Source organism: Thiocystis violacea, assembly GCF_016583575.1.
GTDB classification, from domain to species: domain Bacteria; phylum Pseudomonadota; class Gammaproteobacteria; order Chromatiales; family Chromatiaceae; genus Thiocystis; species Thiocystis violacea.
In genome coordinates this window covers 1-57,671 of the sequence record NZ_NRRG01000020.1, presented here as the reverse complement: position 1 = coordinate 57,671, position 57,671 = coordinate 1, and the positions used below count along the sequence as shown (strand labels likewise).

The 57,671-nt window shown below is 65.0% G+C and carries 45 protein-coding genes and 2 pseudogenes (1 of these 47 running past the window's edge); 29 read left to right on the top strand and 18 right to left on the bottom strand.

What is annotated here, in order from left to right; all coding sequences use genetic code 11:
* Nucleotides 1–612, bottom strand: the start of a protein-coding gene (locus tag CKO27_RS11525; RefSeq protein ID WP_200375038.1) for a bifunctional O-acetylhomoserine aminocarboxypropyltransferase/cysteine synthase. It extends 666 nt beyond the left edge of the window; only the first 612 of its 1,278 coding nucleotides appear in the window; its start codon is at nucleotides 610–612; its stop codon lies beyond the left edge, outside the window.
* 141 nt (nucleotides 613–753) lie between these two features.
* Between CKO27_RS11525 and CKO27_RS11520 the strand changes: the two genes are divergently transcribed.
* A complete protein-coding gene (locus CKO27_RS11520) occupies nucleotides 754–1,608 on the top strand; it encodes a pentapeptide repeat-containing protein (RefSeq protein WP_200375037.1) in 855 nt (284 codons plus the stop codon).
* Nucleotides 1,609–1,675: 67 nt separating this feature from the next.
* Here the strand turns inward: CKO27_RS11520 and sat are convergent, their stop codons facing one another.
* Nucleotides 1,676–2,863 carry a sulfate adenylyltransferase gene (gene sat / locus CKO27_RS11515; RefSeq protein ID WP_200375036.1) on the bottom strand — a complete coding sequence of 396 codons (1,188 nt, stop codon included), beginning with the start codon at nucleotides 2,861–2,863 and terminating at the stop codon, nucleotides 1,676–1,678.
* Nucleotides 2,864–3,292: 429 nt separating this feature from the next.
* On the opposite strand from sat, the gene CKO27_RS11510 reads away from it, so the two are divergent.
* Complete coding sequence (locus tag CKO27_RS11510) at nucleotides 3,293–3,511, top strand: hypothetical protein (protein WP_200375035.1); 219 nt, start codon at nucleotides 3,293–3,295, stop codon at nucleotides 3,509–3,511.
* A 25-nt stretch (nucleotides 3,512–3,536) separates the two neighbouring features.
* On the opposite strand, the gene CKO27_RS11505 is transcribed toward CKO27_RS11510, so the two are convergent.
* The gene (locus tag CKO27_RS11505; protein WP_200375034.1) at nucleotides 3,537–4,217 is read right to left on the bottom strand and encodes a lytic transglycosylase domain-containing protein; all 681 of its coding nucleotides are present in this window, start codon (nucleotides 4,215–4,217) and stop codon (nucleotides 3,537–3,539) included.
* A 347-nt stretch (nucleotides 4,218–4,564) separates the two neighbouring features.
* Between CKO27_RS11505 and mepK the strand changes: the two genes are divergently transcribed.
* Nucleotides 4,565–5,107 carry a peptidoglycan L,D-endopeptidase MepK gene (gene mepK / locus CKO27_RS11500; RefSeq protein WP_200375033.1) on the top strand — a complete coding sequence of 181 codons (543 nt, stop codon included), beginning with the start codon at nucleotides 4,565–4,567 and terminating at the stop codon, nucleotides 5,105–5,107.
* A 224-nt stretch (nucleotides 5,108–5,331) separates the two neighbouring features.
* Here the strand turns inward: mepK and CKO27_RS11495 are convergent, their stop codons facing one another.
* Nucleotides 5,332–7,158 (bottom strand): ribonuclease catalytic domain-containing protein, encoded by a 1,827-nt coding sequence (locus tag CKO27_RS11495; protein ID WP_200375032.1) that lies wholly within the window; start codon nucleotides 7,156–7,158, stop codon nucleotides 5,332–5,334.
* Nucleotides 7,159–7,387: 229 nt separating this feature from the next.
* Between CKO27_RS11495 and ygfZ the strand changes: the two genes are divergently transcribed.
* Nucleotides 7,388–8,431, top strand: coding sequence for a CAF17-like 4Fe-4S cluster assembly/insertion protein YgfZ (gene ygfZ, locus CKO27_RS11490; protein ID WP_200375031.1), 1,044 nt, complete (start codon nucleotides 7,388–7,390; stop codon nucleotides 8,429–8,431).
* A gap of 168 nt (nucleotides 8,432–8,599) precedes the next feature.
* Here ygfZ and lysS read toward each other — a convergent pair whose 3' ends face one another.
* From lysS to CKO27_RS11475, 3 genes are all read right to left on the bottom strand, one after another.
* Nucleotides 8,600–10,123, bottom strand: coding sequence for a lysine--tRNA ligase (lysS, locus tag CKO27_RS11485; RefSeq protein WP_200375030.1), 1,524 nt, complete (start codon nucleotides 10,121–10,123; stop codon nucleotides 8,600–8,602).
* A 95-nt stretch (nucleotides 10,124–10,218) separates the two neighbouring features.
* A protein-coding gene (prfB, locus tag CKO27_RS11480; protein ID WP_200375029.1) for a peptide chain release factor 2 occupies nucleotides 10,219–11,317 on the bottom strand; the annotation gives its coding sequence in 2 pieces (ribosomal slippage) (nucleotides 10,219–11,241 and nucleotides 11,243–11,317; 1,098 coding nt in all).
* Between the two features lie 152 nt (nucleotides 11,318–11,469).
* Nucleotides 11,470–12,438: a PDC sensor domain-containing protein gene (locus CKO27_RS11475; RefSeq protein WP_200375028.1), complete on the bottom strand. Its 969-nt coding sequence runs from the start codon at nucleotides 12,436–12,438 to the stop codon at nucleotides 11,470–11,472.
* A 173-nt stretch (nucleotides 12,439–12,611) separates the two neighbouring features.
* Here CKO27_RS11475 and CKO27_RS11470 point away from each other — a divergent pair, with 173 nt between their 5' ends.
* Complete coding sequence (locus CKO27_RS11470; RefSeq protein ID WP_200375027.1) at nucleotides 12,612–12,902, top strand: nucleotidyltransferase family protein; 291 nt, start codon at nucleotides 12,612–12,614, stop codon at nucleotides 12,900–12,902.
* A pseudogene (locus CKO27_RS11465) lies at nucleotides 12,899–13,162 on the top strand (HepT-like ribonuclease domain-containing protein); the annotation flags it as partial. The gene CKO27_RS11470 and the pseudogene CKO27_RS11465, both read left to right, overlap by 4 nt.
* 155 nt (nucleotides 13,163–13,317) lie before the next feature.
* Here the strand turns inward: CKO27_RS11465 and clpB are convergent.
* On the bottom strand, nucleotides 13,318–15,915 hold the full coding sequence (clpB, locus tag CKO27_RS11460) for an ATP-dependent chaperone ClpB (RefSeq protein ID WP_200375025.1): 2,598 nt from the start codon (nucleotides 15,913–15,915) through the stop codon (nucleotides 13,318–13,320).
* A 133-nt stretch (nucleotides 15,916–16,048) separates the two neighbouring features.
* On the opposite strand from clpB, the gene CKO27_RS24545 reads away from it, so the two are divergent.
* The gene (locus CKO27_RS24545) at nucleotides 16,049–16,969 is read left to right on the top strand and encodes a LysR substrate-binding domain-containing protein (RefSeq protein ID WP_338116000.1); all 921 of its coding nucleotides are present in this window, start codon (nucleotides 16,049–16,051) and stop codon (nucleotides 16,967–16,969) included.
* Nucleotides 16,970–17,008: 39 nt separating this feature from the next.
* On the opposite strand, the pseudogene CKO27_RS24540 reads toward CKO27_RS24545, so the two are convergent.
* A pseudogene (locus CKO27_RS24540) lies at nucleotides 17,009–18,256 on the bottom strand (putative bifunctional diguanylate cyclase/phosphodiesterase); the annotation flags it as partial.
* A 1,009-nt stretch (nucleotides 18,257–19,265) separates the two neighbouring features.
* The gene (locus CKO27_RS11450) at nucleotides 19,266–20,459 is read right to left on the bottom strand and encodes an ABC transporter substrate-binding protein (protein ID WP_200375023.1); all 1,194 of its coding nucleotides are present in this window, start codon (nucleotides 20,457–20,459) and stop codon (nucleotides 19,266–19,268) included.
* A gap of 245 nt (nucleotides 20,460–20,704) precedes the next feature.
* Here CKO27_RS11450 and CKO27_RS11445 point away from each other — a divergent pair, with 245 nt between their 5' ends.
* Entirely contained in the window at nucleotides 20,705–21,934 is a 1,230-nt protein-coding gene (locus tag CKO27_RS11445) for a carbohydrate porin (protein WP_200375022.1), read from the top strand.
* A 394-nt stretch (nucleotides 21,935–22,328) separates the two neighbouring features.
* Here CKO27_RS11445 and CKO27_RS11440 read toward each other — a convergent pair whose 3' ends face one another.
* On the bottom strand, nucleotides 22,329–23,141 hold the full coding sequence (locus CKO27_RS11440) for a DUF2189 domain-containing protein (protein ID WP_200375021.1): 813 nt from the start codon (nucleotides 23,139–23,141) through the stop codon (nucleotides 22,329–22,331).
* 277 nt (nucleotides 23,142–23,418) lie between these two features.
* On the opposite strand from CKO27_RS11440, the gene CKO27_RS11435 reads away from it, so the two are divergent.
* From CKO27_RS11435 to acnA, 5 genes are all read left to right on the top strand, one after another.
* Nucleotides 23,419–24,069, top strand: a complete 651-nt coding sequence (locus tag CKO27_RS11435; protein ID WP_200375020.1) for a CDGSH iron-sulfur domain-containing protein — start codon at nucleotides 23,419–23,421, stop codon at nucleotides 24,067–24,069.
* 67 nt (nucleotides 24,070–24,136) lie between these two features.
* On the top strand, nucleotides 24,137–25,198 hold the full coding sequence (locus CKO27_RS11430; RefSeq protein ID WP_207280746.1) for a permease: 1,062 nt from the start codon (nucleotides 24,137–24,139) through the stop codon (nucleotides 25,196–25,198).
* A 14-nt stretch (nucleotides 25,199–25,212) separates the two neighbouring features.
* Nucleotides 25,213–25,455 carry a thioredoxin family protein gene (locus tag CKO27_RS11425; protein ID WP_200375019.1) on the top strand — a complete coding sequence of 81 codons (243 nt, stop codon included), beginning with the start codon at nucleotides 25,213–25,215 and terminating at the stop codon, nucleotides 25,453–25,455.
* A 118-nt stretch (nucleotides 25,456–25,573) separates the two neighbouring features.
* The gene (locus CKO27_RS11420; protein ID WP_200375018.1) at nucleotides 25,574–26,407 is read left to right on the top strand and encodes an arsenite methyltransferase; all 834 of its coding nucleotides are present in this window, start codon (nucleotides 25,574–25,576) and stop codon (nucleotides 26,405–26,407) included.
* 186 nt (nucleotides 26,408–26,593) lie between these two features.
* The gene (acnA, locus tag CKO27_RS11415; RefSeq protein ID WP_200375017.1) at nucleotides 26,594–29,257 is read left to right on the top strand and encodes an aconitate hydratase AcnA; all 2,664 of its coding nucleotides are present in this window, start codon (nucleotides 26,594–26,596) and stop codon (nucleotides 29,255–29,257) included.
* A gap of 61 nt (nucleotides 29,258–29,318) precedes the next feature.
* Here the strand turns inward: acnA and tsaC are convergent, their stop codons facing one another.
* The gene (gene tsaC, locus CKO27_RS11410) at nucleotides 29,319–29,957 is read right to left on the bottom strand and encodes an L-threonylcarbamoyladenylate synthase type 1 TsaC (protein ID WP_242470861.1); all 639 of its coding nucleotides are present in this window, start codon (nucleotides 29,955–29,957) and stop codon (nucleotides 29,319–29,321) included.
* A 49-nt stretch (nucleotides 29,958–30,006) separates the two neighbouring features.
* On the opposite strand from tsaC, the gene CKO27_RS11405 reads away from it, so the two are divergent.
* Together CKO27_RS11405 and CKO27_RS11400 are read left to right on the top strand one after the other, a co-directional pair.
* Nucleotides 30,007–31,563, top strand: a complete 1,557-nt coding sequence (locus CKO27_RS11405; RefSeq protein ID WP_200375016.1) for an HDOD domain-containing protein — start codon at nucleotides 30,007–30,009, stop codon at nucleotides 31,561–31,563.
* Nucleotides 31,564–31,596: 33 nt separating this feature from the next.
* On the top strand, nucleotides 31,597–32,169 hold the full coding sequence (locus CKO27_RS11400; RefSeq protein ID WP_276570154.1) for an N-acetylmuramoyl-L-alanine amidase: 573 nt from the start codon (nucleotides 31,597–31,599) through the stop codon (nucleotides 32,167–32,169).
* A gap of 22 nt (nucleotides 32,170–32,191) precedes the next feature.
* Here CKO27_RS11400 and topA read toward each other — a convergent pair whose 3' ends face one another.
* The 4 genes from topA to CKO27_RS11380 all read right to left on the bottom strand — a co-directional run bounded on the left by topA (nucleotide 32,192) and on the right by CKO27_RS11380 (nucleotide 37,559).
* Entirely contained in the window at nucleotides 32,192–34,495 is a 2,304-nt protein-coding gene (gene topA / locus CKO27_RS11395) for a type I DNA topoisomerase (protein ID WP_200375015.1), read from the bottom strand.
* Nucleotides 34,496–34,647: 152 nt separating this feature from the next.
* Nucleotides 34,648–35,124 (bottom strand): Smg family protein, encoded by a 477-nt coding sequence (locus CKO27_RS11390; protein WP_200375014.1) that lies wholly within the window; start codon nucleotides 35,122–35,124, stop codon nucleotides 34,648–34,650.
* Between the two features lie 70 nt (nucleotides 35,125–35,194).
* Nucleotides 35,195–36,367: a DNA-processing protein DprA gene (gene dprA, locus CKO27_RS11385; RefSeq protein ID WP_242470860.1), complete on the bottom strand. Its 1,173-nt coding sequence runs from the start codon at nucleotides 36,365–36,367 to the stop codon at nucleotides 35,195–35,197.
* Entirely contained in the window at nucleotides 36,348–37,559 is a 1,212-nt protein-coding gene (locus CKO27_RS11380; protein ID WP_338115997.1) for a LysM peptidoglycan-binding domain-containing protein, read from the bottom strand. The genes dprA and CKO27_RS11380 overlap by 20 nt, the downstream gene beginning before the upstream one ends.
* A 122-nt stretch (nucleotides 37,560–37,681) precedes the next feature.
* Here CKO27_RS11380 and def point away from each other — a divergent pair, with 122 nt between their 5' ends.
* The 7 genes from def to trkA all read left to right on the top strand — a co-directional run bounded on the left by def (nucleotide 37,682) and on the right by trkA (nucleotide 46,114).
* Complete coding sequence (gene def / locus CKO27_RS11375; protein WP_200375013.1) at nucleotides 37,682–38,218, top strand: peptide deformylase; 537 nt, start codon at nucleotides 37,682–37,684, stop codon at nucleotides 38,216–38,218.
* A gap of 51 nt (nucleotides 38,219–38,269) precedes the next feature.
* A complete protein-coding gene (gene fmt, locus CKO27_RS11370) occupies nucleotides 38,270–39,211 on the top strand; it encodes a methionyl-tRNA formyltransferase (RefSeq protein WP_200375012.1) in 942 nt (313 codons plus the stop codon).
* A complete protein-coding gene (rsmB, locus tag CKO27_RS11365) occupies nucleotides 39,204–40,553 on the top strand; it encodes a 16S rRNA (cytosine(967)-C(5))-methyltransferase RsmB (RefSeq protein ID WP_200375011.1) in 1,350 nt (449 codons plus the stop codon). The genes fmt and rsmB overlap by 8 nt, the downstream gene beginning before the upstream one ends.
* Nucleotides 40,550–41,122 carry a DUF4390 domain-containing protein gene (locus tag CKO27_RS11360; protein WP_200375010.1) on the top strand — a complete coding sequence of 191 codons (573 nt, stop codon included), beginning with the start codon at nucleotides 40,550–40,552 and terminating at the stop codon, nucleotides 41,120–41,122. Before rsmB ends, CKO27_RS11360 begins: the two co-directional genes overlap by 4 nt.
* Nucleotides 41,104–43,305: a sensor histidine kinase gene (locus CKO27_RS11355; RefSeq protein ID WP_200375009.1), complete on the top strand. Its 2,202-nt coding sequence runs from the start codon at nucleotides 41,104–41,106 to the stop codon at nucleotides 43,303–43,305. Before CKO27_RS11360 ends, CKO27_RS11355 begins: the two co-directional genes overlap by 19 nt.
* Nucleotides 43,302–44,669 carry a sigma-54-dependent transcriptional regulator gene (locus CKO27_RS11350; protein ID WP_200375008.1) on the top strand — a complete coding sequence of 456 codons (1,368 nt, stop codon included), beginning with the start codon at nucleotides 43,302–43,304 and terminating at the stop codon, nucleotides 44,667–44,669. Before CKO27_RS11355 ends, CKO27_RS11350 begins: the two co-directional genes overlap by 4 nt.
* 71 nt (nucleotides 44,670–44,740) lie before the next feature.
* A complete protein-coding gene (gene trkA / locus CKO27_RS11345; RefSeq protein ID WP_200375007.1) occupies nucleotides 44,741–46,114 on the top strand; it encodes a Trk system potassium transporter TrkA in 1,374 nt (457 codons plus the stop codon).
* Nucleotides 46,115–46,226: 112 nt separating this feature from the next.
* On the opposite strand, the gene CKO27_RS11340 is transcribed toward trkA, so the two are convergent.
* Nucleotides 46,227–48,452 carry a PAS domain-containing sensor histidine kinase gene (locus tag CKO27_RS11340; protein ID WP_242470865.1) on the bottom strand — a complete coding sequence of 742 codons (2,226 nt, stop codon included), beginning with the start codon at nucleotides 48,450–48,452 and terminating at the stop codon, nucleotides 46,227–46,229.
* 338 nt (nucleotides 48,453–48,790) lie between these two features.
* On the opposite strand from CKO27_RS11340, the gene CKO27_RS11335 reads away from it, so the two are divergent.
* Both CKO27_RS11335 and CKO27_RS11330 read left to right on the top strand, forming a co-directional pair.
* Nucleotides 48,791–49,231, top strand: coding sequence for a response regulator (locus CKO27_RS11335; protein ID WP_200375005.1), 441 nt, complete (start codon nucleotides 48,791–48,793; stop codon nucleotides 49,229–49,231).
* Nucleotides 49,232–49,238: 7 nt separating this feature from the next.
* Nucleotides 49,239–52,136 (top strand): EAL domain-containing protein, encoded by a 2,898-nt coding sequence (locus CKO27_RS11330; protein ID WP_200375004.1) that lies wholly within the window; start codon nucleotides 49,239–49,241, stop codon nucleotides 52,134–52,136.
* 173 nt (nucleotides 52,137–52,309) lie between these two features.
* Here the strand turns inward: CKO27_RS11330 and CKO27_RS11325 are convergent, their stop codons facing one another.
* Nucleotides 52,310–53,278: a lytic transglycosylase domain-containing protein gene (locus tag CKO27_RS11325; protein ID WP_200375003.1), complete on the bottom strand. Its 969-nt coding sequence runs from the start codon at nucleotides 53,276–53,278 to the stop codon at nucleotides 52,310–52,312.
* 471 nt (nucleotides 53,279–53,749) lie between these two features.
* Here CKO27_RS11325 and CKO27_RS11320 point away from each other — a divergent pair, with 471 nt between their 5' ends.
* From CKO27_RS11320 to cpaB, 5 genes are all read left to right on the top strand, one after another.
* Nucleotides 53,750–53,944: a Flp family type IVb pilin gene (locus CKO27_RS11320; protein ID WP_200375002.1), complete on the top strand. Its 195-nt coding sequence runs from the start codon at nucleotides 53,750–53,752 to the stop codon at nucleotides 53,942–53,944.
* Between the two features lie 169 nt (nucleotides 53,945–54,113).
* A complete protein-coding gene (locus CKO27_RS11315; protein ID WP_200375001.1) occupies nucleotides 54,114–54,284 on the top strand; it encodes a hypothetical protein in 171 nt (56 codons plus the stop codon).
* Nucleotides 54,285–54,366: 82 nt separating this feature from the next.
* Nucleotides 54,367–54,918 (top strand): prepilin peptidase, encoded by a 552-nt coding sequence (locus CKO27_RS11310; protein ID WP_200375000.1) that lies wholly within the window; start codon nucleotides 54,367–54,369, stop codon nucleotides 54,916–54,918.
* 80 nt (nucleotides 54,919–54,998) lie between these two features.
* A complete protein-coding gene (locus CKO27_RS11305; RefSeq protein ID WP_200374999.1) occupies nucleotides 54,999–56,339 on the top strand; it encodes a P-loop NTPase family protein in 1,341 nt (446 codons plus the stop codon).
* 64 nt (nucleotides 56,340–56,403) lie between these two features.
* The gene (gene cpaB / locus CKO27_RS11300; protein WP_200374998.1) at nucleotides 56,404–57,246 is read left to right on the top strand and encodes a Flp pilus assembly protein CpaB; all 843 of its coding nucleotides are present in this window, start codon (nucleotides 56,404–56,406) and stop codon (nucleotides 57,244–57,246) included.
* The last annotated feature ends 425 nt before the right edge of the window (nucleotides 57,247–57,671 follow it).

The window sequence follows — 57,671 nt, the reverse complement described above, 5'->3', positions numbered from 1 at the left end:
CTTGGTCAGGGCATGGACGATGATGTCGGCGCCATGCTCGAAGGGGCGGCACAGATAGGGCGTCGGCACCGTGTTGTCGACGATCAGCGGCACGCCATGGGCGTGGGCCATGTCGGCGATCGCCTGGATGTCCGCGACATTGCCGGCCGGGTTGCCGATGGATTCACAAAAAACCGCCTTGGTCTTGGCGTCGATCTGGGCGGCCATGCCCGCGATGTCGTTGGGCGCGGCGAAGCGCACCTGGATCCCGAGTCGCGGCAGTGTGTGGGCGAAGAGATTGTAGCTGCCGCCATAGAGGGTCGAGACCGCGACGATGTTGTCGCCGGCCTGGGCGATGGTGAAGATCGAGTTAGTGACGGCCGCCATCCCCGAGGCCAGCGCCAGGGCGCCGATGCCGCCCTCCAGCGCCGCCGAACGCTTCTCCAGCACGTCGCTGGTCGGATTCATCATGCGGGTGTAAATGTTGCCCGCCACCTTGAGGTCGAAGAGATCGGCGCCGTGCTGGGTGTCGTCGAAGGCGTAGCTGGTGGTCTGATAGATGGGCGTGGCCACCGACTTGGTGGTGGGATCGGGCTCGAAGCCAGCATGGATGGCCAGGGTTTCGATCTTCATCAAGGCACTCCTCCGAATGGTCGTTTGTTGTCCGGGGTTCCGGTGGCGCGGCACCGAGAATGGACCCCGGCTAGATGATACATTTGCCGGACGTACGCCGATCAAGATAAAGCAGCGAACCAGATTCGGAGGACAGGCTCAATGGTCGAGATCAAGCATCGCGAGACGGGAGAGGTTCTGGAAACCATCGAGGCCGACTCGCTCGTCGGCGCGGATTTGCGGGACATGCGGTTGGACGGCGCGGACCTGCGCGGAGCGGATCTGAGCGGGGCCGACCTGAGCTCCAGCGACCTCACTGGCGCCTGCCTCCAGGGCGCGCGTCTGGTCGACGCCATCCTGATCGGAGCGCATCTGAAGGATGCCGACCTCGGTTCGGCGGATCTATCGCGCGCCCGGCTCGGCTCGGAACTCCCCTCGCGCGCGGCCATGCTCAACGGAGCGAATCTCTCCGAGGCGCGCCTGATCCATGCGGATCTACGCGGAGCGGAGATCCGTTTCGCCCGCCTGCGGGGCGCCAACCTGAGTCACGCGGACATGCGCGGCACGGATTTCCATGGGAGCGATCTGTGCCGGGTGACGGCCGTTAAGGCGCTCCTCATCAAGGCCAATCTGCGCGAGGCCAACCTCGACGGCGCGGACCTGCGCGACGGCCATCTCAACGACGCCAATCTGGTCCGCGCCAGCCTGCGCCGGGCCGACCTAACCAGCACCACGCCCGACGGCTTCACCGTCATCAATCTGGCCAATCTGGAAGGAGCGGACCTCGGCGGCGCCAGGCTGCGCGGCATCTCGGCCCAGGATACCAACCTGCGTCACGCCAATCTGACCGACGCCGATCTCACCAACGCCATCCTCGGCGGCGCCATCCTGCATCGAGCGGATGTCACCAATGCGGACTTCTCGGGCGTCGAACTCGCCAGCGTCACCATGGAGTTCGCGAATTTCTCCAAGGCGCGTCACGCCGCCGTGCCTTCATACAAGAAAAACCTCAGATAGCCCAAAAGTGTGAGCCGCCTTGGTTTCGCAACCTTGGCGGCTCATCGATCGCTTACGAATCGGCCATTTAGTCCAACGACTGATAGTAATCCATGAGGATCCGGGCAACCTCCGGGCGCGAGAACTCGGGAGGCGGCGCGATCCCGCTTCCGAGCAGTTCGCGTACCTTGGTGCCGGAGAGCAGCACGAAATCCTCCTTGGTGTGATCCGGCGCCTCGCACATCATCACGACCCGGTTGAGCTTTTTCGAGTAGGCGGTGTGATCCGCCTTGAAAATCTCGATCTCCATCGCACCTTCCGGAACCTCGTCCTCGAAGATGGTCTGGGCGTCGAAGGCGCCATAGTAATCGCCGACACCCGCATGATCGCGGCCGATGATGAAATGGGTGGCGCCCATGTTCTGACGGAAATAGGCATGGAGCACCGCCTCGCGCGGTCCGGCGTAGAGCATGTCGAACCCGTAGCCCGTCACCATGGCGCTGTTGGGCGCGAAATAGAGCTCCACCATCTTACGGATGGAGGCATCGCGCACCGGCGCCGGGATGTCGCCCGCCTTGAGCTTGCCGAGCAGCATGTGAATGACCAGACCGTCGCAATCGAGCCGGTCCATGGCCATGTGGCACAACTCCTCATGGGCCAGATGCATGGGGTTGCGGGTCTGGAAGGCGACGATCCGCTTCCAGCCACGTTCCGCGATCTCGTTGCGAATCTCCACGGCGGTACGGAAGGTATCCGGAAAATCGTCCTGGAAGTAGGAAAAATGCAGCACCTGGATCGGGCCGGAGACGGCGTGCCGCCCCTGACCATTGAAGGCGGCGACGCCTGGATGCTCGGGATCCAGGGTGCGATAGACCTTCTCGGTCATCAGCGCCATCTGGGCGTCCGAGACCGGTTCGATGGCCTCGACGTCCATCACCGCCAGCACCGGGTGACCTTCCATGTTCGGATCGCGCAAGGCGATGCGCGCGGCCCCCCGGATGGCCTCGACATCTTCCAGCAGACAGAGGATCGGCACCGGGAAGAACAGCCCATCGGTCGTGCGCATGGTCTCGGCCACGCTCAGGGCATCAGCCAGATTCATGAAGCCTGTGAGCGGACTGAAATAGCCGCCGCCCATCATGACCGCGTTCCCGGCCGCCTGGGAACTGATGAGGATCTGGGGCAAGGTCTCCGCCTCACGCATCAGCGCATGGTGCTGTTCCGGATCGTAGACGAACAACGGCTTGAGGACATCGGAACCCACGGGTTTGATCATCGTCTGTCTCTCCTCTCGGCTTCATCGCAAGCCCGCCGGCACCGAGCGAGCAAAATGGATGAGACGGATTCTTGAAGTGATTTCGAGTCGAGGTGGCCGCGTCGCGGCGGCCCACCCCAACCTCCATTGGTCGACTTGGTTGATCGACGGACCCGCGCATCCCGGAGTCAGGCGCACCGGGATGGCGGTCGCGGCTCAACCGTCAACGGTCGTCGCAACGACATGGATGCCGCCGCGCCGGAACCTTAACACGCTGGCCGCCGACCTTTACAAGGATGTACTTATGGATCCAACAAAATATTGCACGGACAGCGATCGGACTCGCGGGCGGGCGATTGCGTTAGAATTGCCGACCTGTGTTCCGTTCGCCCCGAGTCGAGTCCGGCGCGCAACGGCACGTCGGAGCCTATTCCCAAAGGAACCAAGAACATGCCCTATTTCGTTTACAAGATTTCGCCCCCACGCCAGCTCGAACACCTCGACACCGTCGAGCAGTATCAGCAAGCGCGCGAGATCGTGCGCGCCCGGCGCCAGAACGAGCCACGCGAGAATGGAGTCGAATACCGGCTGATCTACGCGAGACAGCAGGGAGAAGCGGAAAAACTCCTCTCCACGCCACGCGATACGCGCGTCATCGGAGAGGATTGAGCCGCGGCGTGGGCGCGCGCGGGCGTCAGCGCACCGACATCGCGAGGGTGGATGGCCGTTCGGCCGAGTAGTATTGAAGAACCTTGCGGACGTAAGCCTGGGTCTCGGCATAGGGCGGAATCTGGCGACCGTGCTTGAGCACCGCCCCCTCACCCGCGTTGTATCCCGCGAGCGCCAGTTTGACGTCCTGATCGAACATATCCAGCAGGAAACGCAGGTAAGCGGCGCCCCCGCGGACGTTTTCCACGGGATTGAAGCTGTCCTTGACACCGTAGCGCGCGGCGGTTCCGGGCATCAGCTGCATGAGGCCCTGGGCGCCCGCCCGCGACACGGCGGAGGGATTATAGGCGGATTCGGCACGAATCACGGCGTGCAGCAAGGCCGGAGAGAGCCCGTAGCGCCGCGCGTTGGCGTGAACGAGATCGTTGTAGGTGGAGCGCCGCTGCGCCTGGGATTTGCCCATCGCGACCGATTTGCCCGTGATGACACGCCCACGCGCGGCGATATTGCGCCGGTCGCTCTCGCGCACCAGCTTCCTGGCCTCGCGATGCCACTCCAACTGGTAACGGCTCCCCTTCAGCGGCGTGTCCGTGAAGTAGACATTGCCCGAGCCGTCGACGTATTTGTAGATGTCGGCGCGCGCCGACCCCCAGGCGGCGACCGCCACGGCCCCGATCAGCAATGACGTTCTCAGCATTGCGTACATCCATCACCCCCCAATAATTCGACGATCGCAAGCATCATAGTTCAATTCGAGCGAGGAAGCAGCGAACCCGGCGCCGGCCGTTCATGAAAAAGGCATCCGGCCGCCGTCCACAAGTCCGCCAAGACAAAAAACCCCTGATCCTAAAGTTACTTAAAGCGCGATCACCCGATTTATGAAGTTCGCTATTACTTTGCTTGAAATCCAATCCTTTATGACATTCTCCTTGCCCCTGGGATTAAGCCCGTCCTAGAATTGACTCGAAGCAAATTTTCATTGCTTTCGCTAAGGCGCCAACTATAATCCAAACCTCAAACGATCGCTAACGTCACAAATGTACCGGGGGGAACATGAATCGACGTTATTTCCTGGGGCTTGCCCTATCCGCCGCCACGTCACCCGTCGCCGCCTCTTCCATTTTCTCCAGACGAATCATTGATCGTCCGCGTGTTCTCTCGTTCTATCACATGCACACCGAGGATCGGATCGATATCACTTACCGGATCGGCGAAGTCTACCAGCGCCCCGCGATTCAAAGACTCAACCAATTCTTCAGGGATTTCCGCACCGGCGACGCCACCGCGATGGATCCCAGACTGTTCGATCTGCTCTACGACCTCAAGCTCTCGCTAGACGAACCGGACGCACGGTTCAACGTCATCAGCGCCTATCGCTCGCCCGCCACCAACACCAAGCTCAGGCGCACCTCCTCGGGCGTCGCCAGGAACAGCCTCCACCTCAGGGGACAAGCGATCGATATCCGCTTGCCCGGCTCCTCGATACGACGCGTTGGCAATGCCGCCGTGGCTCTCGGTCGTGGCGGCGTGGGTTATTACAGCCGTTCGGATTTTGTCCACCTGGACACGGGTAACGTGCGAAAGTGGGGCGCTTGAGACGAGCCCCCTAGCCGAGACGACCGCCACGCGGCAACCACTCAAGCCCGAACTTCTCGCGGGGCTTGGACCCCTCCGGTCCAAGTCCCGCGTCGAGGCTAGGCGAAGCAATCCAGGCTTGATCCGCCAGGATCCCTCGGAACATCCATGAAGGCCATGAGGGTAAAGGCCGGCCGGAACCGCCTCACTGACCCAGGTCAATGAATCCGAAACTCGGGGCTCGCTCATCCCAGAATTCGAAAGCTCGCGCTCAGATCTGGGATATCGACCTCATTCAGGGTGATCCCGAGCCGCTGGTTGAGCGTGACCTCCTCGCGGACACGCACGCGCGTCTCCAGCGCCAGTTCCGGCAGCAACAAAACGGCCTTGCGCTCTTCCACGGCCACCACCACGCCGGCCCCCTTCCAGCCCGGATTGTTCTTCAGATACACCAGCTTCCAATGCTGATTGGAGAGTCGTTCTCCGCGTCGCACCGCCACGGACGCGGCCTCGGCCGCGCCGATACGCTCCACGACCCCCGGCCGGTCGAGCGCGGAATCGCCCTTGAGCCAGGCGCGGATCTGCTGATGGACCAATAGATCCGAGTAACGGCGCAGTGGACTGGTCGTGCGCGTGTAGAGTTCAAGACCAAGACTGGCGTGTGGATCGGGATCGAGCGAGAGCTTGGTCGGCTTGAAGCAGCGGCGCCTGGCATACATGGCCGCCAGGTCCAGGGTCTCCTCGGTCTTGTCGGGTGGCGGCTGAACCGCGAAAGGGATCGGGAGGCCCTGCTCCAGACAGAAACGCGCCGTCGCCTCGCCCGCCATCAACATGGCGTCCGTGACCAATTCCCGGCTTCCGAGGCGTGGCAGCGGCCGGATCCTGACCTGCCCATCCTCGACACGCACGCTGACCTCGGGCAGGGCCAGGCGGCTGGCCCCGGAGGCGGAACGCCGGGCGCGAAAGCGGTCGGTGATGGCGCGCAAGGCGGCGAAGGGCTCCTCGTCCAGCCGTTGCTCGACCGCCTCGTAGCTCAGGCGCGTGACACGGACCCAGGTGCGATGGACCTCGATATCCAGGATCTCGCCGGCGTCGCCACAACGCAGGCCGAACGACAGGGCGGGAGACACCTCATGCAGGCCCAACCCGAGACGCTCGGTCACTGCGGAGGGCAGCATGTTCACGACCCCCTCGGGCAGATAGAGGTTCGCCCCGCGCGCCCTCGCTTCGCGTTCCAGCTCGCTATCCGGCGTCACCAGCGCGGCGACGTCGGCGACATGCACCCACAGCCGCTCGCCATCCAGACTCAAGGCATCGTCCGGATCCTGATTACCCTCATCGTCGATGGCATAGGCCGGCAGATGCGTCAGGTCGAGACGCTCCTCCTCGGGTAGATCCGGTACGGGTAGCGCGATATCTCCGACCGGCGCGCCACATCGGATCGGATGCGGATTATGGTGAGGCCGCCAGTAGCCGACCTGGATCAGCGCGCGCTGGGCGTTTTCCGGCGTCTGTTGATGCCCGAGCGCCTCCAGCACGCGACTGTGCTCGGACCGGCCGAGGGCCAGACGCTCGACCTCGCCGAGTCGATGGCTGTCGTGGGGGGCCGGCCGCGCGGCCTTCATGCGCTCCAGGAAGGACTGCCAGTCGCGCTCGGCGGCCTCCTTGGCGGCACGCTCGGCCCGCTCGCGTTCGACCACCTCGCGACAGCGCGCCTGAATGGCCCCCGGCGTGCCGGTGAAGGCCAGACCCTCGGCGACCAACTGCCAGGCCGCCCAGGCGGTCGCCGGAGTGAAGTCGTTGAAGGCCAGCTCGGCCAGATCCCTCAGGGTCGTCTCGCTGCCCTCCAGCAGTTCCCACGCCTCGGTGGGCGCGCCCTCCTGGGGCGCCAGCTCCGAGAGGTGGCGCAAGGGGCCTGGATGGAGCAGTTCGATGTCCTTCGGCCGAACGCGCTTGCTCTGGCCACCATCCAGCTCGATTTCTATCTTCTCGCCGACGCCAACGACGCGGGCGGGCCTGACCTTGTAGAGCACCAGGCTGTCAAGGGGCGGTGTCACTTGATGTGTCGGCAAGACGCTATCATCTCCTGTCACGAGCGCCGGACCGGCGCCACGCGGCTTGGGAACTTCCAAGGGTGAAGTGGAAAGATACGCGAATGTCGTTCGGGAATCCTCAGTCTTCGCCCGCTTCGGCAGGGTTCGCTTCCAGGCTTTCGATTCCGAGCGATTTCATCGAGAATCGCCGCCAAGCGGTTCCGTTCTGACGCCGGTTCCAGGCACCATCCGTTTCGAGGTCCATATCATGACGAATTCATGGCGAGATTTCCTCACCACAGGCACGGCTCGGGTCGACCCCGATGGGCGAGTCCGGTTTCCGGAACCGACGGCGCCCACCGATAACCGGCTGTTCGATCTCTCCCATCTCGGATTGATCGCCGTGCGCGGTGAGGACGCGGCCAGCTTCCTTCAAGGACAGCTCACCAACGATATCCGCGAGCTATCCGAAGCCCACACTCAGCTCAGCGGACATTGCAGCCAGAAGGGGCGAATGCTGGCGGCCTTTCGGGTCATGAAGCTGGGAGACGTCATCTATCTCCAGACCCCGGCCGAGCGCCTGCCCGACATCATCAAGCGTCTTCGCATGTTCGTCCTGCGCGCCAAGGTCACCTTGAGCGATGCCAGCGACGAGCTCGTTCGCATCGGCCTCGCCGGTGACCGCGCGCCAGAATGGCTCGCCGAGCAGGAGCTACCGACCCCCGAGCGCGACAACGATCTGGCCGCCGCCGGAGACGTCTTCCTGGTCCGCGTTCCCGGTCCCACGCCGCGTTTCGAGATTCTCGGACCAGTTACCGCGATGGTCCGGCTTTGGGAGGCCCTCGCCACCCAGGCCGCGCCGGCCAACGCCCAGGACTGGACCCTGCTCGACATCCAGGCCGGCCTCCCGACGGTCTACAACCAAACGGTCGAGGCGTTCGTCCCCCAGATGACGAACATGCATCTGATCGACGGCGTGAGCTTCCACAAGGGCTGCTACACGGGTCAGGAGGTGGTGGCCAGGATGCAGTTCCTCGGCAAGCTCAAGCGGCGCATGTATCTGGCCGAAGTCGAGACGGACACGCCACCCCAGCCGGGCGACGAACTGTTCTCCGCCTCCAGCACCTCGCAGCAGGCCAGTGGCCGCGTGGTCGACGCCAGCCCGCTCGCGGGCGGCCGCCAGGCCCTACTGGTCGTCGCCGAAATCTCGGCCGCCGAGAACGGAGAGGTCAGACTGGGCGAGAACGGCCCCGTACTCGGCCTGCAAGAACCGCCCTATGGATTTCCCCGCGAGGAAGCTCCCGCCCCGTAGGATGGGTAGAGCGGCCACGGAATGCCCTTGATGATTGGCACGGATACCCATTGGCCGTGAAACCCATCGACCGCAGCTCCAGCATTCACCGCCAAACCGGCATCTTGCATGGCAAGATTCTGCTAGGGCGGCACGGGATTCGGTGGGTTTCGCTGCGCTCTACCCACCCTACGCAACCGTCTCGGGTCGCATGTGCGGGAAGAGCAGCACGTCGCGGATGGAGGCGGAGTCGGTGAAGAGCATCGCCAGGCGGTCGATGCCGATCCCTTCGCCCGCCGTGGGCGGCATGCCGTGCTCCAGGGCGCGGATGTAGTCGGCGTCGTAATACATCGCCTCCTGATCGCCAGCCTCCTTCTCGGCCACCTGCTGACGGAAGCGCTCCGCCTGATCCTCGGCGTCGTTCAGCTCGGAGAAGCCGTTGGCGATCTCGCGTCCGCCGACGAATAGCTCGAAGCGGTCGGTGACGAAGGGATCGGCGTCGTTGCGGCGCGCGAGCGGTGAGACCTCGGTGGGATACTGGGTGATGAAGGTCGGATGCATGAGGCGGCTCTCGACCGTCCGCTCGAACAGCTCGATCTGAAGCTTGCCCAGCCCCCAGGTCGGCTTGGGCGCGATGCCCATCCGCTCGGCAGCCTGACGCGCGCGCTCCAGATCGTCCACATCCTCGGCGGACAGTTCGGGATTGAAGTGCAGGATCGCCTCGCGCACGCTCATCCGCGCGAAGGGCTGGCCGAAATCGTAGGTCTCGCCCTGATAGACGATCTGGGTCCGACCCAGCACCCGCCGCGCCATCTGGCGCAGCATGTCCTCGGTCAGATCCATGAGATCGTGATAATCCGCGTAGGCTTCGTAGAACTCCAGCATGGTGAACTCGGGGTTATGCCGGGTCGAAAGCCCCTCGTTGCGGAAGTTGCGGTTGATCTCGTAGACCTTTTCGAGACCGCCGACCACCAGCCGCTTGAGATACAGCTCGGGCGCGATGCGCAGGAAGAGCTGCATATCCAGGGCATTGTGATGGGTGACGAAGGGACGCGCGACCGCCCCGCCGGGGATCACCTGCATCATGGGGGTCTCGACCTCCAGATAGCCCCGGCCGTTCAGGTACTCGCGGATAAACTGGACCATCGCGGTGCGCACCCGAAAGGTCTCGCGCGTCCCGGCGTTCATGATGAGATCCAGATAGCGCTGGCGATAGCGGCTCTCCATGTCCGTCAGTCCATGGAATTTCTCTGGAAGCGGCCGCAACGCCTTGGTCAGCAAGCGAATCGAGTCGCAGCGGATCGACAGCTCGCCGGTCTTGGTCTTGAAGAGCACGCCCTCGGCGCCGAGTATGTCCCCCAGGTCCAGGTCGCGCTTGAAGGCGGCATAGGTCTCCTCGCCCACCAACTCTCGCTGGACGAAGAGCTGGATGCGGCCGGACATGTCCTGCATGTGCGCGAAGCTCGCCCTGCCCATGACACGTCGGGTCATCAGCCGGCCGGCGACCTTGACGCGCTGGCCGCGCGACTCCAAAGCCTCGGCATCGAGCGCCTCGTACTCGGCCAGGATCTCTCCGGCAATGGCGTCGCGCCGGAAGTCGTTCGGAAAGGCGTTGCCCTGCTCGCGCAGTTGCCCCAGCTTCTCGCGCCGTTGCGCGATCAGCTTGTTCTCGTCAAGCGCCTCGGTGACCGGCACCTTCGTATGGGTGTCCATTTGCTCTCGTGACTCGTCGCTCATCCGCTAGGGGTTCTCCGGGTGGCACGACCACCATCGAAGCCGGCGGCTGGTCGCTGGTGGCTGATCGCTGACTAAAGCCCGCTCTTGAGGCTGGCCTCGATAAAGGGATCGAGATGGCCGTCCAGCACCGATTGGGTGTTGGCGATCTCGACGCCGGTGCGCAGATCCTTGATCCGCGATTGGTCGAGCACGTAGGAGCGGATCTGACTGCCCCAGCCGATGTCGGACTTGGTGTCCTCCAGCGCGTCCTGGGTCGCCCGCCGCTTCTGCATCTCCAGTTCATAGAGCTTGGCCTTGAGCTGCTTCATGGCCTGGTCCTTGTTCTTGTGCTGCGAGCGGTCGTTCTGGCACTGGGTCACGGTGTTGGTCGGCAGATGGGTGATGCGCACCGCCGACTCGGTCCGGTTGACGTGCTGACCGCCGGCGCCGCTCGCGCGGTAGACGTCGATGCGAAGATCCGCCGGATTGATCTCGATCTGAATGCTGTCGTCGACCTCGGGCGAGACGAACAGCGAGGCGAAGGAGGTATGACGGCGGTTGCCCGAATCGAAGGGCGATTTGCGCACCAGCCGATGCACGCCGATCTCGGTGCGCAGCCAGCCGAAGGCGTAGTCACCCTCGAACTTGATGGTCGCCGACTTGATGCCGGCCACTTCGCCTGGCGAGACTTCCATCAGCTCGGTCTTGAAGCCGCGACGCTCGCCCCAGCGCAGATACATGCGCAGCAGCATCTCCGCCCAATCCTGGGCCTCGGTCCCGCCGGAGCCGGCCTGGATATCGACGAAGGCGTTGTTGGCGTCCATCTCGCCCGAGAACATGCGGCGAAACTCCAGCGTCGCGACATGGGCCTCATGGACAAGCAGATCCGCGGTCAGGGATTCCAGGGTTTCCTGGTCCGACTCCGCGGCCGCCAGCGCCAGCAACTCGTCGGCATCCGCCAGCGCGGCGGTCAGTTCGTCGAGCCCCAGCACGATCGCCTCCAGCGCGGCCCGCTCGCGGCCCAAGGCTTGGGCGCGGCCCGGATCGCTCCAGATCGCCGGATCCTCGAGTTCGCGCAGGACTTCGGTCAGACGTTCCTTGCGATCCGCATAGTCAAAGATACCCCCTAAGGGATTCCAAGCGTCCCTTGAGGTCGGCGATTTGGAAAGCGATCGGGTTGATGTCGAGCATGGTTGGTCCCGCCTGATAAAACGCGCCAGTGTAACGGGGCCTCGGGAGGACTGACCAGCGGCAATTCTCAAGTAACCATCCCCAGTTCCGGTCGGGGCCTTGAATTCCCGAGCCGCTCAAAGCGGCACGGCGGTTCATCGGACTCGCCGTCCCTATCGCTCCGTCGCGCAAGCCTCGCCGGTCCCAAGCCAGAAGCCCAGGCTCTTATGGAGCAACTCGTCCCAGCGCATGTAATGCGAGCCGTCACAGGAGAAGTTCAGCCCGACCAGGCCATTGAAAATGTTGAGCGAGCCGGAGCGCAGATAGATGGTCTCGTCCATGAACCGCAGCTCGCGCAGGGTTCGCAAGACCTCGGGGATACGCGCCTCCGGGATCGCCGCGTCCGCCGGATAGGGGCGACAGGGATAAGCCAGACAGATTCCGGGATTGGCCAGATCCTCGTAGTCCAGGATGCGATAGCGCAAGGGGTCGTCGAGTGTCCAGATCGTGGCACGCGAGCTGGAGAAATGCAGCTTGCCGTGGAAGACGCCATGGGCGCCGATCAGCTCGACGAGCAGATCCAGGATCTCGTCGATGCGGCTGTCCATCAGGCTCTCCACCCGCTGTTGGGCGAAGAGCCCACCGCGAATCGCCGGATCGCCCTTGAGCTGAACCCATTGTTCGGGCTGCCGGTAGAGCTCGCGGGTCACCGGCAGCTCGCGCAAATCGAAATCCGCGCCGAGAAAGCCGAGCAGTTGGCCATCGGCGTCCTCGATCCGCTGAACCGCCGTCAAGGACGGACGACGGGCGTTGCGACTGATGTAAACGGGCGAGAGTGAAAAACGCTCGCCGGCGAGCGCCTCCGCCAGATAAGGGCGATCGCCGCGATCGCGCCCCAGGTGCTCGGGCAGCAACCCCTGAGGTGAAATGTTGGCCGTGAGTTGCCGCGCCTCCCGGTCGAGGACATAGAGATACTTACAGGAGGGTAGACCCGTCATGGCGTCGATCAGCAGGCGTTCGAGCGCCTGGCGCTCCGGCCAGACCGCCCGGCAGCTCAGGACAAGACGCTCCAGCAACCCGGCGAGACGACCCCGCAACAGCATGCGTTGACGCGCGACGGCGGTTTGAAGGGCTTGGCTCATGGTGCATCCGTTGGGCTTGGTGTTCAGATGGGAGCCTAACAGACGGGTGGAGGTCTGGCACCTGGACGCGGCAGCCCTCCGGCAGGAGCCGACGTCGCTGGCCTCGAAAATGGTTCTCGAAACTCTATTTTCGATGGCCTATCCTCTCGACGAGTTTCGAAGAGAGGATGCCCATGCGACCGTCGGTTGTGCTCGACATGAAGCGAAGCGTCGTGCGCGAAGCGGCAGGCCGCTTCCGTGCAGCGAACCCGCGCGTCTTTGGTTCGGTACTGCATGGCACCGACCGCGACGGCAGCGACCTCGATCTGCTGGTCGATGCGCTGCCCGGCGCGACGCTGTTCGACCTGGGCGGTTTGCAAGACGAACTGGAAATGCTGCTTGGCATCCACGTCGATCTTCTGACCCCGGCTGACCTGCCACCAAAGTTCCGGGCTAAGATACTCGCGGAGGCGCGTCCGGTATGAGCGAGAACCGACTGCCCGATTACCTCGACCACATGCAGCAGGCCGCGACCGATGCGTTCGGCTTCGTGGATGGCTTAGCCAAAGTCGACTTCCTTGAGGACAAGCGCACCCAGCAGGCCGTCATCATGAGCCTCATCATCATCGGTGAGGCCGCCACGAAGGTGATGGACGGCTACGCCGAGTTCGCGCAGGCCCATGCCGAAGTGCCGTGGCGCGGGATGCGCGGGATGCGCAATCGAATCGCCCACGGCTATCGCGATCCCAGCGGCACTTGAGGGGTATACAACCCGTCCTGAACGCTTTCCGAACGGATCGACCACAGCCGAACTCCTAGGTGGTCATCAAACGTTACGGACGGGGCGAATGCCCCGTCCGGCCTGAGGCGTGCGCTCGCTGCGCGTCCTGTTCACCGTCGTCATTCCACCAATTCGCCTTCTAACACTTGCTCGAAGGCCAGCTGCCCGTCCCCCATGGTCACCTCGATCAGATCGCCGGGTCCGAACGTGCCAGACAGAATCTCCTGCGCCAGCGGATTCTCCAACTGAGCGCGGATGGCGCGCTTGAGCGGGCGCGCCCCATAGACCGGGTCGAAACCGGCCGCGCCCAGATGATCCAGCGCGCTGTCGTCGATCTCCAGCCGCATATCCCGATCCGCCAGACGACGTTGCAGATAGGTGATCTGGATACGGGCAATCGCCCGAATCTGCGCCTGTTGCAGCGGATGGAAGACCACGATCTCGTCGAGCCGGTTGATGAACTCGGGCCGGAAGGCGTGACGGACCTCCTCCATCACCGATTCCTTCATGGCGGCGTAATTCGCCTCGCCCGCCTGCTGCTGGATGATGCTGGAACCCAGATTCGAGGTCATGACGATGACCGAGTTGCGGAAATCGACGGTACGTCCCTGCCCGTCCGTGAGCCGGCCGTCGTCGAGCACCTGGAGCAATACGTTGAAGACATCCGGATGCGCCTTCTCCACCTCGTCGAGCAGGATGAGGCTGTAGGGTCGGCGGCGGATCGCCTCGGTCAGATAGCCGCCCTCCTCGTAGCCGACATAGCCGGGCGGCGCGCCGATGAGCCGCGCGACCGAGTGCTTTTCCATGAACTCGGACATATCGATACGCACCATCGCCTCCTCGGTATCGAAGAGGAAGGCGGCGAGCGCCTTGCACAGCTCGGTCTTGCCGACGCCGGTCGGTCCGAGGAACAGGAATGAACCGATGGGGCGCGAGGGATCGGACAACCCGGCACGCGAGCGGCGGATGGCATCGCTGACCGCGCGCACCGCCTCGCTCTGACCGACCACCCGCTGCTCGATCTCGGATTCCATGCGCAGCAGCTTCTCGCGCTCGCCTTCGAGCATCCGCGAGACCGGGATACCGGTCCATTTGGAGACGATGTCGGCGACCTCCTCCTCCGTGACCTTGCTGCGCAGCAGCCGTTTCTCGCCCGGCACGACGTCCCCGGCCGCCGCCAACTGCTTCTCCAGCTCCGGGATGCGCCCGTATTGAAGCTCAGACATCCGCGCCCAGTCGCCGGCGCGGCGCGCCGTCTCCATCTCCAGCCGCACCCGATCCAGCGCCTCCTTGATATGCGCGTTGCCCTGGCTGGCGGCCTTCTCGGATTTCCAGATCTCGTCGAGGTCGGAAAACTCCCGCTCCAGACGCTCGATCTGACCCTCAAGGTCGGCCAACCGTTTCCGGGACGCCTCGTCGGTTTCCTTCTTCACCGCCTCGCGCTCGATCTTGAGCTGGATCAGACGGCGGTCGAGCTTGTCCATCTCCTCCGGCATGGAATCGATCTCCATGCGGATCTGGGAGGCGGCCTCGTCGATCAGGTCGATCGCCTTGTCGGGCAACTGGCGGTCGGCGATATAGCGGTGCGAGAGCACGGCCGCCGCGACGATCGCCGGGTCGGTGATCTCGACCGCGTGATGGACCTCGTAGCGCTCTTTCAGCCCGCGCAGGATGGCGATGGTGTCCTCGACGTTGGGCTCGTCGACCAGCACCTTCTGGAAGCGGCGCTCCAGGGCGGCGTCCTTCTCGACATACTTGCGATACTCATCCAGCGTCGTGGCGCCGACGCAATGCAGCTCGCCGCGCGCCAGCGCCGGCTTGAGCATGTTGCCCGCGTCCATGGAGCCCTCGGCCTTGCCGGCGCCGACCATGGTGTGCAGCTCGTCGATGAAGAGGATGACCTGCCCCTCCTGGCGGGCGATGTCGTTCAGCACCGCCTTGAGCCGCTCCTCGAAGTCACCCCGGAACTTAGAGCCGGCGATCAGCGCGGCCATGTCGAGCGAGAGCAGACGCTTGGTCTTGAGTCCTTCCGGCACCTCGCCGTTGACGATACGCTGGGCCAGCCCCTCGACGATGGCGGTCTTGCCCACGCCCGGCTCGCCGATCAGCACCGGATTATTCTTGGTGCGCCGCTGCAACACCTGGATGGTGCGGCGGATCTCGTCGTCGCGCCCGATGACCGGATCGAGCTTGCCCTGCTCGGCGCGCTCGGTCAGATCGATGGTGTACTTCTCCAGCGCCTGACGCTGCTCCTCGGCATTGGGATCATTGACCGCCTGACCGCCGCGCACCGTCTGAATCGCCTTCTCGATCGACCCCTTGCTGGCGCCGGCCTCGCGCAGCGCGTTGCCCAGCGTACCCTTGTCCTCCAGGGCCGCGAGCACGAACAGCTCGGAGGAGATGTATTGGTCATTGCGCTGCTGGGCGAGCTTGTCGGTCAGATTGAGGAGGCGGTTCAGATCATTGCCGAGATGCACATCCCCGCCCACGCCCTGCACGGTCGGCAGACGGTCGAGCGCCTCGCCCAGGGTGGAACGCAGCTTGTTGGCATTGACATCGGCCCGGTTGAGCAGATGCCGGATGGTGCCGCCTTCCTGATCCAGCAGGGCCACCATCAGATGCATGGGCTCGATGAATTGATGATCGCGGCCAAGCGCCAGACTCTGGGCGTCGGCCAGGGCCATTTGGAATTTGGCTGTCAGCTTGTCCTGTCTCACAGTGGCTTACTCCAGAATTTTTGCAGGGTTATCTTCGTGAAGTGGGAAGTCGCCAGGGCGAATCAAGCCTCGTGGGGAAACAGACGGCCATTTCCTGGATCCCGTGCCTGGAAATATCCGCTATCATGCGCGGGTGAATCTACGTGATCTCAAATATATCCTCGCCGTCGCCGAAACGCGCCACTTCGGGCGCGCGGCGGAACGTTGCTTCGTGAGTCAGCCGACCCTCAGCGGCCAGATCAAGAAGCTGGAGGACGAGCTGGATGTCGTCATCTTCGAGCGCACCAACCGCTCGGTCGAGATCACCCCGGTCGGCGAGGCCATCCTGGCTCACGCCCGCTTGGCGCTCGAACAGGCCGAGGCGATCGAGCAGGTGGCCCGCGCCCATCAGGATCCGCTCGCCGGACCGCTGCGCGTCGGTGCCATCCCGACGCTCAGCCCCTACCTCATGCCCCTGATCCTGGTGCCGCTCAAGCGGACCTACCCCAAACTCAGGCTGGTCCTCTCCGAGGAAATCACGGGCTCGCTGCTGGGCCGGCTCGCCCGCCACGAGATCGATGCCGCCCTGCTCGCGACCTCGGTCAACGACACCGACTTCGACACCTTCCCACTGTTCGACGAGCCCTTCTGGCTCGCGCATCCGGTCAACCATCCGCTCTACGAGCAGGACGAGATCACCGCGCGGGATCTGGAGGAAATCGACCTGCTCCTGCTGGCGGATGGACACTGCCTGACGCATCAGGTCATGGATGTCTGCCACCTCGCGGAACGCCCCACCCGAGGCGAGATGGCCGATCTGCGCGCCTCCAGCCTGGAGACCCTGCTGCAACTGGTCAGCGCCGGCTTTGGCTGCACCCTGATTCCGGCGCTGGCGATTCGCGGCGGCTGGATGACCGACGGCGGCATCGTCGCCCGTCCGCTCGCGCTACCGGAGGCTTACCGGCGGATCTCGCTGGTCTTCCGCCGCAGCTTCCCCCGCCGCCAGGCCCTCGAAGCCTTCGCCAACGTCGTGCGCGAGCACCTGCCGAATACCGTCAGACGTCTGCCGGCCTAGCTGGCCGCTCAAGCTGGCGTGAGTGCCGGGCGATCCGTAGAGAAATCCCTGAGCCATGTCGCAGCCATATCGCAGCAGGCGGTCGCGCTGCGCCTCGGTCTCGACGCCCTCGGCGATGACCCGCAGCCCGAGCTGATGGGAGAGGTTGATGAAGGTCGAGACCATGAGGTTGTCGTCCTCGCTGGTGGCGAGGTTCTGGATCATGCTCCGGTCGATCTTCAACTTACCGAACCGGAAGCGCTTGAGATAGGACAGGGAGGAGTACCCGGCACCGAAATCGTCCATGACCACCAGCACGCCGGTTGCGGACAGCGCCTCGAGCACCGACTCGGCCTCGGGCGGGGCATGCGTCAGCGAGTCCTCGGTCAGCTCAAGCTCCAGCCGCTGGGCCGGCCATCCGGTCGCCTCTAGGATTTCGCGCACGACGAGCGGAAATTCCGCCGTCAACTGTTTGGCCGAGACGTTGATCGAGAGGAAGAAATCGCTCCCCAGGTCGCTCCAGCCGGCGACCTCCCGACAGGCGTGGCGCAACAACCAGAGACCGAGCGGACGGATGGCTCCGGTCTCTTCCGCGATCGGAATGAAGATCCGCGGTGGCACCTCGCCAAGCTCCGGATCCCACCAGCGACAGAACGCCTCGACCCCGAGCAGGCGGCCGTCCGTCAGGTTCACCTGGGGTTGGAAGAGGATCTCCATGCCCTCCTCTCTCACCGCCTGGGTAAGCCGCGCCTCCAGCGCGAGCCGCGAGCGGATCGCCCGCCCGAGATCCGGCGAGTAGAGACAGTAGCCATCCATGCCTCGCTCCTTCGCCGCGTACATGGCGGTATCCGCCCGACTCAAGAGTTCGCCGGCGGTCTGGGCGTCGGACGGATAGAAGGCGATACCGATACTGGCCCCGATGCTGGTCCGATCCCCGCCCGCGAGCGAATAGGGTTGCGACAGTCGGACAATCAGATCCTCGGCGAGTTGAACCACGCCCTTTTGATTTGAACAGGTTTCGATCAAGAGGGTGAATTCGTCGCCGCTGCGCCGCGACACGGCATCCGAGCCCCGGACCCGCTCGCTAATGCGCCGGGCGACCTCGCGCAGCAGGGCGTCCCCCGCTTCGTGCCCGAGGGTATCGTTCACGGCCTTGAATCGATTGAGATCGATGAACATCAGGGCCACCTGGGAACGCGTGCGCTGGGCGCGCCCCAGGGCCTGCCCGAGCCGATCGTCGAAGAGCGTGCGGTTCATCAGGCCGGTGAGTCCGTCGAAATAGGCCAGCCGCTCGAGCTGTTCCTTCATCGTCCGATGCGCCGCCAGTGCCGAGCGCAAGGCGTCGGCCAGGACCGAGATCTCGTCGTCCCCGTCATCGGCGGGAATATCCTCGGGGGCGCGATTGGGACTCTCGAGGATCGCCGCGGCGAGTCGTTCCAGGCGCCGGCTCACCGCGCTGGCGGCCACCCCGGCGATCCACCAGACGACCAGCGCGAGCGCGAGCGAGACCAGAACCATCAGAAAACCGCGCGTGAGGATGCCACCCAGCCAGGGGCTCTCGGTCGAATAGACGGTCAGCTCCAGGTCATAGAGCCTGGCCATCGCCGGATGCTGGATCCAGCGCGACACGGCGGCATGAACACCCCCGGCCGACTCACCGCGCAACCGCCAGGCGGTCTCGCCACCGCGCAGGATGACGCCCCGCTCGCGCGTATCGACGGCCAGTTCATTCTCCAGCATGGCCGCCAGGTCGATAGCGCCCAACAGCACGCCAATGATGTCCTCGGTGTAGGGGTAATCGATGGGGAGGCCGATCCAGAGGCGTCCGGGCGAGTCGTCGATCATCCGCGAGGACGGCGCGCCGGAACTCAACACCTGGTCGACCAAGCGCCCGACCGAGTCGTTGCCTTCGGTCATCAGCGCCTCGTCACCGGCGATGTAACGTCCGCGATAGTCCAGGAGCGCCAGGCGGCTGTTCGACAGGGCCTGGTTGCGCTCACGCAGAAAGGGATTGAGATAGGCATCGCGATCGCGTGAATCCGAGAGTGCCGTCCAGACCAGCGAACTGGTCGCCAACTGCTGGATCTCATCGACACGGTTGTTGAGCGAGGCGCTCAGATGGGAGGCGAACACGCGGGCGGTCGCCCCGTTCGACTCACGCGCGGCGCGCGGCAGATCATGGAGCGCGATCATCAACTCAAGGATGCCGATGGCGACGGCCACGAGCATGGCCACGCCGAACGCCGCCAATTGCACACGCCGCTTGAGCCGATGCGTGGCGGATCCCCGTCTCGGCCAGCGCCGCGCCAGGCCCCTGCTAGCGCGATTCATCGACGGATGGAATCAGTTGGCCGTCCTCGCGGTAGAAGGCCATGAAGACATCCTCGGGGAACAGGGCGTCGTGGCGGCCGGGCGCGAAGGGCGACTCGTAATATCGGACCAATCCCTGATAGGGCCCCAGCCGCTCCAAGGCGTCGCGGATGAGCGCGCGATCGGTGCCGCCCGCCAGATCGATGGCCCGCGCCAGCACATGGGTCAGATCATAGGCATGGGCGACACCGACCGGGCTCTGGAGCGATTCCGGCCCTGTCACTCCATAGCGCTCGCGCAGCGCCTGGAGTACGCGCCGGGCGATGGGATCCGTTCGACCGATGAAACTGTAGGTCTGCACCACCGCGAACTTGAGGTCACGCAGGGCGGCGCCCGTGAGCTGAACGAAATCGCCGCCCGTCACGCCCCAATGGCTGACGATGGGCCGCCGCTCTTCCGGCGGCAGGCTCGCGATCTCCTTCACCAGCAGCGAACCCTCGGCCTCGTTGGCCACCAGCAGAATGGCTTGGGCGCCTCGCCGCAGAAGATCCCGATAAGGCGCGAGCAAGGATTGATCGCCCCAGTTATACCAGTGCTCGCCGACCAGGGTGACGCCGGCTCCGTCCACCGCTTGCGTGATGGCGTCCTGGTTGCTGCGCCCCCAGGAGGTATTGGGCAGCAGGACACCGATCCGGGTGGCGCCATAAGCCTTGCGGGCGAATCGCAACATGACCGGAGCGGCCCAGGAATCCTTGAGCGACAGACGAAAGCTGTAGCTCGGACGATAGCCATGGTCGGTGATACCGTCGGCGGAACCCCAGGGATCCATGAGCGGAATGCCCAACGCATGCGCCACGGGCAGGCATTCCACATAGATGGGACTGAACTTGCCCCCGAAGACGGCGACCAGATCCGGCATGGCCGCCAGCTCGCGCAGATTGTCGACGCCGCGCGCCGTGATGGAGCGGTTGTCCCGGATGACCAACTCCAGCGGACGACCACCCAGCACGCCGCCGGCCGCGTTGATCTCGGCGATGGCGATCTCCATGCCCTGCCGGACCGCCTGGGCCGAGGTGCTGGTGCGGTGACCGAACTCGGCGTCCAGGCCGATCAAGACCGGCGCCGACGATTCGCCCGCGGCCTGCGACACGTATAGAATCAGCCCCGCCGCGAGCCAGCGAAGGGATTTCCAGAAAGACATGACGCCCCCTGCGTTCCAACGATGATGACAGTCTAAATGTATACCCATCGGATGGTTTTGGTGAGGCGCGAGCCTCGCGACGCCCAGGCGACGGAGCCGAGCGGTAGCGCGTTGAACAGGACTGTCTAAGATCAGTCATGTTGAGTCGGGTTACGAAGAGGCGCTGAAATCCGTTCAGCGTCACTTAATGCCGGGGGCGACGCGCGCGCTCCTTTCACGACAACAAGAAAAACCGAGGATCACTCATGAGCCATGCCACGCGAGGACTCACCGCCCTGACCGCCACCCTGCTGCCGATCGCCCTGGCGGGCGCCGCGGGCTTCGACGACCGACTGACCGGCGACTGGGGCGGCTCGCGCACCCAGCTCAAGGAGCAGGGCTATGACTTCTTCGCCTATTACAACGCCATCGTCTCCAGCAACGTCAGCGGCGGCCTCGATTCCGGCAGCGCCTACGCGGGCGATCTCTTCGCGGGAATGACCTTCGATCTCGGCAAGATCCTCGGCGCCGACGGCTGGACCTTCAATCTGAGCGGCATCGACCGCCACGGCGCGAGCATCGACGACGACGTCGGCGGCATCTACAGCGTCATGCAACTGGTCGGCGGCCAGACCTGGTTTCTCTACAACCTCAGCCTGGAAAAACGCTGGGACGCGGGCCAGCACGCCCTCAAATTCGGCCGCATCACCGCCACCGACGACTTCGCCGGTTCGCCCTTCTACGGCTACTACCTCTCCAACAGCATCGACGGTCAGATCCGCGCCGTGCTCTTCGACGGCGTCATGACCTCCTACCCCTTCGCGGTCTGGGGCGCGCGCTACAAGTACGCGCCGAGCGACGATTTCCGCGCCAGGATCGGCGTCTATCAGCTCACCGAGCGGATGTGGGATCCCGACCTGCACGGAACCGACTTCACCTTCCGCGACGAGGACGGCGTCTCGGTCATGGCCCAACTCGAATGGGACTGGCGGGCGGGGACCAGGCCCGGCCACTTCGCGGTCGGTCTGAACAACGTGTCCTTCGAGATGCCCAACTTCAACTCGGACGACACCACGGACAGCTTCATCCGCTACTACGCCCAGATCGATCAGCAGGTCACCCAGGAGCGCGAGGGTTCGGATCAGGGGCTGTATCTCTTCGGCACCCTCGCCTACACCAACCAACAGGAACCCGCCCTGGTTCCCTTCCAGACCAGCCTCGGCGCTCAATACGTCGGTCCCATCGACGGCCGTGCCCAGGACCGGCTCATATTCGGAACCACCTACGGCCAACTGAGCGACGACTATGCCGACGAACAGGAAGCCCTAGGCCATGGCCGACCGGATTACGAATGGATGTTCGAATTAGGCTACCGTATCCAGATCACCAAATACGCCTACGCCCAGCCGGATATCCAATACGTCATCCAGCCCGGCGGGACTGGCGACATTTCCGACGCCACCGTCATCGGGATGCAGTTTGGCGTATCGCTCTGAGGCGTTGAAGCGCGAAGGCGCGAAGGACAGGAAGAATCTCCGTCTCGGGCACAATGGCTCGAGCTGGGGATGGGCCGATCGAAAGCGATGCCCATCGTTCAAGCCCCCTGTGTCTTCAGGATCCTTCAGGATTTTTCCGGATGACATCGGCGCGGTTCGATGGGCCTCGCGGCGCTCGGCCCGTCCTTGTATCTTGAGCCTCGGAGCGTACAGGATGGGCATCGCTGCGCTCTGCCCATCCTACGGGCGATGACCGGTGCGCATCACTCTTGGTCGCACGCCCTCCGGATGGCGTTCGAGATAATCCGCCATCAGCCGCACCGAGCGCGCCGCGCCCGAGACCTCCTGAAACATCCGCGGCCTCTCGACATGGATGGGCGAGCGCGGAGCGGGCTTACCGAGAGGCGCCCGCCGACTCATCGCCGGCGTCCCGAGCGACCAGGCTTCGATAGCTGTGCCAGGTGGCGTAGCCGAGCCAGGGGAAGATGGCGATCATGCCGACGAAGGCCGTGAGGATTCCGATCCCGGTCATCACGACGATCAGCGCGGCCCAGAGGAGCATGGCGGGCCAGTTCTCGGAGAAGGCGCGCGCGCTGGTCTGAATGCCGGTGATGGGGCCGGCGTCGCGATCCAGGATCAGTGGAATGGCCACCGAACTGGTCACGAAGACCACGCCGGCGAGCAGCAGGCCGATCCCGAGGAAGAAACCGGTGGCGATCGGGTCGAACTGTCCGATCATGAAATTGCGGTAGCTGTCGATGCTGGGCGAGAAGGCGTCGAACTGGAAGGCGAAGAGCAGCGAGGAGAAGCGCACCCAGGCGGCGGCGACCAGTCCGAGAAAGAGGACGAAGAGGCTCAGGTTGGTGCGCCGCTCCCAGAGTAGTTCGAGGCTATCGCGGATGCCGACCGACCGTCCCATTTCCTGTTGTCGGGCCGCGACATAGAGCCCGGCCGCGAGGAATGGACCCAAGAGCAGCAGGCCGGTGATGAAGGCGATGGTGAACCAGGGCAGCGACCAGACGAGCCACAGCGCGAGCCAGCAGGCGGCGGTGAAGAGTGCGCCGTAGAGCAGGCTGTGGACCGGCGCGTGCGCGAAGGTGCGTGCGCCGCTGGCGAGCCAGTCGAGCGGCTCGCCAATGTCGACGTGGCGCACGCTTGGGGACGGGGCGTCGAACGACTCATCGGGGTGGACGGCTTGGGTTTTCATGGCGCGGACTCCGGAAGTCTGAAAGTGAGCGAGGCGAACACGCGGACCCGAGCCTTGAATGACGCCCGATCCCGGCGCGTCTGGTTCGATCCTCCCGATCCCGGCTCCGACCGCACTGAAACGCCAATACGACTGGCCGAACCTACAACCGATGGGATTGGTCGGTTTTTTGAAAGTTCAACCCTTGTCCGCGTCGGGTCGAACCCCATGCTTGCGTACCGGGACGCGCGGTTCCAGGGCCGTGACGGCAAACGATCACAGATGCGAGGGAACTGAAATGACAGACGAACCCATCACCAGATTCGAGGGCAAGGAGATCGACGTGAGCTGGGATGCCCGGCTCTGCATCCATGTCGGCGAATGCGGCAAGGCCGAGGGCGATCTCTTCGTGGGCGGGCGCAAGCCCTGGTGCGTTCCGGACCTGGTGTCGAAGGCCGAGGTCCGCGAGGTGGTGGAGCGCTGTCCGAGCGGCGCGCTCAGCTATCGGGACAAGGACGGCCTCCCCGAGTCCGCGCCGCCCGATAACCGGCTGATGGTCGCCTATAACGGCCCCTATTACCTGACCGGGGATCTCCAGATCGAGGGCGCGCCGGAGGATATGCCGGGTCTGCGTCATCGCGCCGCGCTCTGTCGGTGCGGGGCTTCGAATAACAAGCCCTTCTGCGACAACAGCCACTTCGAGGCACGCTTCGAGGATGCCGGGGCGGTTGGCGAGCCGGGGCCGGGGCTCGCCGCGACCGGCGGTCCACTGACCGTTCGGGCGATGCGCGACGGTCCGCTCAAGGTCGAGGGCAACCTGGCCATCCTCGCCGCCTCCGGGCGTGTGGCCTGGAAAGGGGTTGGCGCGGCGCTCTGTCGATGCGGGGCCTCCAGGAACAAGCCCTTCTGCGACGGCAGTCACCGCGCGGCCGGGTTCAAAAGCGACTGATCAGATCCGACCTTCATCGCCCGCGGGCCGCCGCCGATTCCCGGACGGCGCGGTTCGCGGCGATCCCATGGCCTACCAAGTGAATCAAGCAACGACCACCAACGAACTCCAGCGCCTCGCCCCCTGGCTGGCGGGCCTGCCCATCGCCGCCGCCCTCTGGGTACTGACCTATGCCCATCTCACCGAGATCGCCGATCTGGCGATCGGCGCGCTGGGGCTGACCCGCGCGACCCATCTCGGGGAGACGGTGCACTTTTTTCTCTACGACACGCCCAAGGTGCTGCTCCTGCTCACCGGCATCGTCTTCGTGATGGGTGTGATCCAGACCTTCTTCGCCCCGGAGCGCACCCGCGCCCTGCTGGCCGGGCGGCGACTCGGGGTGGGCAATGCCATGGCGGCCTCGCTCGGCATCGTCACGCCCTTCTGCTCCTGCTCGGCGGTGCCGCTGTTCATCGGCTTTCTCTCGGCCGGGGTGCCGCTCGGCATCACCTTCTCCTTCCTGATCGCCGCGCCCATGGTCAACGAGGTGGCGCTGGCGCTGCTGTTGGGGCTGTTCGGCTGGAAGGTGGCGCTGCTCTATCTGGGGATGGGGCTGCTGGTGGCCATCGTCGCCGGGCTGATCATCGGCGAGTTGAAGATGGAACGGCATCTGGAGGATTGGGTGCGGGCGATTCACATGGGCGAGGCGACGGCCGCGCCTGGCGAGGATCTAAGCTGGCCGGAGCGTCTCCAGGCCGGGCTCAAACATGTGCGCGAGATCGTCGGGCGGGTCTGGCCCTATGTGCTGATCGGCATCGCGTTGGGGGCGGCCATCCACGGCTATGTGCCGCAGGACTTCATGGCCGCCTTCATGGGCCGCGATGTCTGGTGGGCGGTCCCGGCTGCGGTGGTGTTGGGGGTGCCGATGTACACCAATGCGGCCGGCATCATCCCCATCGTCGAGGCGCTGATCGGCAAGGGCGCGGCGCTCGGCACCACGCTTGCCTTCATGATGAGCGTCATCGCGCTGTCGGCGCCGGAGATGCTGATCCTGCGCAAGGTGCTCAAGTGGCCGCTGATCGCGACCTTCATCGGTGTGGTCGCCACCGGCATCCTGCTGGTGGGCTATGTCTTCAATCTCGTTCTCTAACGGAGTCAATCGCTATGAAAAACGTCAAGATCCTCGGCACCGGCTGCCGCAACTGCCAGACCACGCTGAGCCTGGTCGAGGAGGTCGCCCGCGCCCAGGGTGTGCCGATCGAACTGGAGAAGGTCGATCTGATCCAGGACATCATGAGCTATCGGATCATGGCCACGCCGGGGGTGGTGATCGACGGCGAGGTGGTGCATTCGGGCGGGGTGCCGGATCGCAAGAAGGTCGAGGGTTGGTTCGCGGCGGCGCGATAAGGCGGTTTCCGGGAACATTCACACTTTTTCGGCCTGGTCGTGCCACGCGGGCCAGAAACCTCATGACAGTTTCAGCCGGCTTTCCGTGGGCCTCGCCGCCACGCACGAGGACATCGCCATGAACGAGCTGAACAACGACACCATCCGCCAGGCCGTGCGCGAGCACTATGGCCAGGTCGCCGTGGGCACGCCGACGGGCTGCAACGACGGCGGGGGCTGTTGCGGTGCGCCCACCGTCAGCCTGGACAGCCTCTCCCAATCGCTCGGCTACAGCGCGGCCGAGGTGCTGGCCGTCCCCGATGGCGCGAATCTGGGATTGGGCTGCGGCAACCCCCAGGCGATCGCGGCGCTGCGACCCGGCGAAACCGTGCTCGACCTGGGCAGCGGGGCGGGCTTCGACGCCATCCTCGCCGCGCGCCAGGTCGGCGAAAGGGGTCGGGTGATCGGGGTGGACATGACCCCGGCGATGCTCTCCAAGGCGCGCGCCAACGCCGAGCAGGGTGGTTACCGCAACACCGAATTCCGGCTCGGGGAGATCGAGCACCTGCCGGTGGCCGACGCGACGGTCGACGTCATCCTGTCCAATTGCGTCATCAACCTCTCGCCGGACAAGCCACAAGTCTTCGCCGAAGCCTTTCGGGTGCTGAAACCCGGAGGACGGCTGGCGATCTCGGACGTGGTCGCCTCGGCGGAGCTGCCCGAGCACATCCGGGACGATCTGGCACTCTACACCGGCTGCATGGCCGGCGCGGTCAAGGTCGCGGAACTCGATGCCATGCTGAAGGCGGCCGGATTCGTCGCGATCCGCATCACCCCGAAGGACGCGAGCCGCGACTTCATCCGCGACTGGGCGCCGGGGACCGCGATCGAGGACTTCGTGATCTCGGCCAACATCGAAGCGGTCAAGCCCGAACGCGGAGGCGTTGATCACCTTAATGGGCATCCCCGTTGAAGGCCGATCTGGCGCGGCTCACCAGCCATGCTCCAGCGGTTTGACAGGAAAGACGGTATCCACGAAGGATGGCCGGTACATCACTGTTGGTCGCGCTCATTGCAGTGCAGCATATGGCGTATTCCCGACCCGAGGACTAGAATTTCCGGCCGTCCCGTATCACGCAGCCACGCCCCGGAGTCCTCGATGCCCAACAGCTTCAACGCCAAGACCACCCTGCACGCCGCCGGAAAGGATTACGAGATCTTCAAGCTCGACGCCGCGCCCGGCAGCGCCCGCCTGCCCTTCTCGATCAAGATCCTGCTGGAGAACCTGCTGCGCAACGAGGACGGCGTGACCGTCACGCGCGAGGACATCGAGTATTTCAGCGCCTGGAATCCCCAGGCCGAGCCGGACAAGGAGATCCAGTACCGCCCGGCGCGGGTGCTGATGCAGGACTTCACCGGCGTGCCGGCGGTGGTGGATCTGGCGGCGATGCGCGACGCCATGGCGGCGCTCGGCGGGGATCCGCGCAAGATCAACCCGCTCCAGCCGGCCGAACTGGTCATCGATCACTCGGTGCAGGTCGATCACTTCGGCTCGGACAGCGCCTTCGCGCTGAACGCCGAACTTGAGTTCCAGCGCAACCGGGAGCGTTACAACTTCCTCAAATGGGGCCAGAACGCGCTCGACGGCTTCAAGGTGGTCCCGCCCGATACCGGCATCGTCCATCAGGTCAACATCGAATTTCTCTCTCGCGTCGTCTTCCCGAATACCGTGAATGGCGTGACGCAAGCCTATTTCGACACCTGTGTCGGCACCGACTCGCACACCACCATGGTCAATGGCATCGGCGTGCTCGGCTGGGGCGTGGGCGGGATCGAGGCCGAGGCGTCCATGCTGGGCCAGCCGGTTTCCATGCTGGTCCCCAAGGTCGTCGGCTTCAAGCTGACCGGGACGCTGAAGGAAGGCGTGACCGCGACCGATCTGGTGCTGACCATCGTCGACCGGCTGCGCAAGCATGGCGTCGTCGGTAAGTTCGTCGAGTTCTTCGGTCCAGCGATCAGCACCCTGCCGATGGGCGAGCGCACCACCATCGCCAACATGGGGCCAGAGTACGGTGCGACCTGCGGTCTCTTCCCGATCGACCAGGTGACGCTGGACTATTTGCGTCTGACCGGCCGCGACGAGGCCCAGATCGCACTGGTCGAGGCTTACGCCAAGGCCCAGGGCGTCTGGCACACCGCCGACGCGCCCGAGGCGGATTATTCCGAGACCCTGGCGCTGGATCTGAGCGAGGTCGTGCCCTCGCTGGCCGGTCCCAAGCGTCCGCAGGATCGCGTGCCGCTGACCGAGATGGCGAGCCACTTCCCCAAGGCGCTGGCCGCGCTCAAGCAGGAGCGCAATATCCCGAGCCAGGGACCGGCCAGGGCGGTCATCAATGGCCAGGAGGTCGAGATCTCCGACGGCTCCATCGTGGTCGCGGCCATCACCTCCTGCACCAATACCTCCAACCCCAGCGTCATGCTCGCCGCCGGTCTGGTCGCCCAAAAGGCCGCCGCGCTCGGGCTCAAGGCCGCGCCCTGGGTCAAGACATCCCTGGGGCCAGGCTCGATGGCGGTCACCCGCTATCTGGATCGCGCCGGACTCACCGAGCCGCTCAAGGCGCTCGGTTTCCACAACGTCGGCTATGGCTGCACCGTCTGTATCGGCAACACCGGCCCGCTACCCGCGCCGGTCTCCAAGGCGATCGCCGACCATGATCTGTGCGCGGTCTCCATCCTCTCGGGCAATCGCAATTTCGAGGGTCGCGTTCACGCCGAGGTGCGCATGAACTATCTGGCCAGCCCGCCGCTGGTCGTCGCCTACGCCATCGCCGGACGCATCGACATCGATCCCTACAAGGATCCGCTCACCACCGACGCCGCCGGCAAGCCGATCTATCTCAAGGACATCTGGCCGACCCAGGACGAGGTGAACCGCGCCATCGTCGAGAACGTCACCCCCGAGGAGTTCACCAGCGCCTACGCCGATGTCTACGCCGGCGATGCCCGCTGGCAGTCGCTCGACGCACCCAGCACCCAGACCTACGACTGGCCGGCGGACTCCACCTATATCCAGAATCCGCCCTACTTCACCGGCATGTCGCTGGCGGTCGCGCCGGTCGAGGACATCAAGGGCGCGCGCTGTCTGGCTGTGCTCGGCGATTCCATCACCACCGATCACATCTCGCCCGCCGGCTCCATCAAGCCCAATTCGCCGGCCGGCAAATATCTGATCGAAAAGGGCGTCGCACCGGCGGACTTCAACAGCCTGGGTTCGCGGCGCGGCAATCACGAGGTGATGATGCGCGGCACCTTCGCCAACATCCGGCTGCGCAACCTCATGGCCCCCGGTACCGAAGGCGGCGTCACCCTGCACCAGCCGGACGGCGAGGCGATGTCGATCTACGACGCGGCCATGCGCTACGAGAACGAAGGCGCGCCGGTGATCGTCATCGCCGGCAAGGAATACGGCTCCGGCTCCTCGCGTGACTGGGCGGCCAAGGGACCGCGCCTGCTCGGCGTGCGCGCCGTCATCGCCGAGAGCTACGAGCGTATCCACCGCTCCAACCTGGTCGGCATGGGCATCCTGCCGCTGGAGTTCCTCAAGGGCGACAATGCCCAATCGTTGGGGCTGACCGGCACGGAAACCTTCGACATCCTCGGGCTGAACAACGCCGAGGCCAAGCAGGTCGAGGTGCGGGCCACGGCGGGCGACGGCTCGATCAAGAGCTTCCAGGCGCGGGTGCGGATCGATACCCCCAACGAGATCGACTACTACCGCAACGGCGGCATCCTGCCCTACGTGCTGAGAAAGCTCGCGGCCTGATCGGTCTGTCGGGCCGCCGAACTACGGCGGCCCACCAAGACTCACCCAGACGTCGCGAGGATCAAGCCCGCAAGACTCGGCCGGTCCGTCCGTCGCGGATTCGTGACGGACGGTCCGCTCCACCACAGTATCCGGCAAGGATATGGTCTGGCTGACCGCGCAAGGCGAGTTGGACCTCCAGACAGGTACGCGCCGGGGCCTGCTCGGCGCGATTGGCGCTGGTCGACACGATGGCGCCGCCATGGAGGCGACAGAGCCCGGCGGCGAGCGGATGCGCGGTGACCCGCACCGCGAGTGTGTCGAAACGGCCGGTCAACCAGCGGGGAGTCGTTGAGCGGGCGGGGAGCAGCCAGGTGTTGGGCCCCGGCCAACTGGCGAGGATGGGCTCCATGCGCTCGGACGAAAGCCTCTCGACGAAGGGCCACAACTGATCGGGATCCGCCGCGATCAGGATCAGCCCCTTATCCACGGACCTCTGCTTGATGGCGAGCAGTCGCGCGACGGCCTCCCGGTTCCAGGGATCGCATCCCAACCCATAGACCGCCTCGGTCGGATAGGCCAGCACGCCGCCGGCGCGAAGGCCGCGGACGGCCAATCGGAGCCGGTGCCTGGCGTGAATAGGATTTGCCGGAGATGCCTCGTCGGTCTCGGTCTGGACGAAATGACTCGTCGCATCACGACTCATTAATTCACGACTCATCGATGATTCCTGTCGTCTCGAACGGCATCAACGGATAGGATTGCCCAATATGGACATCGCACCCCCCCTTGCCAATGATCGCGGTCCCGATCAAGGTCCGAAACCCTTGAGCGCGGACGGGTTCCCAAAGAGCCATCTGGACGAGTGGCTCGAAACGATCCGCTGCCAGAAGATGCCGATCTTCGATCAGACGGTGCATCGCATCATCGCCATCGCGGAGGACGATCGCGCGCCGGTCTCGGCACTGGCTGGCGTCATCCTTCAGGATGCGTCCATGACCACCCGGATGCTCAGGCTGGCCAACTCGATCTTCTACAACCCCTCCTCCACCCCGATCAGCACCGTTACCAGGGCGGTGATCCTGCTCGGGTTCGACTCGGTGCGCGACATGTGTCTGACCCTGGCGCTGGTCGACAACCTGGTCGAAGGCGTGGCCAAGGAGCGTCTCGAACGCGAGCTGGCGCGCGCGCTGCACGCGGCGACCCAGGCCCGAGCGCTGGCGAACGCGCACGGCGACAAATCGCCCGAGGAGGTCTTCATCGCTACCCTGCTCTACCGGGTCGGCGAACTGGCCTTCTGGTGCTTCGGCAACGAGCAGTGCGACCGCATCGAGCAACTCCTCCAGCAGCCGGGCATGACGCCGGAGGAGGCCCAGGAGCGCGTGCTTGGCTTTCGACTGAGTCGTCTGAGCCGGCGACTGATCCACGAATGGCACCTGACCACGCTCTTGCAGGAGGCGATCGACTACCCGGCGCGCCAGGATCCGCGAATCCAGAGCGTCATGCTGGGACAGCGGATCGCGCGTTGCGCCGAGGAGCAGGGCTGGCGCTCGGAGGCCATGGAGGCCCTAATCCAAAAGGCCGCCAAGCTGACCGACCTCTCGGAGACCGAGGCCAAGGCATTGATTCACGAGAGGGCACAGGCCGCCGCCATGATGGCCTGCGATTGCGGCGCGACCGTCGCGGCGGCCCTGATTCCGCAACCCTCGAACCCACGGGGAACGCCGGCCGAGGCGGCGGCCATGGAGCCGCCCCCGGAGGACGTCGCCTCGCCACCGGCCGACGCCTATCCGAGGCCCGACCCCAAGCTCCAGTCGAGGATCCTGCGCGAACTCGCCTCGATCATCGAAAGCGACCAATGCGACTTCAATGTCATCATGGAACTGGTCCTGGAGGGACTCTATCGCGGACTGGGGATGGACCGGGTGGTGTTCGCCCTGACCACGCCGGACAAGCAGGTCATCAAGGCCAAATGCGGGCTTGGAGTCGATGAGGAGGCGCTGCCCCAGCGGTTCTTCTTCAGACGTCCCGCCATGGGTTCGGACATCCTGTTCCAGACCCTGGACAGCGGACGTCCCTATCTGGTGACGCTGCGAGAGCGCGAGGACAACCCTGGGTTGGTTCCCGAGGGATTGACGGGGCTGATCGGGATGGCTCCCTTCATGGTCGCCCCCATCATCGTCAATCAGCAGCGCATCGGGATCTTCCTGGGGGATCGCGGACTCAGCCAGAGACCTCTGGATCCGACCTGTTACGAGGCTTTCAAGCACTTCGTGCATCAAGCCAATCTGGGTCTGACACAGGCATCGAAGCGTCATCGTCGCTGAGACGATTCAGCCAGGGCGCGGAGGAACCAGGTCATGCGTGATCGAAATCGCGGGTACCAGATAGCCATGGCGTTGATCATGCTGGCCTGGCTCGCGCCGTCGCCCTGGGCGGCCGCGGAGGCGCGACGGATCGATCTGATCGTGATCCATGCGACCGGCGGACCCGGCTGCAGGAACGGCAAACTCTGGCACGCACCGGGCGGGTCGCTGGAATCCAATGTCCGATATTTCGCTGCCAATCCGAACATCGGCTACCACTACCTGATCGGGCGCGACGGCCGGACGCTGGCCGGCGTCCCCGAGTCCCGGATCGCCCATCACGCCAGGGGGCACAATCCAAACTCGATCGGGATCGAACTGGTCAATGACGGCGACGGCCGCGACCCCTTCCCCGAGGCGCAGATTCAGGCCTTGCTGGCGCTGCTCGAACGTCTCACCCAAGCCCACGGGCTGGCCCCGGATCGGATCAAGGGCCATGGCGAACTCGATTCCCGCGACTTTGCCTGCGGCGGTCGCCGCTACAAGCAGAAGATCGATCCGGGCGGGGAGTTCCCAGGATCCAGGGGCAATTTCCCCTGGTCGCGGGTGCGCGAGGCGCTGCGATAGTCCCGTATAGACCCAGCATCCGTCAGGACTCGGTTTCCTCGGCCTCGGACGGATCCAGGGTCTCGCGATAGCTGCATTCCTTCTGCGGACAGACCTTGGATGTCCCCTTGGTCTTGGTGACCTTGATCGTCAGCACGGGCCAGCCGCAGCGTGGGCAAGGTTCGGCGATCGGCTCGTCCCAGACCGCGTAATCGCACTTGGGATAGGTGGAGCAGGAGTAGAAGACCTTGCCGCGTCGCGATTTTTTCTTCTGGAGTGTCCCCTTCCCGCATTGGGGACAGGTCACGCCGGTGTCTTCCGGCTTGTCCAGCGACTCGATGTGCTTGCAGTTGGGGTAGCCGCTGCAACCGATGAACTTGCCGTAACGGCCACGCTTGACCTCCAGCCCCGAGCCGCACAGTGGACAGACCCGACCCTCGACGACCTCCGGGGCCTCGCGCTCGGCCTTGTCGGCGTTCAGATCGCGGGTGTAGTCGCACTCGGGATAGTTGGTGCAGCCGATGAAACGCCCGTTGCGACCCAGCCGGATCGAGAGCTGACCGGCGCATTTGGGACAGACCTCGTCGATCTTTTCCTGGGTGACGTCGCTGCGCTTGACGTGCTCCTGGGTGTGGTCGACCAGATCCTTGAAGGGCTTCCAGAAGTGCTCCAGGAGCGGAATCCATTCACCCTCGCCACGCGAGACGGCGTCCAGCTCGTCCTCCAGACGCGCGGTGAAGTCGTAATCCACGTAGGAGGTGAAATGCTCGGTCAGGAACTTGTTGACCACCCGCCCCACGTCGGTCGGGACGAAGCGCTTCTTGTCCAGCACCACGTATTCGCGATCCTGGAGGGTGGAGATGATGGAGGCGTAGGTCGAGGGACGACCGATGCCGTACTCCTCCAGCGCCTTGACCAGTGACGCCTCGCTGTAGCGCGGCGGCGGCTCGGTGAAGTGCTGCTCGGAGCGGATGGCGAGCAGGTCGACCAGCTCCCCGACCTTCATCTCCGGGAGCATGCGGTCCTCGTCGTCATCGGCGCTCTTGGCGTCGTCGCGGCCTTCCAGATAGACGCGCATGAAGCCGGGATCGACGACCATGGAGCCGGTGGCACGAAACAGGTTGCCCGCGCCCGCGCTCAGATCGACCGCGACCTGATTGATCAAGGCGTGGGCCATCTGGCAGGCCAAGGTGCGCTTCCAGACCAGTTCGTAGAGCTTGAACTGTTCGGCGGTGAGATGCGCCTTGACCGCCGATGGCTCGCGCAGGATGGAGGTAGGACGGATAGCCTCGTGCGCCTCCTGGGCGTTCTTGGCCTTGGTCTTGAACAGACGCGGCGCATCCGGCAGATCCTTGGGGCCATAGCGTTCTGTGACATAGGCGCGGATCTCGGCGATCGCCTCCTGCGCCAGATTGACCGAGTCGGTACGCATGTAGGTGATGAGACCCACTGCGCCGCTGCCGACATCCACGCCCTCATAGAGCTGCTGGGCAACGCGCATGGTGCGCTGCGCGGTGAAGCCGAGCTTGCGCGCTGCCTCCTGCTGAAGGGTCGAGGTGATGAAGGGCGGTGCCGGATGACGCTTGCGCTGCTTGCGCTCGACCTCCTCGACCTTGAGTTTGCCGTCGGCGGCCTGTTCAAGCGCCTCCCGGACCTGGGTCGCGCGGGCCTCGTCGGTGATGCTGAACTGCTCGACCTTGTCCCCGCCGAAGGTCGTGAGCTTGGCGGAGAAGGGGCGCGCGTCCTTGGCGGTATCGGCCTCGATGGTCCAGTATTCGCGCTGGATGAAGGCCTCGATCTCCAGCTCGCGCTCGCAGATCAGACGCAGCGCGGGACTCTGGACCCGACCCGCGGAAAGCCCGCGACGGATCTTCTTCCACAGAAGCGGCGAGAGGTTGAAGCCGACCAGATAGTCCAGGGCGCGGCGCGCCTGCTGGGCATTCACCAGGTCGTAGGAAATCTGGCGCGGATTGGCGACCGCCTCCTGGACCGCGCGCTTGGTGATCTCGTTGAAGACCACCCGATGCACCGGCTTGTCGCCCAGTTGACGTCGGCCCTTGAGCAGCTCGTAGAGATGCCAGGAAATGGCCTCGCCCTCGCGATCCGGGTCGGTGGCCAGATAGAGCGCATCGGCGCCCTTGAGCAGCTTGGCGATGGTCTGGACGTGTTTCTCGTTGCGGTCGATGATCTGGTACTTCATCGCGAAGTCATTGTCCGGATCGACCGCGCCCTCCTTGGGGATCAGATCGCGCACATGACCATAGGAAGCCACGACCTCGAAGTCGGGTCCGAGGTACTTCTTGATGGTCTTGGCCTTGGCGGGTGATTCGACGATGACGAGGTTCATGCGGGATTCAGCTCGGACGAGTCGTGTGCGCTTAGGTTAAACCCATGACGAATAGCACCGTCAAGGGTCTGACTGGCCAGGTTCGGTTCGGATGCGACGAGGGTCGCCGCGCCAACGGCGACCGGACGGGTCAAGGGTCGGGGATACGCGGATCAGTGCAGATAGACTGGCTCGTCGTTGTAGACCATGTCCTCGAGCTGCGTGAAGGCGTCCTCGCGACCCGGCCGGTTCATGAGCACGAGAAGGGCGACCCATTTCACCTCCTCGACCAACACCTGAGGATGATCAATGGCGAGCAGGCGATCGATGACGAGTTCGCGGCTGATCGGATCGAGGATCCCATTGTGCTCCAGCGACATGAGCATGCCGCGCGCGTCCACGTCGAGCTTCTCGCATTCGGTGTCACTATAGATCCGGATCGCGCCCAGCGTGTGGGCGTGGTACTGAGGCGCGTCGACGCCGACGGCCAGCTCGTCGAGCCAGCGCAGCGCCTTGTCGATCTCGCCCTGGGTGAAGCCGGCCTGAGCCAGCTCGTCCTCGAGATCGCGCTGCTCGACTGGCGGTTGGCCCTCGCCATCCATGTAGTTCTCGTACAGATAGATCAGTACATCGACCATGTTCTCGTTCATCAGCCAACCTCGATGGATCGCGCCAACCCAGCGGTTGACGAGTAAGGGCGACACCGCGCGCCCAGGGTGGTCACGGCGCGCCCCGCGCGCGGCAGTAGCGGCCACCGGGAAACGATGATACATGACCATCGAGTTCCATGAGCAACAACATGGACGCGATCCGCTCGACCGGAAAGCCGGTGCGCCCGGTCAATTCGTCGAGCGCGACGGGATCGTGGCCCATGGCGTCGAGGAGGCGTTGGCGATCTGGGTCGGGGTCGGAGGCAAGGCCGGTCTCGCTCCCGGCAGGGAGCGCCGGCTCGTTCCCGGCCTCCTGGAGTAGCGCGCGCAGCCGCGGCGCGAGCTCGGCGAGAATGTCCTCGGCGCCCTCGACCAGCTTGGCCCCATCGCGAATCAGGGCGTGACAGCCCCGCGCGAGTGGATTGAGGATCGATCCCGGCACCGCGAAGACCTCGCGCCCCTGCTCCAGGGCGCAACGTGCCGTGATCAGTGAGCCGCTCTTGAGCGCCGCCTCCGTGACCAGCACGCCCAGGCTCAGGCCGCTGATGATCCGGTTGCGACGGGGGAAATTCCGGGCCAGCGGTCCCTGCCCCGGCGGAAACTCGCTGACCATGAGGCCGCGCTCGACGATGCGCCGCGCCAGATCGCGATGAACGGCCGGATAGACCAGATCCGGCCCGGTTCCCAGGACCGCGATGGTCCGTCCCTGTTCCAGGGCCGCCGCGTGAGCGGCCCCATCGACCCCGACGGCCAGCCCGCTGGTGATGATCAGTCCATAGCCGGCCAGCCGTCGGGCGAATTCCTCGGTGACCCCGCGCCCGCCCGGCGTGGGATTGCGACTTCCGACGATGGCGATTTGCGGCTCGCTCAAGAGGCTCGGATCGCCGCGCGCGTAGAGCAGTGGCGGCGCGTCCGGGATCTCGTTCAGCGCGCTTGGATACCTGGGGTCAGCGCGCGTGAGGATATGCGCGCCAGGCTGCTCGGCCCAGCGCAGGACCGACTCGATGGCGGCCTCGTCCGGCTGTCTCAGGGCGGCGATCGTCTCCTGCTTGAGACCGATCCGTCCGAGCTGTTCGGCGGACGCGCCCAGAACGGCGCTCGGGCTCCCGAAATGATCGGTCAGACGACCGAAGGTCCGAGACCCGATCCTGGGGGCATGGATGAGGACGAGCCAGTCGCGGATGGCCGGGGGCGGCGGATCCAGCGACCGGCCCGCGAGCGGATCAGGAGGGTGGCGGGGCAATCCAATCGCCCACCTTGAGCGCGCGGCTGGTATCGAGGATCAGTCCGAAGCTGACCCGATCGAAGACCCGGAAGACCATCAGGGTTCCGGAACGCTCGAAGGGTTTGACATATTCGGCCTTGTCGCGGCGATAGTCCGCGTGGATCGGAAAGGAGCTATTCGGATCCGGCTCGTCGCGCCGCCAGCCCTTGCGGTCATAGTCACGCCCGAGCCAGAACTCGCTCGAAAAGGGACTCTCCATCAGCCAGTCGTTGTTCGCGATGCCGGCCCGGACCTGATCGCGCTCCTTCTCGCCGCCGATGAAGATCTCGAAGACATGACCCAGCTCGATGCGGTCGCGGGTACCACGATTGAGTATGACCACGTCGAATTGGCCAATCTGCGAGACACCGTTCATCACCGAAATGATGCGGCCCCGCGAACCCGCGGGCGCGGGGCGCGGAAAGAAGTTTTCCAGCGGTTTCTCGGCGTCGGCGGGAATCACCCGATCGCCGATCGAGACCTCGCGCTCCATGCGGGTCACCTTGAGCTTGGCTGGATCACCGAGGCGCTCGAGCGCCGCGTTGGCGACGAAGGCGGCCTCGTAGCCAAGCAGCTCGTTGGTATCCGGGTCGTGCAGCGCGTCGCCGGGCCGCAGCACCTGAAAATTAGCGGTCGCGCTCGAACGGATCTTGCGGACATAAATGGAGTCGTTCACGCCGGCCACGATGTGCTCGTCGGGGAAACCGACCACGTAGGAGGCGCGCTTGATGTCGTCCGCGTCGGCCACGTAGGGCTGGGTGAGAAAGGGCGCGATGGTCGAGATCCGAATCGTCGGGATGGCCTCGGTGAGCGAGGAGGAGCGCACCTGAGGGCTGAGCTTCACCACCCGCGCCCCGCCGCGGCCAGTCGACGCGCCGCCCGATCGTCCGATCCGGGGCTGACCGTCGATCCAGGTCACCTCCAGGACATCGCCCGGATAGATGAGGTTCGGATTCTCGATACCCGGATTCGCTCGCCAGACCTCCGACCAGCGCCAGGGGTCGCGCAGGAAACGCCCCGAGATCCCCCAGAGGGTATCGCCGGGCTGGACCACGTAGGTTTCGGGGGCGTCGGGCGCGAGCTCGACCGCCTGGGCGCCCGACGCCAGGAGCGTCAGCAATGAGCAAACGAGCACGGAAGTGACGGCAAAACGGCGTTTCATGGCGCGCATGGACCCTCCGGGATGGTCGAAACGGGATTCACCCGCCCCCACGATGGGGTGTAGTATCCTGCCGATAGTAGCGCACGGAACTTCACTTCTACCACCCGTTGACTCATCAGAATCGTTCAAAGATGGCCAAGCTCGACATTCTCACATTCCCGGACCCGAGACTTCGCAACAAGGCGCTACCCGTCGACCGGGTGGACGAGCGGATCCGCCAACTGGTCGACGACATGCTCGAGACCATGTACGCCGCCCCCGGCATCGGCCTGGCCGCGACCCAGGTCGACGTGGCGCGCCGGGTGGTCGTCATCGATATCTCGGAGAACCACGACACCCCGCTCTGTTTCATCAATCCACGGATCCTCGCGAGCGAGGGGCAGGAGCAGATGGACGAAGGATGCCTGTCGGTGCCCGGTTTCTTCGAGACCGTCACGCGCGCCGAGCGGGTGACGGTCGAGGCGCTCGACCGCGACGGCCGGCCCTTCACCCTCGAGGCCGACGGACTGCTGGCGGTCTGCGTCCAGCATGAGCTGGATCATCTCGACGGCAAGCTCTTCGTCGACCACATCTCGATGCTCAAGCGCCACCGCATCCGCCGCAAACTGGAGAAGGAACAGCGCCAGGCCCCGCCACGCCGCGCCGAGCCGCGCCGCGGCGTCATCTGAGATGGGTGCCGGCGTGCCGCCTTTCCTCCAACATCGTCACAAGGTCAAGACATGAGCCCGCTTCGGATCATCTTCGCGGGCACGCCCGACTTCGCCGTCGCGAGCCTCGCGGCGCTGCTCGACGCCGGGCAGGATCTGGTCGCCGTTTATACCCAGCCGGACCGCCCCGCCGGCCGGGGACGCAAGCTCCAGGCGAGTCCGGTGAAGGCGCTGGCGTTGGAGCGGGGTCTCCCGGTCCATCAGCCCGAGAGCCTCAAACGCGATCCCGACGCGGTCGCCCACCTGAGGTCGCTGGAGGCGGACCTGATGGTCGTCGTCGCCTACGGATTATTGCTGCCCCCATCGGTCCTGGAAGCGCCCCGGCTCGGCTGCGTCAATGTCCACGCCTCGCTGCTGCCGCGCTGGCGCGGCGCGGCGCCGATCCAGCGCGCCCTGCTCGCCGGCGACGAGCGCACGGGCGTCTGCATCATGCGCATGGAGGCGGGGCTGGACACGGGGCCGGTCTTCCATCGGGTCGACACCATCATCGGCACGCGCGAGACCGGCGGCGACCTGCACGACCGACTGGCCCTGCTGGGCGCCGAGGCGCTGATCGCGGCCCTGCCCGGCATCGCCGACGGCGCGCTCGATCCCGAGCCCCAGGATGACCGTCTGGCGACCTACGCCCACAAGCTCACCAAGGAGGAGGCGGTGATCGACTGGAGCTGGCCGGCCGCCGCGATCGCGCGCCAGGTCCGCGCCTTCGACCCCTGGCCGGTCGCCCAGACCAGTCTGGATGACGCCCCACTGCGCGTCTGGGAGGCCCAGGCGGAGCCGGCCAGCGTCGGCGAGAGCATTCCTGGAAGCGTCCTCCAGGCCGACCGATCCGGCATCCTGGTCGCGACCGGAGACGGCGCGCTGCGGATCAGACGGCTTCAGCCCGCCAGCAAGAAACCCATGACCGCCGGCGACTATCTGAACGCGCGGCACCTGGACGGCGCGCGACTTGGTTGAGCCCTGGGATCGCGCGCCCCGCAAGCGCGAGCCTCTCGGCGCCGAGGCCCGGGCCGCCGCCGCGCGCGCCCTGCATGCGGTCCGGGATCGCGGACAATCCCTGACGCGCGTCTTGCAGGACGACCGCCAGTCGCGCTCGAGTGCCGATCAGGCGCTGGTTCAGGAGATGAGCCACGGGGCGCTGCGGGTACTGCCGCGACTCACGGCGATCAGTCAACGCCTGCTCGATCATCCGCTCAAGCCTCGGGATCTCGACCTGCACGCCCTGATTCTGATCGGGCTCTATCAACTCACCGCCATGAAGACGCCGCCCCATGCCGCCGTGTCCGCCACGGTCGAGGCGGCGCGTCTGATCGGCAAGCCGCGTCAGGCGGCGCTGGTGAACGCGCTTCTCAGACGCTTCCTGCGCGAACGCGAGGAACTGCTTGCCTGGGCCGACGAGCAACCGGAGGCACGCTGGCTGTTTCCGGACTGGCTGCTCTCCCGACTGCGGCACGACTGGCCGGAGGACTGGGAGTCGATCGTGACGGCCAGCAACGGCCGCGCGCCCATGGCCCTGCGCGTCAACCCGCTGCGCCAGGATCCCGCCGTCTACCTCGCCCAACTGGAGACGGCGGGTATCGGCGCGCGCGCCATCGCTGGAACCCGGACCGGGCTTCTGCTCGATCGCCCGCGGCCCACCCGCGATCTGCCGGGCTTCGAGGCGGGCCTGGTCTCGATCCAGGACAGCGGCGCCCAACTCGCGGCCCAACTGCTCGACGCCCGGCCCGGTCAGCGGGTTCTGGACGCCTGCGCGGCGCCCGGCGGCAAGACCGCCGCCATCCTGGAACGAGCGGGCAACGACCTGGATCTGGTCGCGATCGACCAGGACGAGGCCCGCCTGCTCACGGTGCGCTCGACCCTCGCGCGCCTGGGCCTGACCGCCGAGGTGATCCTCGATGACGCGGCCGATCCGCGCGGCGACTGGACCCAACGGCCATTCGACCGCATCCTGCTCGACGTCCCCTGCTCCGCGACCGGCGTCATCCGCCGTCATCCGGACATCAAGTGGCTGCGGCGGGCCAGTGACATCCCCACGCTCGCCGCCGCCCAGAGCCGCATGCTGGAGGCGACCTGGCCGCTGCTGCGACCCGGCGGTCAACTGCTCTACGCCACCTGCTCGCTCCTGGCCGAGGAGAACCATCAGCGCATCGCGGACTTTCTCGGCCGCCATCCCGAGGCCCGCGAGATCGAAGCCGAGACGGATTGGGGTCGCGCGAGGCCCCATGGCCGTCAACTGCTGCCCACGCCGGGCGGCCACGACGGGTTTTTCTACGCGCGGCTCGAGAAAATCCCGTCATGACCCACGGGAGAGGGTCGGACCTCGGGCTGGCGATCGCGCTAGGTCTTATGCTGGCGCTTTCGGCGGGTGTGATCGCGCGAGACGATGTCCTGATCAAGCAGGCCCAGACCCGGCTCGTGGCCGGGCAGTTCTATCTGAGCGCCAGTGTCGATTTCGATTTCAGCGAGACCGCCCTGGAGGCCCTGGACCACGGCGTGCCCCTGACCATCGTCTTCCATGTCCAGGTCCGCCGTTCCGATGCCTGGCTGTGGGAGGACAGCCTGCTCGATCAGCAATTGCGCTATGCGATCCGCTACAAACCCCTGTCCGAGCGCTTCGAGGTCTACCGCCTTCCCGGCACCAAGGGGCGCGACTTCGTCACCCGCGACGCCGCCATCCGGGCGCTGGGCGAGTTCGTCGACCTTGAGCTGGTCCCTCTGGACACGCTCAAACCCGACACCGATTACGAGGTGGGGATCAAGGTTTTCCTGGATGTCGAGGAGCTGCCATTGCCATTGCGTCCAATGGCGTATCTCAAGCCATCCTGGAAGCTCTCCAGCGGGTGGAGCCAATGGCCATTAACCCCCTGAGCTGGCGTCGCGGCCTGGGAACGCTTCCGGTCGCGCTCCTGATCATCGGACTCTTCGTGGTGCTCGTGCTGATGCGCGACGCCGTGGAGAACTCCGAGACCCTCAGCCGCGCCTTCGTCCCGCTGCTGTTCCTCGTTCTCACGGGGCTCCTGGGACTGCTGATCCTGGTCATCGTCAACGTGGTGAAGCTGGTCCGACGCTACCGCCGACAGGCCGCCGGATCGCGTCTGACCGCGCGCATCCTGGTGCTCTTCGCGCTCATCTCGCTGCTGCCCGTGGGCGTCGTCTATTATTTCTCGCTCGGTTTCCTGCTGCGCGGCATCGATAGCTGGTTCGACGTCGAGATCGGACGCGCCATGGAGGACGCGCTGGTCCTGAATCAGGCCTCGCTCGACCTCAACCAACGCCTCCTCGGCAAGATCACCGAACAGCTCCTCTCGGGGATCGAGGACCGCTCATCGACCGCCATCGCGCTCAGTCTCAACAATCTGCGCCGACAGGCGGGCGCCATCGAGCTGACCGTCTATGGCTCCGGGGGCCAGGTCCTGGGCACCGCGAACGAGGATCCGACCCAACTGGTCCCGAATCACGCCGAGCGTGAAATCCAGCAGAACGTGCGCGCCGGAACCAATTACGTGGGACTTGAGAGCGGCGCTGGCGATGAGCTGGTGGTGCGCGTCCTGGTCCAGGATCCGCGCGGGCGTTCCATGATGATGCAGGCCATCTTCCCCACCTCGGCGAGGATCAGCGAGCTCTCGGCGCGGCTGGAGGAGGCTTACAACCGCTACACCGAGCTGGCCTATCTGCGCCAGTCGCTCAAATTCAGTTTCTCGCTCACGCTCTCGCTGGTGCTGCTGTTCGGCCTGATGGCGGCGCTGATCGCGGCCTTTCATACCTCGCGGCGGCTGGTCGCCCCGATCGCGGACATCGCCCGCGCGACCCGCTCGATCTCCGATGGGGACTACGAGCAGCAGATCGCGCTGCCCAGGCACGACGACGAGCTGACCTTCCTGGTCGCCTCCTTCAACGCCATGTCACGGCGCATCGCCCAGGCCCGCGACGCCGCCGCGCGCAGCAAGCAGGCGGTCGAGACGCAACGCAACTATCTCGAAACCATCCTCGGGCGGCTCTCCTCGGGCGTGGTGGCCTTCGACGAGGGTCCGCGGCTGCGCACCGCCAACCCCGCCGCGCGGCGCATCCTGGCGCTCGATTTCGCCGACGAGGCCGGACCCACGCTTGAGCAACTGGAGCGCGATCAGCCCTGTCTCACGCCCTGGACGGAAACGGTCCGCCGCCATCTCGCCGCCGGCGAAGCCTGGCGCGCCGAGGTGAGCCTGCAACGCGGCGAGACCAGCCAGGCCCTCCTCTGCCGCGGCAGTCCGCTGCCGCTGCCGGACTCCATTCAGCGCGGGCATGTGGTGGTGTTCGATGACGTCACCTCGCTGATCGCCGCCCAGCGCAACGCCGCCTGGGCCGAGGTAGCGCGCCGCCTGGCCCACGAGATCAAGAATCCGCTCACCCCCATCCAGCTCTCGGCCGAGCGGCTGCGCCACAAGCTGCTCGCCAAGGCCGAGGAAGCCGACGCGCGTCTGATCGAGCGCGCCACCAGCACCATCATCCAGCAGGTCGAGGCCATGAAGATGATGGTCAACGACTTCTCGGACTACGCCCGCACCCCGAAGATACAATCCGAGCCCCTGGTCTTCGACCGGCTCGCCCAGGAGGTGCTCGATCTCTACCGCAGCGCCGGCACCCCGGACTTGCGGATCGAACTCGGGGCGCCTGGCGTTCAGGTGCGCGGCGACCCCTTGCGACTGAGGCAACTCATCCACAATCTGATCAAGAACGCCCAGGAGGCGCTCGAGGGCCGCGCCGACGCCAGCATCCGCGTCCGCTCCGAGCCGATTCATGAAGAGGACGCCTCCTTCCTGCAATTCCTGGTCGCGGACAATGGTCCCGGATTCGAGGCCCACCTCCTGGATCGGCTGTTCGAACCCTATGTCACCACCAAGACCAAGGGCACGGGACTGGGGCTGGCCATCGTCAAGAAGATAATCGAGGAACACGGCGGTATGATCGGAATCGAAAACACCGCCGAAGGCGCCCTGATCAGGGTCCGAATTCCAGTCTGGCAAGCGGCCGCCCCGGTGGCCAAAGGTCGGGAGCAACATAGAGACTCATGAGCGCAACCCATATCCTGGTGGTCGACGACGAGCCCGACATCCGCGGCTTGGTGAAGGAAATACTCGAGGACGAGGGCTACGCCGTCGCCGTGGCCGAGAACGGCGAGGCCGCGCGACACGCCCTGCGCGACCGTCGTCCGGACCTGATCCTGCTGGACATCTGGATGCCCGACATCGACGGCATCTCACTGCTCAAGGAGTGGGCCGATGACGACGACCTGCCCTGTCCGGTGATCATGATGTCGGGTCACGGCACGGTGGAGACCGCCGTCGAGGCCACCCGGCTCGGCGCCTACGACTTTCTCGAAAAGCCGCTCTCCATGGCCAAGCTGCTGCTCACGGTCGAGCGCGCCCTAGAGGCCGACAAGCTCCAGCAGGAGAACATCGGGCTCAAGCGCCGCGCCCCCCAGGTGCACGAACCGATCGGTCGCAGCGCGGCCATGCAACGGCTGCGCGAGCAGGTCAAGCGGATCGCCCAGCATGACACCTGGGTGCTCATCACCGGCGAGGCCGGCAGCGGACGCGAGACCTTCGCGCGCTATCTGCACTCCCAGAGCGCGCGCAAGGAACGCCCCTTCGTCGATCTGAGCGTCTCCTCGCTGGCCGGCGGCAACGCCTCGCGTGAGCTGTTCGGCACCGAGGAAGGCGAGCACACACACTACGGCAGTCTGGAAACGGCGGCCGGCGGCACCCTGCTGCTCGACGAGGTCGCCGACATGGAGTGGGAGGCCCAGTCCAAGCTGCTCGGCGCGCTCGACAGCGGATCCTTCCTGCGGGTGGGTGGCAGCGAGCCGGTGCGCATCGATGTGCGCATCGTCGCCGTCACCCAGCGCAACCTGGAGGAAGAGGTGCGCGCCGGACGCTTCCGCGAGGATCTCTTCTATCATCTCAACGTCGTGCCCCTGAACATTCCCGCGCTCCACGAGCATTCCGAGGACGTTCCCGACCTGCTCAACTTCTATCTCGACTATTTCGCCACCCACGAGAAACTCCCCTACCGGCGCTTCAGCGTCGGCGCCCAGAATTTCCTGCGCAACTACGCCTGGCCCGGCAACGTGCGCGAACTCAAGAATCTGGTTCAGCGCGTGCTGATCCTGGGCGCGGGCGACGAAATCGGTCAGAAGGAGGTCGAGGGCGCGCTCGGGGCGCCGCCGCCGGTGCAGGTCCAGACCCTGGAGGGCCTGGTGTCCTTCGATCAGCCGCTACGCCAGGCGCGCGAGCAGTTCGAAAAGGCCTATCTGGACTATCAGCTCGAAAAGCACCAGGGCAACGTCAGCAAGATGGCCAAGGAAGCCGGCATGGAGCGCACCCATCTCTACCGCAAGCTGCGTTCGCTCGGGATCGAGATCAAGGAGCGTCGATGAGCCTCCAGCGATCGGCCTCCAGCCAGCAGTCGCTCGCTTACCCAGGCTGGCGGCTGGAAGCTGGCGGCTGAATGAAGATCATCATCCTCGGCGCGGGCCAGGTCGGCAGCTCGGTGGCGGCGAATCTGGTCAGCGAGGCCAACGACATCACGGTCGTCGATCAGGATGCGGATCTGTTGCGCGAACTCCAGGATCGCTTCGATCTGCGAACCGTGATGGGGCACGGCGCGCACCCGGACGTCCTGATGCGCGCCGGCGCGGAAGACGCCGACATGATCATCGCCGTCACCAACAGCGACGAGACCAACATGGTCGCCTGTCAGGTCGCCTATACCCTCTTTCGCACGCCGACCAAGATCGCGCGGGTGCGCGCCCAGAGCTTTCTCGATCAGCCCAGGCTGTTCGGCAGCGAGGCCATGCCGATCGACGTCGCCATCAGCCCCGAGGCGCTGGTCACCGATTACATCCTCCGGTTGATCGAAACCCCCGGCACGCTGCAAGTGCTCGACTTCGCCGGCGGACGCATCCGGCTGGTGGCCGTGCGCGCCTTTCATGGCGGCCCGCTGGTGGGCCAGGAACTGCGCGCGCTGCACGAGCACATGCCCCAGGTGAAGGCGCGCGTCGCCGCCATCTATCGCCAGGATCGCGCCATCCAACCCGAGGGCGATACCCGCATCGAGGTCGACGACGAGGTCTTCTTCGTCGCCGCGCCGCATCACATCCGCGCGGTCATGAGCGAGTTGCGCCGGATCGACAACTCCTACCGACGCCTGATCATCGCCGGTGGCGGCAACATCGGTACGCGACTGGCCAAGGCCCTGGAACCAAGCCTCAGGGTCAAGATCATCGAACGCAACCTGAAGCGCTGCAAACGCATCGCCGAGGATCTCGAAAAGACCATCGTGCTCCACGGCGACGCCGCCGATCAGGAACTGCTGCTCGAGGAGAACATCGAGAACACCGACGTCTTCTGCGCCGTCACCAACGACGACGAGGCCAACATCATCTCCGCCATGCTGGCCAAGCGGCTCGGGGCGCGCAAGGTGATGGCGCTCATCAACCGTCCGTCCTACGTCGACCTGGTCCAGTCCGGAAACATCGACATCGCCATCTCGCCCCAACAGGCGACCATCGGCAGCCTACTCAAGCATATCCGTCGGGGCGACGTGGTGATGGTGCATTCGCTGCGGCGCGGGGCGGCCGAGGCGATCGAGGCGATCGCCCACGGCGACCGGACCTCCAGCAAGGTGGTCGGTCGTCGCATCGAGGAACTCAAGCTCCCCAAGGGGGCCAGCATCGGCGCGCTGGTCAGGGGCGAGGAGGTTCTGATCGCCCACCACGACACCCTCATCGAGTCCGAGGATCACGTCATCCTTTTTCTCCAGGACAAAAGCCGCATTTCCGAAGTGGAACGGCTGTTCCAGGTCGGCGTGACCTTCCTCTGAGTCCTCCGGGGCTTTTTCGCGCTCTATGTCGGCAGCTTCATCCTCATGTATCTGATGCTCGCCGCCACCGGGATCGACCTGATCACCGCCTTCTCGGCCGTGGCCGCCTGCATCAACAACCTGGGGCCGGGGCTGGCAAGGTGAAATGGAACGCGGCCCCCCGATCCGCCCCCTCGGATTCGACCCAGATCCGCCCGCCGTGGACCTCGATGATGCGTCGCACCAGGGTCAGACCGATGCCCGTGCCCTGCGAGCCCGCGTCGAGTTTCTCGAACAGGTCGAAGATCTTGTGGGCGTGTCTCGGATCGATGCCCTGCCCGTTGTCGGTCACGATGACCTCGACCTCTCCCTCGCGCGACTCGACCCCGACCTGGATCCGCGGTCGCGGTTGATCGCCCATGAACTTGACGGCGTTGTCGAACAGATTGAGCAGAACCTCCACCAGGCGCGGACGATCGCCGCGAACCAGTACCTGGGTCTGGCTCAACTCGACCGTGACACCCCGCTCGACGATCCTCCCCGCGACCAGGTCCAGGGCTTCGCGCGCCACCTCCAGCAAGGGAAATTCGGTCGGTTCGTTGACGACGCGGCCAATGCGCGACAGCTCCAGCAGCTCGTCGAGCAGACGACTCATCCGCTCGGCCGCGTTGCGGATGAAACCGATGTCCTTGTCGATGCGTTGCGCGTCACCCTTGACGAAATCCTGCTCCAGAAAACCCAGGAAGGTGCGGATCGTCACCAGCGGACTCTTGAGGTCGTGCGACACCGTGTAGGTGAAGCGGGTCAGCTCGGCCTCGCGCTCGCTGCGCTCGGTCACGTCGAGGGCCACGCCGATCACGGAGACGCGCCCGCCGCGCGGATCCCGCACCGGATTGAAGAAGATCTCGAAGACGCGCTGGCCGACACGCGCGTTGAACTGGACCGGCGCGCCGCCGATCGCCTGATCGAGATGACGCTGGATCGGCACCTCCCCGTCGAAGAAGGCGAGCACCGAGGATCCCACCAACTCGCCCGGACGCAACCCGAGCGACTCCAGTCCACGACCGTCCATCAGACGGAACAGACCGCTTTCGTCCAACTCGAACAGGATCACCGGGGCATTGCTCACGACCGAGCGAAAACGGGTCTCGCTCAGACGCAGCGCCTTCTCGGCCTCCTGCTGCTCGGTGATATCCCGGATGATCTCGATCGCGCCCACGATACGTCCGTCCGCGTCCCGCAAGGGTCGCGCCTTGCCCCACACATGGGCGCCGCGTCCGCCATAGACCTGGGGTAGATAGACCTGGGCCAGCACCGTGTCACCGTCGCGTTGGACCTGGTCGTAGAGCGCCCGCATCTCCTCTCCCGGCTCTTCCTCCGAAAACACCAGATCGATGAGCATCGGCCGTGCGATTCCATAAAAGGCGCGCGCATGGGCCTGATCGCCCTGCCCGATCACGGCCTCCTTGGGAACCCCCGACATGCGCTCGATCTCCCGATTCCAGATGGTCACGCGACCCTCGGCATCGACGGCGAAGAGGGCGTCCGGTACCGCGTCGATCAGCTCGCTCAAACTCCGCCGTGAGTCCTCCAGCGCCTGCTCGGCCCGCTTACGCTCGGTGATATCGCGCGAAAAGCAGCAGTTGTATTCGCGCCCATCGACGTTGAGATAGTTGGCCAGGATCTCGACCGGAAAGACCGACCCATCCCGACGTCGGTGACGTGACTCCAGCAGCAGTCGCCCTTGCCGGCGCAGTACCTCGAAGAGACGCGCCAGCTCGTCCCGGTCGACATCCGGATCGATGTCCAGGACAGACTTCCCCAGGAGTTCCTCCCGCCCGAGCCCGAACGCCGCGCACAAGGACTCGTTGACATCGAGAAAACGCCCATCGGGATCGATAAGTGAAAAGCCATCCGCCGACCGATCGACCGCGAACTGGATCAGCTTGAGCGCGGTTTCCATGCGCTTGCGCTCGCTGATATCGCGGATCATGGCGACCAGCAGCGGGGGACGACGCACGTTCGGGCGCAGACCGAAGATGGTGGCATTGACATCGAAAATGGCCCCATCGCGCCGTCTCTGGCGCAGGTCTCCGGTCCAGCCCCCGGCCAGCGCGCGCGGGATCAGGGTCGCGAGAAGCGGCAGATCCTCGGCGGGCCAATAGCGCTTTCCGTCCTGCCCGAGCATCTCGCGCCGCTCCGGATCGCAGCCGAACAGGCGATGCGCCGCGCGATTGGCGTAGATGAGCACCTGGTCATCCGAGCGGGCGATCACGATCGCGTCCCCCGAGGCATCGGCCAGGGCTTCGAAGAGCCGAATCCGCTCCTCCGGCGACTGGTGCTCCGCGACATCCAGCATCGCGCTCGCGCGCTCCTCGGACGGATCGTTCGTCGGATCGTTCATGCCAATCCCTCGCAATTTGGTCGAACCGTCACAATGAAAGGCCGTCCAACAGAGGTCGCCCAGGCGACGGAGACATCCAGCTAGCCTGTCGCGGAATCGGAAAACCAGGATAATTATCATGGTAAAGTCAAGGCGCGATAGGAATCGCGTGCCTTACCGGCCGCGCGGGGGACAGGAACCACCGGCCTCCGCGCTTGCCACCAGCGAATCGTCCAGGCTTCGGGATCGCCCCGGCGGGGGTCCGGATCCCTGTTCCCATCCACGGCGGCCTATCATCCGGGAGCTATCGGCGAATGCAGGTTGAGCCATTATTGATTCTGTTGGTGGAGGACGATCCCGCGCATGCCGAGATCGCCCGTCGGAACCTGGAACTCAGCCAGATTCCGACCCGGATCAGACACGTCGAGGATGGCCAGGAAGCACTCGACTATCTCTTCCGCCAGGGGCCATACGCGGATCCGGCTTCCAGCCCCCGGCCGTGCATCATCCTGCTCGATCTGCGTCTACCCAAGGTCGGGGGGCTGGAGGTGCTGCGCCGGATCAAGCAGGATTCGGAGCTGGCCATCATCCCGGTCGTGGTGCTCACCACCTCGGCCGCCCCACCCGACATTCGCGGCGCCTATGCCAACCAGGCCAGCAGCTACCTGGTCAAGCCCGTCGATTTCGAGCAGTTCCGCCGACTCCTCGAAACCTTCGGTTGCTATTGGCTAGGATTCAATCGTTATCCGAGCTGAGAGCCCGATGCCTCACGGACCCGCCGCCGTTCTGGTCATCGAGGACGATCCCGCCCATGCCGAGGCGGTGCGCCGTTCACTGGAATCGAGCCTGGATTACGGCGAGATCCGGCTGGCGGCCTCGCTCGCGCAGGCGCGCCGACTCATCGCGGAATCTCCGCCGGACGCCATCATCGCCGATCTCAACCTGGTCGATGGCAAGGCGTTCGACCTGCTCGACCGCGACGACGCGACCCAGGGCATTCCGCTGCTGGTCATGACCAGCCACGGCGACGAGCGGATGGCCGTCGAGGCGATGCGCGCCGGAGCGCTGGATTACGTCGTCAAATCCCCCGAGACCTTCGCCCAAATGCCCCGGCTGCTTGAGCGCATGCTGCGCGAGCACCGCCATGTGGCCGAGCGCGCGCGCGCCCTGGAGGCCCTGCGCGCCTCGGAGCAACGCCTCAAGGACATCATCGACTTCCTGCCGGACGCCACCTTCGCGGTCGACACCCAAAGCCACGTCATCGCCTGGAATCAGGCCGTGGAGCGCCTGACCGGCGTGCGCAAGGCGGAGGTTCTGGGACGGCCGATTCGTGACTTCTCACGCGCCTTCCATGTCACGGAACGCCCGCTTCTGCTCGAACTCATCCTCGCCCCGGATCCGGCCCTGGAATCGCTCTTCGAATACGTCCGGCACGACGGCGACCGGCTGGTGGCCGAGTTGCACAGTCCCAAGCTCGGGCAGGGACAAGGCGCCCACCTCTGGCTGATCGCCTCGCCGCTGTTCGACGCCGATGGCCAACTGGCGGGGGCCATCGAGTCCGTGCGCGACATCACCGAGCCCAAGCGCGCGCAGCTTGAGATCCAGCACGCCTATGGCGAGAGCCGCGCCATCACCGAGGCGGTGCGCGATACCCTCTACATGATCGATCTGGATGGACGCCTGCTCTGGTGGAACAAGCGGGTCGAGGAAGTCACCGGCCGTAGCGAGGAGCAGCTCCGCCACCACGACTTCACGGACTTCTTCCTGGCCGAGGACGCACCCAAGCTCGCCGACTCCATCGGACAGGCGCTCGAGCGCGGTTACAGCGAGGTCGAGGCCCGTGCCAAGACCGTCCAGGGCCTGCGCTCCTACCGCTACAACGGCGTTCCGGTGCGCGATCCGAGCGGCGAGATCATCGGCATCGCCGGCGTCGGTCAGGACATCAGCGAGCATCTGCGCGATCAGGCCCGGCTGCGACTCGCCGCCACGGTTTTGGAGAACACCCGCGAGGGCGTCGTCGTCACCGACGCTCCCGGCCGGATCGTCGCCATCAACCACGCCTTCAGCGAGATCACCGGCTACACCGAGGCCGAGGCCCTGAACAGCACCTCCAACCTGCTCAAGTCGGGTCGGCACGAGCGCGTCTTCTATCAAGCCCTCTGGGCCTCGATCATGCAGACCGGCCACTGGCAGGGCGAGATCTGGAACCGTCGCAAGAATGGCGAGATCTTCCCCGCCTGGCTCACGATCAGCACCGTACGCAATGAACGCGGAGAGGTGACCAACTATGTCGGCGTGCTCTCCGACATCAGCCAGGTCAAGCAGTCCGAGGCGCGGCTGGAGCATCTGGCCCATTACGATCCGCTGACCGACCTGCCCAACCGTTTGCTGCTCAACTCCCGACTGGAGCACGCCATCCATCGCGCGCGGCGCAACCGCGACAAGGTCGCCGTCCTCTTCATCGACCTGGACCGCTTCAAGCACGTCAACGACAGCCTGGGCCACCCGGTCGGCGACGAATTGCTGCAAGCGGTCGCGCGTCGTCTCGACGAGCGCATGCGCAGCGAGGACACCCTCGCCCGGCTCGGCGGAGATGAGTTCGTGGTGGTACTGGAATCCATCGAGCATTCCAGCGAGGCCGGCGCCGTCGCCAAGTTGATCATCGAGCTGATGGAGCAACCCTTCCTGTTGCCCGGACAACGCGAGATCTATCTCGGCGCCAGCATCGGCATCAGCCTCTACCCAGACAACGGCGACGACACCACCCAACTGCTGCGCAACGCCGACACCGCCATGTATCAGTCCAAGGCGCAGGGCCGCAACACCTATCGCTATTACACCGAGGCCCTGACCCTGGCCGCCAACGCGCGCCTCTCGATGGAGTCCAAGCTGCGCCGCGCCCTGGAGCGCGAGGAATTCATCCTGCACTATCAGCCCCAGGTCGCCATGTCGGACAACCGCATTCTCGGCGTCGAGGCCCTGGTGCGCTGGCAGGATCCCGAGGAAGGACTCATCCCCCCGGACCGCTTCATCCCGCTGGCCGAGGAAACCGGCCTGATCGCCCCGTTGGGCGCCTGGGTGCTCCGCCAGGCGTGTCGACAGATGCGCGCCTGGCTCGACATGGGCCAGCCACCCATGACCCTCGCGGTCAATCTCTCGACCCAGCAATTCCTCCAGCGCGATCTGGCCGAACAGGTCGAAGCCTGCCTGCGGGAATTCGACCTGCCGAGCGAGTGCCTGGATCTCGAACTGACCGAGAGCATGATCATGCATCACGACACCAACGGGGTCGGAATCCTCAATCGGCTGCGTGAACTCGGCGTCACACTCTCCATCGACGATTTCGGCACCGGCTATTCCTCCCTGACCTATCTCAAACGCCTGCCGATCCACAAGCTCAAGATCGACAAGAGTTTCGTACAGGGCATCCCCGACGACCGCAACGACGCCGAAATCGCCGCGACCGTCATCGCCATGGCCCGCAACCTCAAGCTCCAGGTACTCGCCGAAGGCGTCGAGACCTCCGCCCAATGCGACTTCCTCCGCGCGGCCGGCTGCGACGTCTACCAGGGATTCCTCTTCAGCCGAGCCATCCCGGCGGACGCCATCTCGCGACTGCGCGCCGGTTTACAGCATGGCCCATCGACTCTGTTGGGGTAACGGGAGTGATCCCGACATTCCGCCAGCGACATCCGCGTCGATCCGAGCCTTGGAACGCTGACCGGGCGGACGATCCCACTAGGACTCGCCAACCATCCCAGCGACCCCCGGAATCTTCCACCCAATCGACCGAATAGACGCCGGCCGCGACAAAACGCTGGAAAGTCGAGGGTTCAACCCGAGGCGTTGGGCGAGAAGAATCGGCGCTCCCAGTCCGTTCCGGCTCCGCCCGGCGCGGCGATCCCCGCCGGGCCGGTCTCCACCGAAGCCAATCCATCCTCGGAAACGCCAAGCACGCGCGCGACGCGACGGACGTAACCGCGTGTCTCCTTGTAGGGCGGCACGCCGCCGTGACGCCGTACCGCCTGTTCGCCCGCGTTGTAACCGGCCAGGGCGAGTCGCAGGTCGCCGTCGAAGTGGTCCAGCAGCCAGCGCAGATAGGCCATGCCGCCGCTGAGGTTCTGACGCGCGTCCCAGGGGTCCGCGACGCCGAAGCGTCTGGCCGTCGCCGGTATGAGTTGCATCAGCCCCTGGGCGCTCTTGTTCGAGCGCGCCTTGGGATTGAAGTTGGACTCCACCTCGATCACCGCCAGCACCAGCTCCGGGTTGAGCCGGAAGCCGGGGGCGAGCGCCTGGACCAGACGCTCGATCTCCCGGCGGTTCGGACTCTTGCCGACCGCCGGGACGGGTGTCTCGGCCTTCGGCTCGGGCTGGGCGGGCTTAGCCACCACCGGACGGGCGCGCGGCAGGGTCCGGGCCACCATCGCGGCGCTCGTCACGCACTCCGGTTCCGGCGTGAAACTCGCCTCCGTCAGATCCCAGCGGGCCAGCCGCGTCCTGGCCGCGTCGTACTTGGAGACCGCCGCCTTCAGCAGCCAGGAGGCGGCCAGCACCTCGTCGGTCTTGCCGGTCAGGGTACGGGCATAGATGTCACCCAATCGATACTGCGCCTCCGCGCTGCCGAGACGCGCCGCCGCGCAATAGAGCTGGATGGCCCGGTCGATGTCCTGGGGCGCCCGCACGCCATGGAAATACTGCTTGCCCCATTCCAGCAGCCGAGCGGGATCCTCTGAGCGCGGCAATTCATCGAAGGGAGGCGTCCCGGTTGCGGCTGGGGGCGTGGCGACGAAGAGAATCGCCATCAAATAAGGAGGCCAAAAACCATGTGGGTTGCTCGGATTGTAAGGTTTCCTATACATATGGATGCATTCCTTATCGAATCCCTGTGTTTATGACAAGCCTATTCTCCCAGAGACGAACGGCAATAGGCTAGAGCCAGGATGCCGTTTGTCGGAAATTGATATCGATCACTTGAAGGGCCTGTAGGAGCGGCTACCTTCATGGAGCCGCGACTCGATACGCTAGGACCGATCGCATGGGTTGCGTGATTCGGCCTGCACTTGGGTATTTTTACCGATATGCCGAAACCAAAGCCGTGTGTACATTAAGAATCACGGGGTAAAACGATAACTGGATCACGGAGCGATCATCCTATTTCTCGCTGGGTAGTCTTACGTAACCCCGGAGCTGGCGGATGAATATCCGTGTCTGTCGCGCCCGTGGCTTTAGGCTCAGGGCGAGGCCGGTTTTGAATAAAACTTAAGGTGATCAAGATGAAAAGCATTGAAATGTTGAAGGCGTTTTGGCGGGATGAGGATGGTGGCGAAATCGTCGAGTATGCCCTTGTTGTCGGACTGCTTGTTGTTGGGATAGCTGGACTCATGGTTACAATCAGCGGTCATGTTGGCACACTCTTCGGCGCTATCGGGGAGGAGCTAGGGTTAGGCGCTGCTGAGGTAGGACCATAGACCCAACTATCCGTCAAGCCCCACAGGCATGTCGTAAAGCCGTTCACGGATCGACAAGCCCACCATAAACTAATGAGTTATAAGATGTATAGGCGTTCCCGTTCGTCTCGGGCTTGTCGAAGTAAGAACGGGGACGTCTTCGGCGCTGGATTCGCTAAACGAGGCCACCATGAGCAAAAAGACGGTTTTGCGGCAATTCTGGATCGACCAGAATGGCGGCGAATCAGTCGAATGGGCGCTGCTAATCAGTTTGCTTATCGTCGGTTTATTCCTGCTGCTGACGGCGATCAATCCGCGCGTCCAGGGGCTTTTGAACAACATCATCGCGGAATTCAGCTAATGCCTTGGTATCGAATGCCAACAAGCGATCCAAATCCCGAATTTAGTATCGGACCTATGTTACAGCCACGGGTAATCGTACCGTGATCAATCCGGCAAATGAATGGCAGCCAATCGTCTGGCTGGTGGTGACCTTATCGGTAGTTTGGGCCGCCGCCTGGGTTGATTTCCGAACCTTCAGGATCCCTAACACGATCGTGCTGTTAGGTATCGCACTTGGGATGTCGATCCTGACTTGGGGCGCGGGGCTTGAGGGTCTGTGGCAAAGTCTTGGCGGAATCCTGGTGGCGCTGGTCTTGCTTTTTCCATTCTATGTTTTTGGTCATATGGGCGCGGGAGACGTCAAGCTGATGGGCGCCGTGGGTGCTTTGCTGGGGCCGGAGCAACTTCTGATGGCCTTATTCATCACGCTCGTTGCCGCCGGTCTGATGGGCGTGGCCTATGCCCTAACGGCCTGGCGCCGCCAAGGCGCGACGGGGCCGGCGAAGCGTTATGGCCAGATGCTCCGCTTCCTGTGGGTAACCGGGAGACCCAGCTATATTCCGCCCGCTCAAGGCGAAGCGATGGCGGTACGCCTTCCCGTGGCTGTACCGATCGCCATCGGCAGTACGGCGGTGATCCTCTGGTCGCTGTGAGATCCGCCCGCTCGCACGAATTCGATCCAGCCTGCCAGCGGCGCACCTAAGAGCTGGCTCCCGATGAGGCCGTTGAGGACATGATTTCTTCATATCAGGAGGCCCCTTCCTTCGCCGATCTGGCCAAACGCCCGGCATCGCTGGCGGATACAGGTCTAACCGAGCCCTTCCTCGCCGACCTGATATCCAAGCACCTGGCCGAGGCTGGCGTGCTCGACTTGGGCACACTCTCCCGGCGTCTGGGTCTGACTGGCGCTCTGGTGGAGGAATTGCTCGTTTTCCTGCGCGCCGCCGCCCGAGTCGAGGTGGTGGGAAATCAGGGCCTCAATGCCTTTCTGCGCTATGGACTGACCGAGCGCGGCCGAGGCATGGCCGACGAGGCGTCGCGGCGGGATGGCTACGTGGGACCGGCCCCGGTGACCCTGGTGGATTACGAGCGAATCGTCCGTGCCCAGTCGGGACGGCTGCGTCCGCTGACCCGCTCGTGCGTGCATGCGGCCTTCGCGGACACGGTGATTCGGCCAGAACTGCTCGATCGGCTCGGTCCCGCCGTCAACTCGGGACGGCCACTCTTCATTCATGGCCCGGCCGGGACGGGCAAGAGCTTCATCGCCCGGCGTCTGAGCCGTCTGCTGGGTCCGCCGGTGCTGGTGCCCCATGCGATCGCGGTCGGCGAAAGCACGGTGCGCTGCCTGGATCCAGGCACCCATCGTCGCCTTAAGCCAGCGGAGTCCGAATCCGTGATGCTCGACCAGGGATTCGACGGACGCTACGCACTCTGCGAGCGGCCGACCGTGATCGCCGGTGGCGAGCTGACCATGGACCAGCTCGATCTCCATTACGAGAGTGCCACGCGGCTCTACCGGGCACCGCTGCAACTGCGGGCAAACAATGGTCTGCTGCTGCTGGACGACCTGGGACGTCAGCGGATCTCGCCCGCGGCCCTGTTCAACCGCTGGATCATCCCGCTGGAGGACCGGGTGGATCACCTGAGTCTCAAGGGGGGGCAGCACTTCACCGTGCCCTTCGATCTGGTGCTGGTGCTCTCGACCAATCTCGACCCGCTCGCTCTGGCGGACGACGCCTTCCTGCGGCGCATCGGCTACAAGGTGCCCTTCGAGCCGTCCACGCGGGAGGAGTACGGCGCGATTTTTCAACAGGAATGCACCAGGAACGGCGTTGATTTCGACCCCAGCCTGCTCGCCTTTCTGATCGAGGCACTGCACGAGCGAAACGGCGTGCCCCTCCTGCCCTGCCATCCGCGCGACCTGCTCGGCCTGGCGCTGGATTACGGGCGTTACAGGGGCGAGGACTGGATCGACGAAACCGCCTTGCGATGGGCTTGGGACAACTATTTCGTCAATCCCAACCCCGCCGGGACCAAGAGCGACAAGGGGCCAGCCGAGCGGGGGCCGCGATGATCGAATCGGAATCAACAATCGCTTGGTGGCATTCGGAGCCGTTTCTGGATGAGGGAGAGTCGGAATGAATCTTCGAGGTCTGCTGGTCCTGCTGGTCTCGCTCGCGCTCGCCGGGGTCGCGGCGTCGTCCGCCAACCGCTGGATGTCGAGCCGGCTGGCCAACGCGGGCGGTGATTTGTCCGGGGTGGTCGCGGCGTCCGCCGATGTCCCCTTCGGGACTCAGATCGACGCCACCCTGATCAAGATGGTGCCCCTGCCCCGCGAGGCGATTCCCGCGAGCGCCTTCACCGATCCCAAGGAGGTCATCGGTCGGGTCGCCGCCACGCCGCTCTACAAGGGCGAGATCCTGCTCCAGGGGCGCGTGGTCGAGCATCTGGGCGGCAGCGCCCTGGCCGCGGTGGTCGAGGAAGGCAAGCGCGCCATCACGGTCGGGGTCAACGAGGTGGTCGGCGTGGGCGGTTTTCTGCTACCCGGCAACCGGGTCGATCTACTGGCCATCCGGCGCCAGTCCGGCGGGGATGGCTCGGTTTCGCGAACCCTGCTGCAAAACCTCAAGGTGCTGGCGGTCGATCAGACCACCTCTCCGGACAAGAAGGATCCGGTCATCGTGCGCTCCATCACCCTGGAGGTGGATCCCTCCCAGGCGGAGGAGATCGCGAGGGCCACCGAGGACGGCAAGGTGCGTTTCACCCTGCGCAATCCACTGGACGGCAACCGGCTCGACGCGAAGCCCGAGGGTACGCCCGGACTGATTACCGAGAATCGGCCACCCGCCCCGCAGCCACCACCACCAGCGGAGGAGCCGCCCGCGGCCATGCCCGAAACGATGGTGGTGATCCGCGGGGTGAATGCGCGACTGGAGCCAACGGGATCGGACTTCGCCAGGGGGTTGGGAACGGCTCGCTGAATTATCCGGTTTACCACGGCGACGCGCCGATGCTTTGCCGTAGCTCGCCCTAACTCCCACGCTCCAGCGTGGGAGCTAGTTCCGACGCTCCAGCGTCGCGTGGTCCGGGCAAGACTTTAGGGCGGGACGGGGCGAATGCCCCATCCGGCCGGAGGTCGGCCACCGCCGCACTCGTGGGGAGGCGTCAGTCCTTGAGCCTCGGAGCGTACAGGATGGGCATCGCTCTCGCTCTGCCCATCCTACGGGTGATGGGGGTTTAAAAAGATTTTTACCTGAATCCGTGATCTGAATGACGCGGCAACGTCCTCTTGGCAAATAGCGATGCCGGAATTCATTTCAGCGACGCGAATAGCGCCCGGGCGGGGACGAATCGGTCCACGGAAGGGCGGTTGGGCGAGAAGCTGCGGGCGACAGACAAAAGGATA

What these genes read in the sequence shown, in the direction of transcription:
- CKO27_RS11435 (WP_200375020.1), top strand. Translation starts at nt 23,419, where the DNA reads ATGACAGACGAACCCATCACCAGATTCGAGGGCAAGGAGATCGACGTG.
- CKO27_RS11340 (WP_242470865.1), bottom strand. Translation starts at nt 48,452, where the DNA reads ATGCTGGATGTCGCGGAGCACCAGTCGCCGGAGGAGCGGATTCGGCTC.
- mepK (WP_200375033.1), top strand. Translation starts at nt 4,565, where the DNA reads ATGAATCGACGTTATTTCCTGGGGCTTGCCCTATCCGCCGCCACGTCA.
- tsaC (WP_242470861.1), bottom strand. Translation starts at nt 29,957, where the DNA reads ATGAGTCGTGAATTAATGAGTCGTGATGCGACGAGTCATTTCGTCCAG.
- trkA (WP_200375007.1), top strand. Translation starts at nt 44,741, where the DNA reads ATGAAGATCATCATCCTCGGCGCGGGCCAGGTCGGCAGCTCGGTGGCG.
- CKO27_RS11475 (WP_200375028.1), bottom strand. Translation starts at nt 12,438, where the DNA reads ATGAGCCAAGCCCTTCAAACCGCCGTCGCGCGTCAACGCATGCTGTTG.
- CKO27_RS11330 (WP_200375004.1), top strand. Translation starts at nt 49,239, where the DNA reads ATGCCTCACGGACCCGCCGCCGTTCTGGTCATCGAGGACGATCCCGCC.
- CKO27_RS11430 (WP_207280746.1), top strand. Translation starts at nt 24,137, where the DNA reads ATGGCCTACCAAGTGAATCAAGCAACGACCACCAACGAACTCCAGCGC.
- CKO27_RS11305 (WP_200374999.1), top strand. Translation starts at nt 54,999, where the DNA reads ATGATTTCTTCATATCAGGAGGCCCCTTCCTTCGCCGATCTGGCCAAA.
- fmt (WP_200375012.1), top strand. Translation starts at nt 38,270, where the DNA reads ATGAGCCCGCTTCGGATCATCTTCGCGGGCACGCCCGACTTCGCCGTC.
- cpaB (WP_200374998.1), top strand. Translation starts at nt 56,404, where the DNA reads ATGAATCTTCGAGGTCTGCTGGTCCTGCTGGTCTCGCTCGCGCTCGCC.
- CKO27_RS11520 (WP_200375037.1), top strand. Translation starts at nt 754, where the DNA reads ATGGTCGAGATCAAGCATCGCGAGACGGGAGAGGTTCTGGAAACCATC.
- def (WP_200375013.1), top strand. Translation starts at nt 37,682, where the DNA reads ATGGCCAAGCTCGACATTCTCACATTCCCGGACCCGAGACTTCGCAAC.
- CKO27_RS11380 (WP_338115997.1), bottom strand. Translation starts at nt 37,559, where the DNA reads ATGCGCGCCATGAAACGCCGTTTTGCCGTCACTTCCGTGCTCGTTTGC.
- topA (WP_200375015.1), bottom strand. Translation starts at nt 34,495, where the DNA reads ATGAACCTCGTCATCGTCGAATCACCCGCCAAGGCCAAGACCATCAAG.
- CKO27_RS11315 (WP_200375001.1), top strand. Translation starts at nt 54,114, where the DNA reads ATGAGCAAAAAGACGGTTTTGCGGCAATTCTGGATCGACCAGAATGGC.
- lysS (WP_200375030.1), bottom strand. Translation starts at nt 10,123, where the DNA reads ATGGACACCCATACGAAGGTGCCGGTCACCGAGGCGCTTGACGAGAAC.
- ygfZ (WP_200375031.1), top strand. Translation starts at nt 7,388, where the DNA reads ATGACGAATTCATGGCGAGATTTCCTCACCACAGGCACGGCTCGGGTC.
- CKO27_RS11360 (WP_200375010.1), top strand. Translation starts at nt 40,550, where the DNA reads ATGACCCACGGGAGAGGGTCGGACCTCGGGCTGGCGATCGCGCTAGGT.
- CKO27_RS11425 (WP_200375019.1), top strand. Translation starts at nt 25,213, where the DNA reads ATGAAAAACGTCAAGATCCTCGGCACCGGCTGCCGCAACTGCCAGACC.
- CKO27_RS11450 (WP_200375023.1), bottom strand. Translation starts at nt 20,459, where the DNA reads ATGTCTTTCTGGAAATCCCTTCGCTGGCTCGCGGCGGGGCTGATTCTA.
- CKO27_RS11440 (WP_200375021.1), bottom strand. Translation starts at nt 23,141, where the DNA reads ATGAAAACCCAAGCCGTCCACCCCGATGAGTCGTTCGACGCCCCGTCC.
- CKO27_RS11420 (WP_200375018.1), top strand. Translation starts at nt 25,574, where the DNA reads ATGAACGAGCTGAACAACGACACCATCCGCCAGGCCGTGCGCGAGCAC.
- CKO27_RS11390 (WP_200375014.1), bottom strand. Translation starts at nt 35,124, where the DNA reads ATGAACGAGAACATGGTCGATGTACTGATCTATCTGTACGAGAACTAC.
- CKO27_RS11445 (WP_200375022.1), top strand. Translation starts at nt 20,705, where the DNA reads ATGAGCCATGCCACGCGAGGACTCACCGCCCTGACCGCCACCCTGCTG.
- CKO27_RS11400 (WP_276570154.1), top strand. Translation starts at nt 31,597, where the DNA reads ATGCGTGATCGAAATCGCGGGTACCAGATAGCCATGGCGTTGATCATG.
- CKO27_RS11350 (WP_200375008.1), top strand. Translation starts at nt 43,302, where the DNA reads ATGAGCGCAACCCATATCCTGGTGGTCGACGACGAGCCCGACATCCGC.
- CKO27_RS11510 (WP_200375035.1), top strand. Translation starts at nt 3,293, where the DNA reads ATGCCCTATTTCGTTTACAAGATTTCGCCCCCACGCCAGCTCGAACAC.
- CKO27_RS11355 (WP_200375009.1), top strand. Translation starts at nt 41,104, where the DNA reads ATGGCCATTAACCCCCTGAGCTGGCGTCGCGGCCTGGGAACGCTTCCG.
- CKO27_RS11320 (WP_200375002.1), top strand. Translation starts at nt 53,750, where the DNA reads ATGAAAAGCATTGAAATGTTGAAGGCGTTTTGGCGGGATGAGGATGGT.
- CKO27_RS11470 (WP_200375027.1), top strand. Translation starts at nt 12,612, where the DNA reads ATGCGACCGTCGGTTGTGCTCGACATGAAGCGAAGCGTCGTGCGCGAA.
- CKO27_RS11335 (WP_200375005.1), top strand. Translation starts at nt 48,791, where the DNA reads ATGCAGGTTGAGCCATTATTGATTCTGTTGGTGGAGGACGATCCCGCG.
- CKO27_RS11325 (WP_200375003.1), bottom strand. Translation starts at nt 53,278, where the DNA reads ATGGCGATTCTCTTCGTCGCCACGCCCCCAGCCGCAACCGGGACGCCT.
- sat (WP_200375036.1), bottom strand. Translation starts at nt 2,863, where the DNA reads ATGATCAAACCCGTGGGTTCCGATGTCCTCAAGCCGTTGTTCGTCTAC.
- CKO27_RS11405 (WP_200375016.1), top strand. Translation starts at nt 30,007, where the DNA reads ATGGACATCGCACCCCCCCTTGCCAATGATCGCGGTCCCGATCAAGGT.
- CKO27_RS11505 (WP_200375034.1), bottom strand. Translation starts at nt 4,217, where the DNA reads ATGTACGCAATGCTGAGAACGTCATTGCTGATCGGGGCCGTGGCGGTC.
- acnA (WP_200375017.1), top strand. Translation starts at nt 26,594, where the DNA reads ATGCCCAACAGCTTCAACGCCAAGACCACCCTGCACGCCGCCGGAAAG.